Here is a 57,671-nt window from a genome sequence, read left to right as displayed (position 1 = left end):
TTTTTGGCAGGAGCGATAAAAGATTTTGCTCTGATAATTGCAGGGCGGTTTTTCATCAATCCGAAAATAAATCTGTATCTGCTTTAGTCAAGAAAACCAACAAAGTATTGCTCAAAAATTACAAAATACTCTCTCGGTTCAATCCAGACGGCAAGAAAATAATCAATCGAGATCGGCTGGAAAACGAGGGTTACTCATTTGAATTTATGACTCAGATCATTACAACCAAAAAAGGCAACCAGTATACATTTTGTTATGATCAGGGCTTTATGCAACTTGAGGACGGGAAACTTATCTTGGTAAAAAGAGAACCAAAGTCTGACAAACAAATATAACAAAAATTAACCATGCGAAAGGAGCCTTTATCTATCTTTGGTTCAAATTAGAAATAGATTGATATGTCTGGAAATGGATTCAGTACGAGTAAACTGAGTGTCGCAGGGGTTCTGATCGCACTTGGAATAATTTATGGAGACATAGGTACTTCTCCCCTCTACGTTATTCAGGCGATCATTGGGAGCAAGGAAGTAAGTAAGGAATTAATTTTCGGCGGAATGTCTTTGGTTTTCTGGACTCTGATTCTAATCACGACAGTAAAATATGTGATTCTAGCATTAAATGCAGACAATAAAGGTGAAGGTGGAATTTTTGCTTTATACGCACTAGTTAGGAGGTACAAATCAAATTGGGTGATTTATCCGGCGATTATTGGATGTGCGACCTTGATAGCTGATGGGTTTATTACTCCTCCGATCACGATTTCTTCTGCAGTAGAAGGATTGCATTTGATTTTTCCAGATGTAGAGGTCAATACAGTACCTATTGTGCTAGTGATCATATTTGCCCTCTTCTCATTTCAACAAGTGGGAACTAAGAAAGTTGGTTTTTCTTTTGGCCCCATAATGTTTATTTGGTTCTGCATGATTGCTGTGTTAGGATTCATACAAATAGTTGAATATCCTGAAATTTTACAATCCTTAAATCCTGTGTATGGGGTCAAGTTATTGGTTAATTATCCAAAAGGGTTTTGGATTCTTGGTGCAGTATTCCTTTGTACTACAGGAGGCGAAGCACTGTATTCTGATTTAGGTCACGTAGGTAAGTCTAATGTAAGAGTGAGTTGGACATTTGTATTAATTGCATTACTCTTATCTTACTTTGGACAGAGTGCATATGCACTCAATCACCATGAAGGTGCTGTCCTAACTAATGAGGCTGGAGATACTGTTTCCAGAATTTTTTATAGCATGATGCCGAAGTGGTTTTTGCCAATTGGCGTAATCATTTCGCTTTCTGCTTCCGTTTTGGCCAGTCAGGCTTTAATTTCTGGTGTGTTTACTTTGGTAAACGAAGCAATGAAACTCCACCTTTGGTTCAAAATGAAGGTCAATTATCCTTCTTCTCTAAAAGGTCAAATCTATATCCCGGGTATCAACTGGTTTTTGATGTTGGGCTGTATGGTGGTAGTATTAATTTTCCAAAGATCGGAGAACATGGAAGCGGCATATGGATTAGCCATTACTGCGAATATGTTGATGACCACATTATTATTAGGATTTTATTATCGGATCAGAACCCATAATTTCTTTTGGGTGATGTTATTCACAACAATATTAATGATCATCGAAACGACATTTTTGATTGCGAACCTCGATAAATTTTTCCATGGTGGTTGGTTCTCTTTTGTACTATCTATTGGAATAGGTATCATGGTATTTGTGTTATACAATGCCCAAAAAATAAGGCAGAAACATACACAGTTTGTACCTATTGCGGATTTTGTATCTACACTCAAAGACTTGAATGATGACCTTACTATACCTAAAGAGGCGAGCCATTTAGTGTATATGGCTTTAGCTGATGACAAAAGGATGATCGATTCCAACATCATGTATTCTATACTTCGTAAGAAACCAAAACGAGCAGATGTTTATTGGTTTGTACATGTTGAAATCTTAGATGATCCCTACTCAAAATCATACACGGTAAATACAATTGTGCCAAGAGAAATTTTCTTCATTCATTTGCGCTTTGGTTTCAAAGTAGATCACAAAGTCAATGCAATGTTCTTTGAAATCGTAGACCAAATGGTGAAGTCTGGTGAAGTAGATACACGCAGTCCTTACCCATCTTTGCGAAAGCACCATATGCCGGCAGATTTCAAATTTATGATATTGAACTCAAGAGTATCTGCGGATTCAGAACTGAGTGGTTTTGAGAGATGGGTAGTCAGGAGTTATCGACTAATCAAGAAATTTAGCTTGCCAACCCATGAAGATTTTGGCTTAGAGATATCAAATGTTGAAAATGAAATAGTTCCTATCCTGATCAGTCCTAAAACTGAGATGGAATTAAAACGCACGAATCACTATTGACGACTCGAAAGGAATTTTAAGTTAAATTGATAAAGGTCACGAAATTATTTCCAACGCAGTCATTAATTCTTCCCATTCAGACGTTTTTTGCTTGAGGTCCTTTTTTATCGAATCGTACTCAGCTATAATCTTGTCGGAACTGGTATTAGTAAAAAAATCTGCATTTGCCATTTTAACCTCTATACTTTTAATTGATTCTTCTAACTTTTCAATACTTTTCTCAACTGTTTGAATCTGTTTTTGGAGTTTCCGGCCTTCATCAGGAGACTTCAAAGTTTCCATTGATCCTTTTTGAACTGACTTTGGAGTATTAAGCCCTCCTTGGGTATTCTCTACTCCAGATTTTTCTATAAAATAATCAATATCGCCTTCATATGATTTGATAGTATGGTCTTCAAAACTGATTGTACGAGAGGCAATCCCTCTGAGAAATTCCCTATCATGCGAGACAATGATTACCGTACCACCATAATGAATAATAGCTTCCTTTAAAGAATCTTTTGATGGGATATCTAAATGATGAGTAGGCTCATCCAGAATTAGCAGATTATGTTCATTAACCAAAAGCATGGCTAATCTTACTCTGGCTTTTTCTCCTCCTGACAATACCTTAATCTTTTTATCTACATCCTGCCCTTCAAATCCTAAGCCTCCAAGCAATTTACGTATGAAAGGTCTGATGGTCGGAATTGCAGCATCTTCTATGGTCTCCAATACGTTTTTATTAACATTCAGAATTTCTGTGTGTTCTTGAGCATAATATCCGATTTTGACTTCGTAACCCACTTTAATTTCACCCTCGCTGGGTTTAATTTCATCACAAATCAATTTGACCATGGTACTTTTCCCATTGCCATTTCCTCCTACGAAACTCAATTTCTGACCACGTTCTATGAGCATTTCTATATTTTCAAATACATTTTTCTCTCCGTATGATTTACTGAGATGATGAGCTTCCAACACTACTCTTCCACTTTGTCGGGATGGTTGGAATCTTAATCGGATTGAAGACAATTCTTCTTCCGGAGCATCCATCATCTCAGTGCGGTCTAGTTCTTTCTGCAGAGATTTCGCAAAACTGGCTTTATTGGCTTTTGCCCTGAATTTGTCAATCAAAGCTTCTTTATGCTGAATCACACGTTGTTGTGATTTGTATTCGTTCAACTCTATTTCTTTGCGTTCGGCCCTGTATAATTTATATTGAGAATAATTTCCTTTGTAATCATAAATCCTTGCTCGATCAATTTCAATTACTCTTTTTGCTAGCTTGTCAAGAAACTGAAGGTCATGTGAAATCAACAATACCGTACCGGGATAATCCGCCAGATATTTTTCCAACCAAATGATTGAAAGTATATCGAGATGATTGTTGGGCTCATCGAGCAATAATGCTTTGGGTTTTGAGAGCAATAGTTTTGCCAACTCAATTCTCATTCTCCAGCCACCACTAAATGTGCTGGCTTGTAAATCCAACTGATGATTTTGAAAACCCAGGCCAAAAAGTATTTTTTCGATTTCTCCATCCAATTTGTCTACATGCAATATATCAAAACGGTGGTGAATCCATTCTTGTCTGTCCAGCAATCTTGACATTTCATCCGCGTCCAATTCCGGATTATGCAATTTATGTTCAATGCTGGTAAGTTCATCTTTCAGTAGTTGGATTTCCGTAAGACTACGCATCAACTCATCTCTTACACTTAGTCCCCGGTCTTCAGGAAGTTCTTGTTTTAGAATTCCAACAGTGTAATCATTTGGAATTTCAACAGAACCAACATCAGCTTTATACTCTCCGGTAATCAGTTTAAACATCGTTGATTTTCCCGTTCCATTCCGGCCTGTGATCGCTACTTTTTCGCCTGGAGAAAATGTGAGATTTACGTCCTTGAGCAGGGCACGTTCCCCAAAAAATAAACTTACATTAGAAAGACGGATCATATCAGAATGGTGCTAATTGAGAATTGAGTCAGTAGACATTTGGCCGATGATACTAAAATGATCGCCCTTATGTTCTAAGGCTGTTTTCCAGATGTCTCTCTTTTTCTGCGAAAAAATATAGTTAGAATCAGCTTCAGCAAGAAACCATGATTTCAATTCTAATTCTTCTTCCAGCTGCCCTGGAGACCAACCACTATATCCCAAGAAAAATTGAATGTCATATGGGCCTAATACTTTGGTACGGATAAGGAATTTGATTTGGTCAAAATTTCCTCCCCAATATATACCTGGACCTACCAGAATGCTATCATCGATGATATCGCCTTTGCAGTGCAGAAAATGTAAGGTTTCAGGTGCCACTGGTCCACCATAATGTACCTTCAAAGGAAACTCATCAATTTCATCAATAAGCTCCTCAATTGTGAAATCCATTTCTTTATTTAATACAAATCCTACTGAACCATCGGATTTCAAATAGTCTACGATCAGTATTACTGTCCTTCGAAAGTGCTCGTCTATCATAAAAGGCTCTGAAATTAACAAACTTCCCGTTTCTAATCGGAGTTGCGATTCTGATTCTTTCATTTAAATAGAAGTTATAGTTTTAGATCTATCAATTCTTTTCATAAATCCGGAAAGAACGGTCCCATTCCCTCCTACCTCATAATATTCTTCAATACCGATATGGATCATGTTTTGTACTATTTCTGTCCATCGTACAGGCGAATTTAGTTGTTTGCTCAATAAATCTTTTATCTCATTTGCATTCTGGTGTGGGCTGGCGTCAACATTTTGGAAAACCGGACAATTTGCTGTTTGAAAACAGGCCTGATTGATAGCCTCATTTAATTTTTCCTGAGCCGGAGCCATGAGTGGTGAATGAAATGCTCCTCCCACTTGGAGGAGGATGAAGCGTTTTGCTCCTGCTGCTAACATTTTCTCTTCGGCTTTTTTCAATCCATTCAAACTGCCTGATATTACTAGTTGACCGGGACAGTTGTAGTTTGCAGGAACTACTACCTCATCTGTAACGGAGGCACAAATTGACTCAATCTGCTGGTCTTCCAGGCCTACAATAGCAGCCATTGAGCCTGGATTCAATATGCATGCATTGTGCATTGCATCTGCTCTCAATGCTACAAGTTGAAGCGCTGACTCGAAGTCAAGTACTTCCGCTGCAACCAACGCGGAAAACTCACCCAATGAGTGTCCAGCCACTGCATCAGGTCTAACCATATTCTTGCGACAGAGAAAACTGATGACAGAGTGGATAAAAACCGCCGGCTGTGTGATGTTTGTAGCTTTTAGTTCGTTTTCTCCTCCATTAAACATAATATCGCTGATGCGAAATCCGAGTACTTTATTTGCAAGCTCAAAAAGTTCTTTAGCATTCTGGTTTTCTTCATATAAATTTTTACCCATTCCAGGAAACTGACTGGCCTGACCAGGAAATAAATATGCTGTCTTGCTCATTTTCTGTCCTTGATTAGATTTAAAAATTCATTCCTGGTTTCTACATTACGGAAGATACCTGTAAATGCGCTCGTGGTCGTCATTGAATTCTGTTTTTGAACGCCTCTCATCATCATACACATATGAAAAGCTTCGATTACAACTGCTGCACCAAGAGGATTTAATGCATCCTGGATGCTATTCAATATCTCGTGGGTGAGCCTTTCTTGTACTTGTAGCCGCCTGGCAAATACATCTACCACTCGTGGTATTTTGCTCAGACCTACAATCTTCCCACTGGGTATATAAGCCACATGTGCTTTTCCAAAAAATGGTAGCAAATGATGTTCACAAAGAGAATATAATTCTATATCTTTCACAACCACCATTTCTGAAAAGTCTTCAGAGAACAGTGCTGATTGCAATATCGCAGCGGCATCCTGGTGATACCCTTGGGTAAGAAACTCCATGGCTTTCGCCACCCTCTGAGGAGTTTTAGACAAACCCTCACGATTAGGATCTTCGCCAAGCCCACTTAGGATTTGCCTATAATGGTCGGCTAGTTCAGTGTTTTTCAATTTATAAGATTCATTCATTGTTTATGACTGTATGAAGATCAAAAATAACTCTTGCAGCTTGATTTGGTTGGGCAAAAACTTGCCTTTCATAAAATTTTTAACCTGATTGGTCGATTTCTGGCAGATTTGAAGCCGTTGCAGAGCTATATTGCATGCGAAATGGAATATTTACAGGCCCTTTTTCAAAGAAAGTCAGGGTCCTTGGCTTGGATGCAAGGGCTAGCCTGGTTCATTTTCTTTCTTATATTTTGTTATTTGAGTTTGGCAAGCTGGCCTTGGGAGTTCATCTTACTGTGGGCTTTCATTAATACCCTCTTTTATTTTACTCTGGTTTATATCAATCTGGGCTACTTATTACCCCAGTTTTTTTTAAAACAGTCCTTTGGTATTTATACATTTCTGATCATTGGAATTGCTTTTGTCGCCACACCGCTCAAAGTGTACGTCAATCGTATTTTAGCTCTGAGCTTCGATCATAATCTACTCGGTTGGACCGTTGATTCAAAATTAACGTTCATCTCCTTGATTATAATTCCGGCTTTATCCTCTCTAGCCAGAATTCCATTGGATTGGTTCAAAATGCTTTCAGAGAAAAAAGAGTTGGAGACAAAAAATATTGAAACTGAACTTCAGTCTTTGAAAAACCAAATAAATCCACATTTTCTTTTCAACACATTAAATAATTTATATGCACTCACTCTAAAAAAATCTGATATGGCTCCGGAAGTTATATTGAAGCTCTCAGATATGATGAGATACATGTTGTATGAGTGCAATGAGGATAAAGTTTCTCTGGAACGTGATTTGAAATACATCACAAACTACATAGATCTGGAAAAAATCCGATTGAATAAAAATGCAGATATTGCAATCCAAATAACCGGAGATATTTCTAAAACAAGAATAGCACCTTTAATGATACTTGCATTTGTGGAAAATAGCTTTAAGCACGGAATCAAAAATTCTATAGGAAATGCTTTTATCCATATCATGATTGAAATGCATGAGGACGTTTTGGAGCTCATTATTGAAAACTCAAAAGAAAGTGTTGTAGCGGGAAGTATGCACAATCACAGGTTGGGAGGAATTGGATTGAGCAATGTAAAACGAAGGCTGCAAATACTATATCCTTCCCGACACAGTTTATTAATCGATGACCAACCCGATTTATTTCGAGTGCATTTGACATTAAATACAAAAGAAACTATATAATATGATCAGGACTTTAATCGTGGACGACGAACCACTGGCTGGAGAAATATTGGAGACTTACATATCTCAACTGCCAAATATACAACTAGTTGGCAGATGCTTTAATGCATTGGAAGCGAATGAGATGTTGCAAAACGAAAGGGTGGATTTACTTTTACTCGATATCGAAATGCCTATACTCAGAGGAGTTGATTTTTTGAAGCAACTCAGCTCACCTCCTTTGGTTATTTTCACTACGGCATATCCTGAATTTGCTGTTGAAGGATTTAATTTAAACGCAATTGATTATCTTTTAAAACCTATTTCATTTGAACGGTTCTTAAAAGCAATCAATAAAGTCACCGAAAAACTCAAACTGCAAGCAGCACCTGAAAAAGAATCAAGTTTTCAGGATTATATATTTGTAAAGGCAGATAAAAAACTTGTCAAGCTCAACTTTTCTGACATTTTATATATAGAAGGTTTGAAGGATTATGTGATTATACGCACCGAATCAGGACGTGTCATTACTCTTCAAACCATGAAAAGTCTGGAAGACAAACTACCTCCTAGCTTATTCCTAAGAATCCACCGATCCTATATTGTCAACTTAAAAAAGATCAATTCCATCATTGGTCAAGGTGTTGAAGTAATCGAAAAAGCTCAGGCAAAACTGTTACCTGTAGGTAAAAACTACAAGGATTCTTTAGAGCTTCTGGTGGATCAGTCAAAACTCTAACAACACTAATAAAGCCAAGTCTTAATGGCATTTCCTACAATGTATAAAGTAAGCCGCAATAGCGGCTTACTTTATCTAACAATAATCAGAATAGAACTGGTTATATGTATAAAACAGGGATTATTTGCTTACCTGAATTCGTCTGAGTAATGGTCCAAATTTTGTTTGAATCTGAACCAAATACAGACCATTATTTAACAAGGAAAGATCCTGTGTAAAATGTTTGTTATTGGTGCATTTATTCTGGAGAATTGAACGACCATCCAAACTTAAAATTTGAACAGCTTGAAGTTCATTATCTCCATTCAAGTGAATATTGAGAATATCAGAAGCAGGATTTGGACGAACAATCAATTTAGAATCGTCCAAAACTCCTTTCTGCGAGGTCTTTCTTTTAGCATAGACGGTAACATCCGGTACTTGCACCAGCTCACCAGCACCATTCATTATGGTAATATTCTTGAAATAAAAAGGTATCAACGCATTGTCAAAACCGTCCCTACCAAATGGATTTAAATCTTCTTCAATTACACTTTGAATCAGCTCTACCCCTCCTTTTCCACTGATCATATTGGCATTGGCTCTAACTCCACCAGATTCTAACCGTCCGTCCCATGGTTTCTTATACATTGATAATGTACTCACCCCATTGGAAAACCAATCATTCTCATAAAAGCTAACACTTAGACTTGGTTCGTAGAGCGCCTCTTTATTATAATCTAATTCATAAGAATACCCTGTAGCACGTAATGCAGGATATGTATCATCTCCAAGTCTGAATTCAATGAATATGACATCACCCGAGTCAACGTCTGGATTCAAGATCACAAAGTCCACAGGATAATCCCCACGTTCATACACCGGATTCGGTACAAGAGAATGAGTTTTGCGATAATTGTTCGAAATAGCTACGCTGTCACTGGAATTTACAATCCCATTTCCGTCTGTGTCTGCATGTTTGCTATTGACGTCAGAATTAGCCAACTGCATTCCCCAATTGTCCGCAGCATGGGAACGAAATGAGCTCCCCGTATAAGGTCTGGCACTTCCGGCACATCCGAGATTATATCCAAGGACTAACAAATCATGCATGTCCACCTCCCCATCATTGTTTATATCACCCGGCCAAACGCAGTCTCCTACACATTGCTTTAGGCAATTCTTTGTTTCTTGCATTACTTCAACAGTGCAATCCGCATCCACACACTGATTCGTACCTTCAATACAATACGATATGGTAAATGATTCTGTCAAAACAGTATTTAATGGTGGGTAATACACCAACATATTATACCCAGCTATATCTTTAGTACAGGAGTTGTTACCATAGCTCACTGTCACAGTATCCCATCCTGGATAAAACTCCACTCTATCTAAGCTACTACTAAAATTATATGCATTAACAGGCACTGAATAACTCAATAATATAGGAAGATTTTTGTAAGTTTTAAATTGGTATTCTTCATTGGTATTAGGTTCATAATCACCTATTAATAATGTAACAGTTGCCCGTTCACATATACCATTCGGGCAAATTTTATAGCTGAATGTCTGAATACCATCATAGTTTGCCTGTGGAGTATAATGAAACAATCCCTTATTATTCAAGGCTTGCAAAGTCCCTTTGGTTGGACCTTGATCGATGCTGATCGCAAATCGATCGACTATGGCAGCTACATCATTCAAGGCAACATTAAACTCTATTTCTTTATTTCTTGGGGTATGGAACTTATCATTTGCTAGTTTATTAGAAGGCTCATCCTGAGCAATCACTTGAATAAAGTATCTCCTGACTAAATTTCCTTGACTTATAACAACAGTATCTAAGCCAAAAAAATCTGAATACGGCTTATAATAAAAGTACAATGAACTACATTCCGCTACACCATGAGCCGCTGCAGTAGAAATAATAGGGTTTACTAAATCATGAACTTGAGTAGTTTTACTGTCTTCAGGAAGAATCAAATGATAATCTAATTCCGAATCGATATTATTCGTGTCAATCACTGAAACGGTTACCACTCCGTTTTTGCAAACATTATATGCATCACATACCAAATAATTGATGTAAGCAAATCCAACATAATCCGTTTCAGGTGTAAAAATGACTGTACTATCGTTTTGAATATCAGCAGTAAGGCGATTAACGTGGCTAACATTGCTCAGATAAAGAGGCTGTGAACCAGAAACTGTGCTGGAGTCATTTTGCAGTGGATAAAACTCAATATCGGATTGATTCATATAAACCTGAATAAAATCAGGCTTGGCTTCAACAAATGAACTGACGTATTCAAATATAAAAGAGGCATACTTGAATACCCCGGAACGATCATTCCGATTCTTATACTCGACTACTACAGTATCCTTTCCAACAAAACCAGATTCAGGGATATATCTTACACCCCATTTTGCACCATTAAGATCCTCCAGTTCTACAGACCCATGTTCAGCAGGGTCTATGATTATGGGAGAATAGCATGGATACAAGACTTCTGTCTTTTCAGTGTTCTCCAGTACCAATCTGTACTGATATGGGCTTTCCTGCGCAGACAAAGCATTACATACTCCTAACATAGAGAGAATAATCACTATATATAAGTGTAGACTTAAACGCATAAGGCAAAGATAAGAAAAGCTTTCATATTTAAAACATTTATATTCATATTTTTTTATTTAATATAATCATTATTTTCAATATGTTAGACAAGTTGTTAGCTAACAATACTATATAAATTAGTGAAATATTTAATATGACAAATTCAAATGCTGAAAGAATTGACAAGTTATTGCGAATCAACGAAAATCCTGAATTTTGATCTATGAACAAGTTAAAACTTAAGAATCAACGGGGACATGCTCTACTGGCAGATTTAAAAGTCTTTGAATTCATGAGCAGCTTATCTACGATAGAATTAAATCGCTTTAAAAAATTTGTGGAATCACCTTATTTCAACGTAAATAATTCTGTTATTAAGTTAAATGAACTAATTATTAAGCAATTAAAATCAAACAGCAACCATAACTATTCGAAGTTGGAAATTTGGGAAAGGATCTATTTTGATAAGAAATATAATGAAAAATTAATTACCAACTTGTGCGCTGAACTATTAATCCTTGGTGAAAGTTTTTTGGCCATTGAACAATACTTGAAATCACCATTATCCCAGGCAAATGATCTTTTGATGAGCATCCATCAAAAGCAAATAGAGGGTCTTTTTAATTCTACTCAATCTAAAGCTAGATCTTTTCTGGCAAAATACCAAAATAAATCATCGTTATTTTATTTGCACAAATTTAATGTTGAACGTAATATATACACTCTTCTTAGATTTGAAGAAAGTAGAGCCCAAAAAACAATTATCGAAAAAGTAAATATTGACGAAGTACTAGATAATCTGGAAATATTTTATATCTCTGAAAAACTAAAATATACATGTGCGTATCTAAGCTGGAATAAAATGACCAAGCTAAACTTTAGTGTGGAAAATATAGATGATTTATTAATACGCGCTCAACAAAACAAATATAACAATATACCACCAATAGCAATTTATCTTAGGGTTTTTAGAACTTTAACCGATGAGCCAAATGAAGAAAATTATTTAGAATTAAAGAGTTTACTTCAAAAACATATACATCATTTTCCATTGGATGAAGGAAAGGAAATATTTGATTATGCTCTAAACTATACTCTTCGCCAAGTTAATAACGGAAACGATAAATACCTTAATGAATCTTTTGAACTATACAAACATTCGATCGAGCTAGGAACCATTTATGTAAATGGAGAACTTACACCATGGACTCTTAAAAATATTGCATCTATGGCTATTAGATTAAAAGAATTTGAATGGGTTGAAAATTTTATAAAATCTAATAGCCAATTAGTAAAAGAAAAATTTAGAAAGAATGTAATTAACTTTAATTTAGCAAATTTACATTGGCACAAAAAAGAATTCAACAAAGTATTAAAACTAGTGCAGAATATTGAATTTGATGAATTATTTTATGCACTTTGGGTAAGGCTTTTTACATCAACCTCATACTACGAATTGAAGGAGTTCGACACATTATCCTTTTATCTTGAAAGCTTTAGAACTTATATAATGCGCAATAAAACTTTAGCTAAAAACAGGAAGGACCCATACTTGTTGTTCATTCGATACTTCAAATCACTTCTTGATTTGCAGAATGCAACTACAGAAAAATTGAAAAAATTCAAACAAGATGTTGCTAACTCAGGAGCTATCCCTAAAGAATGGCTTTTGGAGAAAATTGATGAACTGATCTAAAACTCTGCTCGCATATTCCTGTTCATTAGATTATGAAATATTTAGCTCAATTCTTTGTTCTTCTGCTTGCTGCGGGATGTCAAACTAAAAAATTACCTATTATAGGCATTGAAGTGGAAGAAAATGGTGTAAAAACGCATGCCCGGACACCAGATTTTTCACTGTATAATCAGGACAGCATAGTCATAACCCAAGACAGCATTAATGATAAAATTCATATAGCCAATTTCTTCTTTACCTCTTGTCCCACCATCTGTCCAAAAACGATGAGATCAATGGTTGAATTGGAGAAAAAATTTGGATCAAATCCAACCATAATCTATTTATGCTTCAGTATTGATTACAAAAGAGATTCTGTTCAGCAACTTAAGTCTTATGCCAGTAAATTAGGTATACAAAATCCAAGATTTCACTTACTCAGTATGAATTCTAATGCGCAAATCAAAGCGATTGCAGAAAGATATATGAGTGTTGCAATGGAAGATGAAAGTGCAGCGGGTGGCTTTGACCATAGTGGATGGATACTATTGGTAGACGGTGAACAACATATCAGATCTTATGCACTTGGTACTGACCCAAAAGAGATGGAAAAATTTGCCAAAGATGTTGAACTATTGTTAAAAGAATACCAGGAAAATCATGGGAAAAAATGAGTTTTGCTTGTATTGGATCTCTTTTCTTTTGATATTCTCTGGCTTGAGTATGCTCTCGTGCAGATTTTCAATAAATACTTATAAAGAAGGGGAAATATTATATAAAACCCAATGTTCAGGTTGTCATGGAGATCAGGCTGAAGGCTGGGCAAATTTGTACCCTTCATTGCAGTCCGAGCAGCTCGCTACAGATTACAGAAACAACTTAGCGTGTTGGATAAAATTTGGGAAAATATACAATACAATAGATAGTAACAGTAGACCATCCATTGTTGAAATGCCAGCACACAGTCACTTATCAGACATAGAAATCTGTAATATTTTGAACTTCCTTAATAGCAAAATTTGGCAACGGAGCCGATTTACCTTACAAGAAATCAATCTGCAATTAAATTCGTGTGAAATTAAAAGTAAAAAGTAATTACCAATGATGGAAGTATTGGCAATTGGTTCACTCTCCTATTTTCGACAACATTAAAATAAAATATATTCTTTCGATTGTAAGCATTGGTTACGCTCGCTGTAATGTCAATACCAGCATTTTTACTAAGTATAATTTTTCGCTTGAGTGATAAGTCTAAGCGATGATAGTATGGTAGTCTTCCAGAATTAATTTTATCCGAATATAAAATACCGATCTCAGGATTCTCTATGCCAAACTTACTATCAATACCGTTTGGCAATTTGTTATCCGGCAAAAATCCTTGAATTTTAGTAAACGCAAATCCCGAACCTAAATTCCATCTTAAGCCGCTTTCCCACAATTTCTTTCTGCCAAATTTATAATCCAAAACAAAATTCAAATTGTGCCTTCTATCAAATAATGCCGGATACACCTGCTGTCCATTATCGCGATTGACAAATCCAAGTGAATATCCCAACCAAACTCCCCAGCTGACACCTTTAGCTTTTAGTAGTATGTCAAGTCCATATGCTTCTCCTTTCTCTGTGACATAATCAGGGTCTGCAATAAATCTTTTGTTGCGATTTAAATTATAAAGATCAGAGAATAATTTATAATAAGTTTCAACATTCAGCTCATACCTCTCGCCCAAGTCGTATTCAAATCCGCCCACTCCATGCCAGGCAGAAATAATATCTGGGCTTGTAATGAAACCTACAAACAAGTTGACAATGTCTCGCTCACTTACAGAACTCATAAGATTTTGAGTAAAATATCCACCTGCAGCTTTTAATCTAAAATGCGGGAACATATTATACTTCAAGCCAAGTCTAGGCTCTAATTTAGCTTTGGCAAGTGATGCGTAATACTGGACCCTTAAACTTGGGTCTAAGACGATCTTCTTGGTGGCTAACCGATACTTAAAATAAGCAGCAATCTCTGTATTATTGGCGTTTACTTTAAATGGAATTTTGAGAAAATTGATAAAATTAAAATCAGTGGAGAAAGCATTAAATTCAATTCCGTATTTGACTTCAGATCTCTTTCCAAACACACTAAAATCTACATTTGATTGGAGACCTTTGATCCTGCTATCTCTTGGTGAAGAATTGTACTCGTTCAGCTTAATAAAATAATCCGTGTATGCTACGTTTCCTCCCACAATGATGTCTGAATTCGCCGGAATCAATTTAAAATTTACGCCTGACCCCGCAGCATTCCAATTTAAATCGGCTAGATTGCTATAATTTACTCTGTCATTAAATGAAAATCCAAATATATTAAAATTACTTCCGGCACTCGATAAAAGAGATACTTTACCATATAAATCTGTAAACTGGAATGGAAGATTATTATTCCCTTCATCTATAGCATATTTGTAAAGCGTTTTACTTGTTTGGTCTATATAAGAATGTTTTGCGGTTAGCAGATAAGATATTGAAGATCCACTGTTGTCTTCATTTAGTTTTTTTAAAGGACCTTCAAACAATGCTCTGGTCATAAATGGTCCACCTGAAACTAAACCTGAGAATTTTGATTTGTTCCCGTCTTTGGTTTTCATGTCAACGATAGCTGAAATTCTTCCTCCATATTCGGCACTAAAGCCGCCTGTCAGAACATCCACAGTTCGTATTGCCTCTGTCTCAAAAACAGAAAATATCCCAATAGAATGAAAAGGATTATAAACAGTCATCCCATCCAACAATATTTTATTTTGAACCGGAGAACCACCCCGGATGTAGATTTGACCACCTTGATCTCCAGTGGATATCACTCCTGGAATAATTTGAAGATACTGTGCAATATCCGGCTCTCCCCCTGTTGCAGGTAAAGCTTTTATTTCTTTTGGTGTAACTGTAAGAGTAGAAATTTTAACCTCGGTTCTTGCTTGTTCTTTTTTGCCGGAAATAGATATTTCACCTAGGTTTATACCACTTTCAATGAGATAAACTTGTTTATTAATAATTTGATTAGGTCCAATTCTAAGTTCAAAAACAGCTGTATCATAACCCAGATAGCTGACCTGTAAAATATGGTCTCCACCCGGCAAAGAACTAATAGAAAAGAATCCATCCTGAGCAGTATTGGTGCCTTGATTAAGACCTTTTACAACTACTGTCGCAAATGCCAACGGCTCCCCATTACTTTTGTCATAAACATGACCTCTTATCGTGGCTTTTTGTGAAAATGATTGAAAAACAGCCAGAAAACAGAAAATAAGCAGTCTAAATCTCATCAAATCTATTTGAGGCATAAAGCTACAACAATAAAGTAAAAGTCTGATTCCGTTTTAGTCTTTGCCCCCCACAAACACAAAAGCCGAAGCGAATGCCTCGGCTTCTGATTCCTGTTTCTTTTCTTTCTTTGCTCTGACCTAGCGGATCACAGTAAAGTCTCCTTTATAGATTTCACTACCGCTACTACCTTCAAACTCTATGTCGGCGACAAACACATACACACCCGGCATTACCAACTCCCCGCGGAAGCTACCATTCCAGCCTATCTCTCTTCCTCCTTTGTTCGCATCCAACAAATTCTCTGCTTTGTATACTTGCTCACCCCAGCGGTCATAGATCGCCAGACTCTTCACTATTCTAACTCGCTTGCCATATACATTGAAATAATCGTTGATCTTGTCCCCGTTTGCACTGATCACATTCGGCCACCACATCTTTGCTGATCTTCACCAAAACCCGTACCAGCTCTGTGATCTCACAGCCTGATGCGTCAACTGCCGTCACCCTGAACTCATACGACGTATCCGCTGGATACACTTTGTTCGATGTCCAGTCTTTCTCTATGCTCGTATTGTACCACTCGTTTGACTTATATGGCTCCGTTCCGCCTGAGACGTCCAATACCATGCTGTCCAAATCTACTCGTGTCCCCTGATCTACTACTATCGTCTTCACTACTTCTATGCCCATCGGACTCGGCTCTACTAATGTCACCGTCGTATCCCGAAGACAGCCATTCGCATCTTTTACGCTTATCTTATACGTTCCCTGTCCAAGATTCGGAAACTCATCCGCACTGACATATTGCCCGCCATTGATCGAATACATCAATCCACTCAATACCTGATTGTTGTAATCCAATACTTCCAGTATGCTCACAACCCCATTCTTCTCTCCATAACATCGTGGATTCTTTCCTCCGTCGAGATCAATGCCAATGGATTTCCTACTTCTGACACTCGGATCGTGTCGTAATCCAAACACCCATTCTTTCCATCCTTGATTTCCAATACATATTCTCCGCCCGGCTTACCTACTGTGATCTCCCGACTGCCTTGACCAGATACTATGCTTCCGCTCAACGCTCGCCAATTGTATTCTTTTACCTGGCCACTGGCTCCCTGTGAGCCGGACCCATCCAACTTCACCTGATCCACACTACACGTCAAGGTCCCCTTCTGAACTATTTTTGCGCTCGGCGTTTTGATGTCCTGGCTCACCTGCACCGTCGTTGAATCCACACAGCCATTCGTCAGATTCGTCACCACTACTGTGTAACTTCCGGGACTGCTTACATTCCCTATATAACTCCTGGCATTCGTCACCACACTGCTTCCCTTCCACTCTACTTCATAATTCACTCCCTGACTTGATTTGCTCGCATCCAAGGCTACCTGTGTAATTTCACACGTCAATTCCTGCGGTGTCGCTACTGACAATACTGGCAATGTGATATCTTCCGAGATCGTATACGTGATCTCATTTGTACAACCTGATACCTGATCTTTTATCGACAATCTGTACGTGCCTTTCTTATTGATCTCAACGGTACTTCCATTCACCTGTCCTGGATTTACAAAGCCGCCGTCTATTGTACTCCATGTATAATCCAAGCCACCCGCTGAGCCCGCTAGTGAGCCCCTTCCATCCAAATCTATGCTCTTCACTTTACAGCTCAATATCTTTGACCCTTTGATCTCCGCTACCGGATACGCATACCACGTCACCGGTACTCCGGGTGTATTCTGGATACATCTGTCTCCATAGTTTACATTTCCTGTCACCGGATCAACATTGCCCATAAACACCGCTATGTAATACGTCTTGCCCAATTGCATCTTACTGCCATCGAATACAAACACTCCATTGTCATTGAACCCGATTATCGTCCCATTCAACGGATCATTCGACTGTCCGTCATACAATACGTACCTTACTACGTCATTTCCGTCTTTCATCCCTGTGCTTCCATCGTACTGCGCTCGCGCTGTTCCATCCGCACACAATATTATCGGTGTCAAATCCAAATCTCCTATATCCGTAATACACACACTCGTGCTGTAGACTCGTCGTATCCGTAGAACAGATATGTCTATCCTCACTGACAGCTCTACACTGCTTCCCGTGGGTATCCACCCGGATTGGTATACTCCGCTCTGGATCTGCGTCATCACAACTCCTACTGTCCCTCCGCGATAGGCCTCTACTGACCAGGTCGTCGACTCCCCATTCTCTACTCCTATCGTAAATCGATAGTTCTCCGCTGTGTTGTCACACTCAATCACTGGTGTACCCTTAAAGTTAGGGAATCCCAAAAACTGATGTGTACCGTATCCTTCCTCACGCAATTTTGATTGTCTACCGTCCACTCCAGCATATACGTACCCTTCTGGCTTACATTGATCCCTGTATTGTCCAGCTGTGGATCTGTTATCACAACAGGACTCGGACCCCCGATTTGTCGCCAGATGCCTTGACCCAATGTCAGATTGCCTTGCATCACATAGTTCAATCCACACACTATCCGCTTTTCCAGCATCTGCCAATGGATACGCTGTCCACACAAAGGGTTGCGAACTTATCCTGAAACAATCATCATCATCATCCACCAAATTATTATTATCCAAGTCATTGCCCACTACCTTGATCAGATAATAGATCTGCTCTGTCTTCATACGACTCGCATCAAAGCAAATCTGAGCCGTCGAAGTGTAAAAGGTATCATACAACACTGTCGTGGTGTTCGCCCCTTTAGCTTTCCAGTCTGTCTGCGAATTGGATAGTATATACATCCTTATATCCTCTCCTGCTACTATCGTATCCGGATTTACTTCCGTAATCGTCACGCATTGGTCTTCACATACACGCGTCACGCGCTGCTCCAGATCTCCCGCTGAGATGATTCCGCAATTACAATTGTGGATATCTGCAACCAGCTCACTTACACAGCCGTTCGCATCCTGTACAAGGATCTTAAAGGTATCCAAACTCACCAATGTATCTGACATATACAGGTTGCCTACCAACTTGCCGCCTCCTGTCAATAATGTATAGGGCCCCTTGCCGCTCTTGATCGTCGCTTCCACACGATATGTAAAATTCACATTCTTGTCCACACAGATCTTTTCTATATTGTCTATCTCAGGTGGTGCATTGAACGTGATATTCACTACATCCGTCCGCACACACTGATTGTTTGTCTCTTCTATTTCAAAGCTATACGTTCCATAACCACCCTGTGCTGTCACCGTAGGTGTCTCCACGTCGGTATTGCTGAATACGACTCCGCCTCCACCTGTCACTCGCCACTTCAACTGACTGTTCGGTATGCTGCTCGTTCGCAAGCCCCTTAGGTCATACACCAAACCACACACTGCATCATCCTGACCTGCATCAGGCCGTGGATATTCGTAAAATGTAAATGGCTTGCCATAGCTCTCCCGCAAACAGCCACCAGCTCGATCTATTCCTCCTTTATTGTCTCGCCTTCCCAATATCGCTCCGATATAGTACTGCTGTCCGTACTGCAGCCTAGGGTCATAACTCACCGTATTCCCACTTATATATCTCACGATGCTGCCCAATGGGTTCAATGGGTCCGTATAAATGAAAAACATCACCGTATCTTCCGCATCCAGCATCTGTCCATTCGGATCATAGATATCCGGATTGATTCGCAAGATTCCGTCCTCACATAGATCTTCTGATACGCTGTTTACCTTCCCAATCGCATTGGTACACTTGCACTCGTGATTCAATATAAACGTGAACTGACAGCCAAAGGCATCTGATATCATCACTGTATCATCCACTAGGTTCTTCACATACTTCGACGTATATACATTCGTCGTGCTGTCTATGGTTCCGTTCCCTTTCAGTACCCGATACTTGGGACTTCCTCCCGTGATCTTGAAATTGTACGTATATCCATTATTATCTCCGGCACAAATGATCACCTCCTTGTCCTTGTTCGGATCTGAGTTGAACCACAACTCCACTGTATCTTTTGTCGTACAGCCCTGTCTGGTTTCTGTCCACTCAAAACAGTACTTTCCGTACTGGCTCACATCTACGTTCGATTTCGGGTCTGTACTATTCAAATTACTCGTCCCGGGGCCGCAGATCTGCTTCCACGATCCTCCAACATCCTGACGGGCATTGAATTGATTGATCAACGAACAGATACTGTCGTTGGGGCCTGCATTTGGATTTGGGGCTGGGTACAATTCTACTTCCAGGCATGTCTCCGGACTCACCCCACAGCTGCTTTGGTAACTGAAACATACCGTGCCTTTCCCTGGCGCACCATTCCTAATACGTCAATTGACGCGGAGTTGAATGGATCTTTTGTCGTGATCACTCCCCCTATCACTATCCAGTTGTACAAGATCACATCCGACAATATCGTGTCTATTTGGTAATGTGCACTATGACCCAAACATATCACAGTATCGCCTACTATATTCACCGGACCCGGCTTCAATTTGCTTTCATCCAATGTCTCGCAAAAGGTGCGGATACAAAGCTCTGATGCATCTCCATAGGATACCTGAATAGACAATTCCAGGCAATAATCGTCTTTACCTAAATTCGTCACATCCAGATTCTCTTCCTGACCTATTATTCTTGCGGGATTCTTTTTACTATACCATTTATAATCAAAGCTGTAATTTACGTCTGTATTGTTTCCACAATAATCTGTAATATCAGTGATGTTGGAATATAGATAAATCTCTCCATTTAAACACTCCAACTGAAAACTTGGAGCAAATCGGGGATAGATAGTATATAAATGGTACGCAGAATCACAGCGATTTGGAGATGTTGAATTTGGCAAATCCACTATTGCATAGTTATTACAGCCACTGAATCGCTTATTGGTGGTAGGATCTATATATGTATCCCCGGGATCGCAACCGATATAGTATACATTAGGTTCATCCGGCTTTGGCAAGATATAAAATTGCCTTATAGAATCATACTTACAGCAATTTGCACCTGTAAATTCTACTTTGTACTCTCCATCCGCAAAAATACTTGTACCATGCCAATCATATGGCACATCCTCCAGGCAGATGTACTTATCCGGTCCTTTGTATTCTGGTTTTGGAAGGATTGTAATTGTCTTACATTTTGGACCTTCTTCGTCACAGATACTGCTTCTGTCTTCATTGCCGATAAATGCTGTCACACATAATGTGTATGTTCCAGGACCCCACTCATCATCCAGCGTCACTTCACTTTCATTGCCTCCTACAGGGACTCCATCCCAGGTCCACTCATAATATGGATCACAACCGCCAGGCTGATCGTTGACATTCCATCTTTCTCCACAAAATCCTTCACATACCTTATCCTTGCCCATGATATTGCTCAATGGCGATAAATTTGGCGCACCTCCACCTGAGGTTGATAAACAAAAGTCACAAACATCACCACTACAACCATCTACAAACAAATAATATGTTTTACATGGTGTGAGATAAGCTGAAATTGTAAATGATCCTGAAGAGCCACTGCAAAAAGGGTTACAAGCAATTTCTTCACCACAGCTACAGTCTCCCCAGATACCCATTTGGACACCTTGATTATTTACACAATTACTAAATGTTATAGTAATCGTGACATTTCCGCCAGTTGTAACAAAAGCCCACCAGCTGGTGTTATGCGGCGCTCCACCACTGCTACAAAGAGAATTTGAACCACATGGATATAAGGCTGAATGAATATCGGATGTGTTTTGGCAACAATATCCATTCACTTCATCTAATGAACACAAAACGTTTGCCGCAGAACATTCATCTGTGGCTGGCGGTACACATTGTGCATGCAGACTCCCATGTAAGGATACAAAGAAAACCATTAATGCAAGTAGGACTTTCTGGAACATATTGGTTATGTTTAATTTTGACAGAAGTAAAAAAAAGTAACTTTATATTATTATCAAATATTAATTTTCCATTAATAATTATTAAAAATATAATATTACAATTTTAATCAATAAATATTTATAAATCATTGCGGTTAACAATGACTTAATACCTATATAGACACAGAAAATATTACAAACGCTTCTTCAGACTAACTTTTTTCTTAAAATATTTATTTATAGTGCAGAATCATTCTCCTAAACACAAAAGCCGGAGTGAATGCCCCGGCTTCTGATTCCTGTTTCTTTTCTTTCTTTGCTCTGACCTAGCGGATCACAGTAAAGTCTCCTTTGTAGATCTCACTGCCGCTACTGCCCTCAAACTCTATGTCGGCGACAAACACATACACACCCGGCATTACCAACTCCCCGCGGAAGCTACCATTCCAGCCTATCTCTCTTCCTCCTTTGTTCGCATCCAACAAATTCTCTGCTTTGTATACTTGCTCACCCCAGCGGTCATAGATCGCCAGACTCTTCACTATTCTAACTCGCTTGCCATATACATTGAAATAATCGTTGATCTTGTCCCCGTTTGCACTGATCACATTCGGCCACCACACATCTTTGCTGATCTTCACCAAAACCCGTACCAGCTCTGTGATCTCACAGCCTGATGCGTCAACTGCCGTCACCCTGAACTCATACGACGTATCCGCTGGGATACACTTTGTTCGATGTCCAGTCTTTCTCTATGCTCGTATTGTACCACTCGTTTGACTTATATGGCTCCGTTCCGCCTGAGACGTCCAATACCATGCTGTCCAAATCTACTCGTGTCCCCTGATCTACTACTATCGTCTTCACTACTTCTATGCCCATCGGACTCGGCTCTACTAATGTCACCGTCGTATCCCGAAGACAGCCATTCGCATCTTTTACGCTTATCTTATACGTTCCCTGTCCAAGATTCGGAAACTCATCCGCACTGACATATTGCCCGCCATTGATCGAAAACATCAATCCACTCAATACCTGATTGTTGTAATCCAATACTTCCAGTATGCTCACAACCCCATTCTTCTCTCCATAACATCGTGGATTCTTTCCCTCCGTCGAGATCAATGCCAATGGATTTCCTACTTCTGACACTCGGATCGTGTCGTAATCCAAACACCCATTCTTTCCATCCTTGATTTCCAATACATATTCTCCGCCCGGCTTACCTACTGTGATCTCCCGACTGCCTTGACCAGATACTATGCTTCCGCTCAACGCTCGCCAATTGTATTCTTTTATCTGGCCACTGGCTCCTGAGCCGGACCCATCCAACTTCACCTGATCCACACTACACGTCAAGGTCCCCTTCTGAACTATTTTTGCGCTCGGCGTTTTGATGTCCTGGCTCACCTGCACCGTCGTTGAATCCACACAGCCATTCGTCAGATTCGTCACCACTACTGTGTAACTTCCGGGACTGCTTACATTCCCTATATAACTCCTGGCATTCGTCACCACACTGCTTCCCTTCCACTCTACTTCATAATTCACTCCCTGACTTGATTTGCTCGCATCCAAGGCTACCTGTGTAATTTCACACGTCAATTCCTGCGGTGTCGCTACTGACAATACTGGCAATGTGATATCTTCCGAGATCGTATACGTGATCTCATTTGTACAACCTGATACCTGATCTTTTATCGACAATCTGTACGTGCCTTTCTTATTGATCTCAACGGTACTTCCATTCACCTGTCCTGGATTTACAAAGCCGCCGTCTATTGTACTCCATGTATAATCCAAGCCACCCGCTGAGCCCGCTAGTGAGCCCCTTCCATCCAAATCTATGCTCTTCACTTTACAGCTCAATATCTTTGACCCTTTGATCTCCGCTACCGGATACGCATACCACGTCACCGGTACTCCGGGTGTATTCTGGATACATCTGTCTCCATAGTTTACATTTCCTGTCACCGGATCAACATTGCCCATAAACACCGCTATGTAATACGTCTTGCCCAATTGCATCTTACTGCCATCGAATACAAACACTCCATTGTCATTGAACCCGATTATCGTCCCATTCAACGGATCATTCGACTGTCCGTCATACAATACGTACCTTACTACGTCATTTCCGTCTTTCATCCCTGTGCTTCCATCGTACTGCGCTCGCGCTGTTCCATCCGCACACAATATTATCGGTGTCAAATCCAAATCTCCTATATCCGTAATACACACACACCTCGTGCTGTAGACTCGTCGTATCCGTAGAACAGATATGTCTATCCCTCACTGACAGCTCTACACTGCTTCCCGTAGGTATCCACCCGGATTGGTATACTCCGTTCTGGATCTGCGTCATCACAACTCCTACTGTCCCTCCGCGATAGGCCTCTACTGACCAGGTCGTTGACTCCCCATTCTCTACTCCTATCGTAAATCGATAGTTCTCCGCTGTGTTGTCACACTCAATCACTGGTGTACCCTTAAAGTTAGGGGAATCCCAAAAACTGATGTGTACCGTATCCTTCCTCACGCAATTTTGATTGTCTACCGTCCACTCCAGCATATACGTACCCTTCTGGCTTACATTGATCCCTGTATTGTCCAGCTGTGGATCTGTTATCACAACAGGACTCGGACCCCCGATTTGTCGCCAGATGCCTTGACCCAATGTCAGATTGCCTTGCATCACATAGTTCAATCCACACACACTATCCGCTTTTCCAGCATCTGCCAATGGATACGCTGTCCACACAAAGGGTTGCGAACTTATCCTGAAACAATCATCATCATCATCCACCAAATTATTATTATCCAAGTCATTGCCCACTACCTTGATCAGATAATAGATCTGCTCTGTCTTCATACGACTCGCATCAAAGCAAATCTGAGCCGTCGAAGTGTAAAAGGTATCATACAACACTGTCGTGGTGTTCGCCCCTTTAGCTTTCCAGTCTGTCTGCGAATTGGATAGTATATACATCCTTATATCCTCTCCTGCTACTATCGTATCCGGATTTACTTCCGTAATCGTCACGCACTGGTCTTCACATACACGCGTCACGCGCTGCTCCAGATCTCCCGCTGAGATAATTCCGCAATTACAATTGTGGATATCTGCAACCAGCTCACTTACACAGCCGTTCGCATCCTGTACAAGGATCTTAAAGGTATCCAAACTCACCAATGTATCTGACATATACAGGTTGCCTACCAACTTGCCGCCTCCTGTCAATAATGTATAGGGCCCCTTGCCGCTCTTGATCGTCGCTTCCACACGATATGTAAAATTCACATTCTTGTCCACACAGATCTTTTCTATATTGTCTATCTCAGGTGGTGCATTGAACGTGATATTCACTACATCCGTCCGCACACACTGATTGTTTGTCTCTTCTATTTCAAAGCTATACGTTCCATAACCACCCTGTGCTGTCACCGTAGGTGTCTCCACGTCGGTATTGCTGAATACGACTCCGCCTCCACCTGTCACTCGCCACTTCAACTGACTGTTCGGTATGCTGCTCGTTCGCAAGCCCCTTAGGTCATACACCAAACCACACACTGCATCATCCTGACCTGCATCAGGCCGTGGATATTCGTAAAATGTAAATGGCTTGCCATAGCTCTCCCGCAAACAGCCACCAGCTCGATCTATTCCTCCTTTATTGTCTCGCCTTCCCAATATCGCTCCGATATAGTACTGCTGTCCGTACTGCAGCCTAGGGTCATAACTCACCGTATTCCCACTGATATATCTCACGATGCTGCCCAATGGGTTCAATGGGTCCGTATAAATGAAAAACATCACCGTATCTTCCGCATCCAGCATCTGTCCATTCGGATCATAGATATCCGGATTGATTCGCAAGATTCCGTCCTCACATAGATCTTCTGATACGCTGTTTACCTTCCCAATCGCATTGGTACACTTGCACTCGTGATTCAATATAAACGTGAACTGACAGCCAAAGGCATCTGATATCATCACTGTATCATCCACTAGGTTCTTCACATACTTCGACGTATATACATTCGTCGTGCTGTCTATGGTTCCGTTCCCTTTCAGTACCCGATACTTGGGACTTCCTCCCGTGATCTTGAAATTGTACGTATATCCATTATTATCTCCGGCACAAATGATCACCTCCTTGTCCTTGTTCGGATCTGAGTTGAACCACAACTCCACTGTATCTTTTGTCGTACAGCCCTGTCTGGTTTCTGTCCACTCAAAACAGTACTTTCCGTACTGGCTCACATCTACGTTCGATTTCGGGTCTGTACTATTCAAATTACTCGTCCCGGGGCCGCAGATCTGCTTCCACGATCCTCCAACATCCTGACGGGCATTGAATTGATTGATCAACGAACAGATACTGTCGTTGGGGCCTGCATTTGGATTTGGGGCTGGGTACAATTCTACTTCCAGGCATGTCTCCGGACTCACCCCACAGCTGCTTTGGTAACTGAAACATACCGTGCCTTTCCCTGGCGCACCATTCCACAATACGTCAATTGACGCGGAGTTGAATGGATCTTTTGTCGTGATCACTCCCCCTATCACTATCCAGTTGTACAAGATCACATCCGACAATATCGTGTCTATTTGGTAATGTGCACTATGGCCCAAACATATCACAGTATCGCCTACTATATTCACCGGACCCGGCTTCAACTTGCTTTCATCCAATGTCTCGCAAAAGGTGCGGATACAAAGCTCTGATGCATCTCCATAGGATACCTGAATAGACAATTCCAGGCAATAATCATCTTTACCTAAATTCGTCACATCCAGATTCTCTTCCTGACCTATTATTCTTGCAGGATTCTTTTTTACTATACCATTTATAATCAAAGCTGTAATTTACGTCTGTATTGTTTCCACAATAATCTGTAATATCAGTGATGTTGGAATATAGATAAATCTCTCCATTTAAACACTCCAACTGAAAACTTGGAGCAAATCGGGGATAGATAGTATATAAATGGTACGCAGAATCACAGCGATTTGGAGATGTTGAATTTGGCAAATCCACTATTGCATAGTTATTACAGCCACTGAATCGCTTGTTGGTGGTAGGATCTATATATGTATCCCCGGGATCGCAACCGATATAGTATACATTAGGTTCATCCGGCTTTGGCAATATATAAAATTGCCTTATAGAATCATATTTACAGCAATTTGCACCTGTAAATTCTACTTTGTACTCTCCATCAGCAAAAATACTTGTACCATGCCAATCATATGGCACATCCTCCAGGCAGATGTACTTATCCGGTCCTTTGTATTCTGGTTTCGGAAGGATTGTAATTGTCTTACATTTTGGACCCTCTTCGTCACAGATACTGCTTCTGTCTTCATTGCCGATAAAAGCTGTCACACATAATGTGTATGTTCCAGGACCCCACTCATCATCCAGCGTCACTTCACTTTCATTGCCTCCTACAGGGACTCCATCCCAGGTCCACTCATAATATGGATCACAACCGCCAGGCTGATCGTTGACATTCCATCTTTCTCCACAAAATCCTTCACATACCTTATCCTTGCCCATGATATTGCTCAATGGCGATAAATTTGGCGCACCTCCACCTGAAGTTGTTAAACAAAAGTCACAAACATCACCACTACAACCATCTACAAACAAATAATATGTTTTACATGGTGTGAGGTTGGCTGTAATTGTAAATGATCCTGAAGAGCCACTGCAAAAAGGGTTACAGGCTACTTCTTCACCACAACTACAGTCTCCCCAAATACCCATTTGGACACCTTGATTATTTACGCAATTATTAAAAGTAATGGTGATAGTAACTGTACCTCCAGTGGTCACAAAAGCCCACCAACTGGTATTATGTGGACCTCCACCACTACTGCACAATGATCCAGAACCGCATGGATATAAATCGGAATGGATGTCAGAAGTATTCTGACAACAATATCCATTCACTTCATCGAGGGAACAAAGGACGTTCGCAGAAGAACAATCATCTGTAGCAGGTGGTACACACTGAGCGTGCAAACTCCTTGACTGGAATGCAAAAAATACAACTAAAGCAATGAGTACTTTCTGGAACATGTTGTTTTTGTTTGTTTTAAATATTAATAAATTAATTAATTTTTACTTTTTGAACAGATAAAAATACGCTTGTTTACAATTATTAACAAACTTATTTTTAAACTACAATCATTGAATCAATGATAAACTTTGCAGCCCACTTTGTCCATCTCTCACCGCAGACTCCCAAGCTGGCAAAAACGCTTCTTCAGACAAACTTTTTTCTTAAAATATTTATTTATAGTGCAGAATCATTCTCCTAAACACAAAAGCCGGAGCGAATGCCCCGGCTTCTGATTCCTGTTTCTTTTCTTTCTTTGCTCTGACCTAGCGGATCACAGTAAAGTCTCCTTTGTAGATCTCACTGCCGCTACTACCTTCAAACTCTATGTCGGCGACAAACACATACACACCCGGCATTACCAACTCCCCGCGGAAGCTACCATTCCAGCCTATCTCTCTTCCTCCTTTGTTCGCATCCAACAAATTCTCTGCCTTGTATACTTGCTCACCCCAGCGGTCATAGATCGCCAGACTCTTCACTATTCTAACTCGCTTGCCATATACATTGAAATAATCGTTGATCTTGTCCCCATTTGCACTGATCACATTCGGCCACCACACATCTTTGCTGATCTTCACCAAAACCCGTACCAGCTCTGTGATCTCACAGCCTGATGCGTCAACTGCCGTCACCCTGAACTCATACGACGTATCCGCTGTATACACTTTGTTCGATGTCCAGTCTTTCTCTATGCTCGTATTGTACCACTCGTTTGACTTATATGGCTCCGTTCCGCCTGAGACGTCCAATACCATGCTGTCCAAATCTACTCGTGTCCCCTGATCTACTACTATTGTCTTCACTACTTCTATGCCCATCGGACTCGGCTCTACTAATGTCACCGTCGTATCCCGAAGACAGCCATTCGCATCTTTTACGCTTATCTTATACGTTCCCTGTCCAAGATTCGGAAACTCATCCGCACTGACATATTGCCCGCCATTGATCGAATACATCAATCCACTCAATACCTGATTGTTGTAATCCAATACTTCCAGTATGCTCACAACCCCATTCTTCTCTCCATAACATCGTGGATTCTTTCCCTCCGTCGAGATCAATGCCAATGGATTTCCTACTTCTGACACTCGGATCGTGTCGTAATCCAGACACCCATTCTTTCCATCCTTGATTTCCAATACATATTCTCCGCCCGGCTTACCTACTGTGATCTCCCGACTGCCTTGACCAGTTACTATGCTTCCGCTCAACGCTCGCCAATTGTATTCTTTTACCTGGCCACTGGCTCCCTGTGAGCCGGACCCATCCAACTTCACCTGATCCACACTACACGTCAAGGTCCCCTTCTGAACTATTGTGCGCTCGGCGTTTTGATGTCCTGGCTCACCTGCACCGTCGTTGAATCCACACAGCCATTCGTCAGATTCGTCACCACTACTGTGTAACTTCCGGGACTGCTTACATTCCCTATATAACTCCTGGCATTCGTCACCACACTGCTTCCCTTCCACTCTACTTCATAATTCACTCCCTGACTTGATTTGCTCGCATCCAAGGCTACCTGTGTAATTTCACACGTCAATTCCTGCGGTGTCGCTACTGACAATACTGGCAATGTGATATCTTCCGAGATCGTATACGTGATCTCATTTGTACAACCTGATACCTGATCTTTTATCGACAATCTGTACGTGCCTTTCTTATTGATCTCAACGGTACTTCCATTCACCTGTCCTGGATTTACAAAGCCGCCGTCTATTGTACTCCATGTATAATCCAAGCCACCCGCTGAGCCCGCTAGTGAGCCCCTTCCATCCAAATCTATGCTCTTCACTTTACAGCTCAATATCTTTGACCCTTTGATCTCCGCTACCGGATACGCATACCACGTCACCGGTACTCCGGGTGTATTCTGGATACATCTGTCTCCATAGTTTACATTTCCTGTCACCGGATCAACATTGCCCATAAACACCGCTATGTAATACGTCTTGCCCAATTGCATCTTACTGCCATCGAATACAAACACTCCATTGTCATTGAACCCGATTATCGTCCCATTCAACGGATCATTCGACTGTCCGTCATACAATACGTACCTTACTACGTCATTTCCGTCTTTCATCCCTGTGCTTCCATCGTACTGCGCTCGCGCTGTTCCATCCGCACACAATATTATCGGTGTCAAATCCAAATCTCCTATATCCGTAATACACACACACTCGTGCTGTAGACTCGTCGTATCCGTAGAACAGATATGTCTATCCCTCACTGACAGCTCTACACTGCTTCCCGTGGGTATCCACCCGGATTGGTATACTCCGTTCTGGATCTGCGTCATCACAACTCCTACTGTCCCTCCGCGATAGGCCTCTACTGACCAGGTCGTCGACTCCCCATTCTCTACTCCTATCGTAAATCGATAGTTCTCCGCTGTGTTGTCACACTCAATCACTGGTGTACCCTTAAAGTTAGGGGAATCCCAAAAACTGATGTGTACCGTATCCTTCCTCACGCAATTTTGATTGTCTACCGTCCACTCCAGCATATACGTACCCTTCTGGCTTACATTGATCCCTGTATTGTCCAGCCGTGGATCTGTTATCACAACAGGACTCGGACCCCCGATTTGTCGCCAGCTCCCTTGACCCAATGTCAGATTGCCTTGCATCACATAGTTCAATCCACACACACTATCCGCTTTTCCAGCATCTGCCAATGGATACGCTGTCCACACAAAGGGTTGCGAACTTATCCTGAAACAATCATCATCATCATCCACCAAATTATTATTATCCAAGTCATTGCCCACTACCTTGATCAGATAATAGATCTGCTCTGTCTTCATACGACTCGCATCAAAGCAAATCTGAGCCGTTGAAGTGTAAAAGGTATCATACAACACTGTCGTGGTGTTCGCCCCTTTAGCTTTCCAGTCTGTCTGCGAATTGGATAGTATATACATCCTTATATCCTCTCCTGCTACTATCGTATCCGGATTTACTTCCGTAATCGTCACGCACTGGTCTTCACATACACGCGTCACGCGCTGCTCCAGATCTCCCGCTGAGATAATTCCGCAATTACAATTGTGGATATCTGCAACCAGCTCACTTACACAGCCGTTCGCATCCTGTACAAGGATCTTAAAGGTATCCAAACTCACCAATGTATCTGACATATACAGGTTGCCTACCAACTTGCCGCCTCCTGTCAATAATGTATAGGGCCCTTGCCGCTCTTGATCGTCGCTTCCACACGATATGTAAAATTCACATTCTTGTCCACACAGATCTTTTCTATATTGTCTATCTCAGGTGGTGCATTGAACGTGATATTCACTACATCCGTCCGCACACACTGATTGTTTGTCTCTTCTATTTCAAAGCTATACGTTCCATAACCACCCTGTGCTGTCACCGTAGGTGTCTCCACGTCGGTATTGCTGAATACGACTCCGCCTCCACCTGTCACTCGCCACTTCAACTGACTGTTCGGTATGCTGCTCGTTCGCAAGCCCCTTAGGTCATACACCAAACCACACACTGCATCATCCTGACCTGCATCAGGCCGTGGATATTCGTAAAATGTAAATGGCTTGCCATAGCTCTCCCGCAAACAGCCACCAGCTCGATCTATTCCTCCTTTATTGTCTCGCCTTCCCAATATCGCTCCGATATAGTACTGCTGTCCGTACTGCAGCCTAGGGTCATAACTCACCGTATTCCCACTTATATATCTCACGATGCTGCCCAATGGGTTCAATGGGTCCGTATAAATGAAAAACATCACCGTATCTTCCGCATCCAGCATCTGTCCATTCGGATCATAGATATCCGGATTGATTCGCAAGATTCCGTCCTCACATAGATCTTCTGATACGCTGTTTACCTTCCCAATCGCATTGGTACACTTGCACTCGTGATTCAATATAAACGTGAACTGACAGCCAAAGGCATCTGATATCATCACTGTATCATCCACTAGGTTCTTCACATACTTCGACGTATATACATTCGTCGTGCTGTCTATGGTTCCGTTCCCTTTCAGTACCCGATACTTGGGACTTCCTCCCGTGATCTTGAAATTGTACGTATATCCATTATTATCTCCGGCACAAATGATCACCTCCTTGTCCTTGTTCGGATCTGAGTTGAACCACAACTCCACTGTATCTTTTGTCGTACAGCCCTGTCTGGTTTCTGTCCACTCAAAACAGTACTTTCCGTACTGGCTCACATCTACGTTCGATTTCGGGTCTGTACTATTCAAATTACTCGTCCCGGGGCCGCAGATCTGCTTCCACGATCCTCCAACATCCTGACGGGCATTGAATTGATTGATCAACGAACAGATACTGTCGTTGGGGCCTGCATTTGGATTTGGAGCTGGGTACAATTCTACTTCCAGGCATGTCTCCGGACTCACCCCACAGCTGCTTTGGTAACTGAAACATACCGTGCCTTTCCCTGGCGCACCATTCCACAATACGTCAATTGACGCGGAGTTGAATGGATCTTTTGTCGTGATCACTCCCCTATCACTATCCAGTTGTACAAGATCACATCCGACAATATCGTGTCTATTTGGTAATGTGCACTATGGCCCAAACATATCACAGTATCGCCTACTATATTCACCGGACCCGGCTTCAACTTGCTTTCATCCAAGGTCTCACAAAAGGTTCGGATACAGGTTTGGGTAGCGTCTCCATATGATACCTGAATAGACAATTCCAGGCAATAATCATCTTTACCTAAATTCGTCACATCCAGATCTTCATCAAAACTGATTACTTTACCCGGATTCTTTTTACTATACCATTTATACTCATAATTATAATTTACGTCTGTATTGTTTCCACAATAATCTGTAATATCAGTAATGTAAGACTTTAAATAAATCTCGCCATTTAAACACTCCAATTGAAAACTTGGAGCAAATCGGGGATAGATAGTATATAAATGGTACGCAGAATCACAGCGATTCGGAGATGTTGAATTTGGCAAATCCACTATTGCATAGTTATTACAGCCACTGAATCGCTTGTTGGTGGTAGGATCTATATACGTATCCCCGGGATCGCAACCTATATAATATACATTAGGTTCATCTGGCTTTGGCAAGATATAAAACTGTCTCACAGAGTCGAACTTACAGCAATTTGCACCTGTGAATTCAATTTTGTACTCACCATCCGCAAAAATACTTGTACCATGCCAATCATATGGCACATCCTCCAGACAGATGTACTTATCCGGTCCTTTGTATTCTGGTTTCGGAAGGATTGTAATCGTCTTACATTTTGGACCCTCTTCGTCACAGATACTGGTTTTATCTTCATTGCCGATAAAAGCTGTCACGCATAATGTATATGTTCCAGGACCCCACTCATCATCCAGCGTCACTTCACTTTCATTGCCTCCTACAGGGACTCCATCCCAGGTCCACTCATAATATGGATCACAACCGCCCGGCTGATCGTTGACATTCCATTTCTCTCCACAAAATCCCTCACATACCTTATCCTTGCCCATGATATTGCTCAATGGCGATAAATTTGGCGCACCTCCGCCTGAGGTTGTTAAAGTAAACTGGCATACGTCTCCACTACAACCATCTACAAACAAATAGTATGTTTTACATGGGGTGAGATAAGCTGTGATTGTAAAAGAGCCACCCCCGTTACAAAAAGGGTTGCATGCTACTTCTTCACCACAACTACAGTCTCCCCACAATCCCATCTGAACACCTGCCCCACTGCAGTTACTAAAAGTTATTGTAATCGTGACATTTCCTCCAGTTGTAACAAAAGCCCACCAACTGGTATTATGTGGAACATATGCTCCTCCAGCACTAGGGCACAATAAATTTGCACCGCAAGGATACAAATCAGAGTGTATATCTGAAGTATTTTGACAAGAATATCCATTCACTTCATCCAATGAACATAACACATTTGCCGCAGAACATTCATCCGTAGCGGGCGGTACACACTGCCCGAGCAAACCTGATTCAATAGAAAAGATACTAGCGCAAATAAAAAATAGAAGCCTTCTGGTCATAATCAAATTTTCAACATATTGCCATAATCAATAACCGAACCAATATTTAAATACTGGAAAATTCAAATATACGACACGAAACTACCTTAAAATGCTGCCTTGCAAGAGAATTATTTTGATGAATCTGCTGTAAAAATATTTATATTGGAATAATGCAATTTTCCTAATTATATACTGAATACAAATATATTATTACAATTAATGATCGATAAAAAACAAAAAACAACTTAACAATTCTCAAACGAGAAGTTTATTTGATACTTTTTATCTCACCAAGGTCACATCCGCAGTAAAAAAAACAGATTTTCCGGTTACAGAGAGTGCCTCAATCTGGCAAATAAAAACCCCCGGATTCATATCCTGACCCTCAAACTTACCATCCCAACCGTAATCATCCAAATTGGCGTCAAAATCAGAATTAAAATACACCAGCTCTCCCCAACGATCAAAAACACTGAATTTCACAATCTTTTGAATGTCAAGGCCAGTATTAAACTTTAAAAAATCATTCAATCGATCTCCATTTGGAGAAAACACATTAGGGACAAAAACTCCCGGGGCAGTATTTACTTTTATGAGAATGTCATCTATGGCAATACATCCATGATCATCCTGAATTAACAATTTGTAAACGGTGGTTTGGTGAGGTTTAACCACAATAGAAAAACAAGTGTCACAAAGAAATGATTGATCTAATGGCACCCACTTTACCTTTATCAAATTGCTGGTATCCACATTTGTCGATCCGGTTATCAAAAAACTTTCCCCAAGATGGATCGATTGATCGGGGCCAAGATCTAGTTGAAGTTCTGTAGCCGGTTCAATTGAAATTAATGTATCATATGTACAACCAAATTTATCTTTTATATAAAGAGTATAACTACCAGGTTCAAGATTATTTAAATTTGGATTCCGATTATAAGTCAAACCATTAATTGAATAAAGGAAAGGTGCGTCACCACCAAAAATTTCTGTAACTTTTAATGATGCATTTTCCAAACCATCACAGCTTGGCTTATTAATATCACAGTTTAATCCCAATATAGTCGAGCCATATTGATTCACATGTATAGTGTCGATGGAACTGCAGCCATTATCCAAATCTGTTGTCGTAACAATATAATCGCCTTCTTTATTAACATAAATCAGAGAACTTGCAGTACCACCTTCGATAATTCCACCTATGGTCATCCATTTAAAACTAAATCGTCTAACAGAATCCGACTTTGCTGCTAGCTGAACTTTCTTTAAATCACAGCGCAAACTATCACTCTGAAGAATATTAATTTGTGGAAAATTAAAATTTGTCGTAACAGTGGTAAATGTATCCGTGACACATCCTTCTTGGTTAGTCACCTTGATGTGATAAACTCCCGGTAGGCGGACGGTAGGTTTTCTATCAGTTTTATTCAAAAACTGACCCGGCCCCGACCAAATAAAATTTGTGTCCTGCAAGCTAAAAACAGAAATCAATTGTACTGATGAATCTCTGCAATTCAGTTCCCCTCCTGTGAGGGTAACCGTTGGATAAATATGTTGATCAGTCAATCTAAGTGATGCCTTTGAAGAACAAAAATTATCCGCAACAGCAATTACATTATAAACACCGGTATCCTTCGCATATGGATTCTGTTCAGCACTGAAAAACTGGTTGGGCCCTGACCAGAAAAAATTCAAACTATTAAGTTGACTTTGGACTTTTAACTGAGCACTATCAGAACTACAAGGTAAGTTCACGTTAGAAGTGATTAAAATTGGAACAATAGTATCAACAATAACATTCACTGAATCCCTTGTCACACACCCATTTTTATTTCGAGCATAAAAGACGAATTCACCTCCCTCAGTAACAAGTGTTCGAGAATTGCGTAAAGTATCACCGAAAGGCGTTAACCAATAAAATTCCTCCAAGGAGGATTGTGCAACTGACTCTAGTACAGCTCTCGGTTCTTTGCAATTAATATTAGTATGTGTGGTAATCAAGTTTGGAGGTAATGTGTCTGCAACTACATCCATAACATAAGTATTCTGGCAAAGATCTTTCGAAGTTAATGTAAGCAAGTAAAGCCCGGGAGTTGCAACAGAAATGATTGTATCAGATGAACTAAAATTCAAAGGACCCTTCCAATCTATTACTTGCGTGTTTTTAGTTTGAATCTTAACAGTTGCGGACTTTTGTTTACAATTTATAGTATCTTTTATCAAGTTCTGTAAAATTGGATGCAATGTATCATAATGGATAAATAATGAATCCTCAATAAAGCATCCGTTGCTACCTGTGATCATTATTTTGTATTTGCCCTGTCCAGGCTGGGTCACTACAGGACCAATGATCTTCATTCCGGACGGGCTTAACCATTCAACTAATGCAAGTTTATCTTCTGTGATTATTCTTATATCCTTATTTAAAATTGAATCGCAGCGTATTGCAGGATCGGGTAATGTATATTTGGGAGTGTCAATGATTGCTAAAATCCGAATTGTATCAATTTTGATGCATCCATCTATATTTGTCGTAAATCCAAAATAAGTACCGGGAGTTGAGGTAATTAAATTCGTTTTATTAATAATGCTTGAATCCGGGAGTTGCCAATATTGTTTATCAATATCAATATCTCCAGAGATCAGAATTAATGTGGCTTGCTTCTTCAAACATGTTATTGTATCAAATGTCACTGCTGTTTGAGGCAAATGTATCGAAGAGGGAATGATAACATCTTCGGATGTAGCGCAATGATTTGTACGTATAGCAGTAACACGATATAATCCTGGAATGGTTACTTTTTTCAATGCTGTTGTATCCATAGCAAAAAATGGATCTCTTATCGTAAAATATACATTTGAAGTCGACGAAGAAGCTCTTAAATCTACAGTAGGTTTTTTACATGTCAGACTGTCAAAGTCAACAATTAAGTTAGGTTTTATCGTATCAACCAGCAGATCAAAACTATCGACATGTATGCATCCATTATCCCCAATGGCATATAATGTGTAAATCCCGGGAATACTAACAATTGGACTTGAATCAATTGATGCAAAATTGGATGGCCCTTTCCAAAAAATACTGTCTATGATTACGTTGTTACCCCTGAATCTTAGGGAAATAGAATCTTTTATGCAATTTATTGTATCAGAGATCAAACTAGCAAATGGACTGCGCTTATTTTGATCAATAAAAATAGTTTTCTCCGCTGTACATCCATTGGTTGCAGTCACCACGAGTCGATAATATCCCGAAGTATCTACCAATGGATTTTGATTATTACTATTGAATCCAAAAGCTGTACTCCATCGCCAACTTGCTATGGAGATATTGCTCGTCGCGTTTATAGGAACAATTGGGTTTTTGCAGGTAATCAACCTCGAGTTAATCTGTAATACAGGTTTATCTTTATCTTGGAATACACTTATCGTATCTGATTTAATACAACCATTTTGTTGCACAATTTGAATCGTATACAAACCAATTTCCCTGACCCAGGGTTGCTTTTGGTAAGAAACAAACCCAGTAGGACCTGACCAATTGAAGCTATACTTAGTGGAATCCCCGGTTAAGTACTTAAAATTTATTTGTACACTGTCATTCAAACAATCTAGCAGATCGACTTGTAAACCTAAATCAGCTTTCAAGGTATCTAATAACACTGCAATACTAGTGTCCAGGGTGCATCCAAAACTGTCAACTAAATGTACAGAGTATGTTCCAGCAAAAGTTACCAGGGGTTCCTTTGCCGTAGATATAAAATTATTTGGTCCACGCCATAAAATAGTATCGATGTTAGATCCCAATCGAGTCGAAATAACAATTGCTGTATCACGACAGGTAATTGGTTTATAAATGGCAACAAAACTCGGTTTGGTTCTCGTAGAATTGACGGTAACACTAACAGTGTTGGAACACCCATTTTTTGATTTTGCTGTCAAAGAGTACTTGCCCGGAGAAAAATAAAAAGGGTTCTCATTAATCGAAGAAAAACCTGAAGGTCCACTCCAAATAAAATCATGTAAATCTACGTTTGACTGCACTTCAAAAGCAGCACTATCGAGTTTACAATCCAAATCGGTCGCAATGATATTAAAATCTGGTTTCGATAAATCTTCAATCACCTGAAAATTAGCTCTGTTAGTACATCCCGATGATTCTGTAACTATTAAACTATATACTCCCGGTGAAGTCACATCCAAGAAGTCTAAAGTTCCTACGTCATTTCCTTGAAACTGCCAAGTGTACTGTGGCGAAGAAACTGATGTAATCCCTGACAATCTAATTGTCTTTTTGTCGCATGTCAAGGTATCTCCTTGAATATTAATATCTGGAATTTTACCTTTTTTTACAATTGTAATCTCAATACTGTCTGAACAATTACCATCAGTAATCTTTAACTTGTATGTGCCAGCATTGTCCACAATTGGCTTCAAAGGATCTTTCAAATCTTTAATGTTACCATCATTGGTTGTCCAGCTTATTAGACTGTTTGTGCTAACTGATGAACCGGACGCATCTATGACTATGGAGCTTTTAATGCAAGATAAGGTATCGACAGGGCTTGATACTTCTGCATGAATAAAAACTACTTGAAGACTAAGATTAACGATTGAGTCACAAGCTTTTAGTGATTTAAATATCTCCTGGTAATTTCCAGTTTGTGTTATAGATTTACCATTAAAGAGAAAAGTATCCCCTTGACAAATAGACTGTTGTATATTGGTTGGAGAGATGGTTCGCCCAATACTAACATTGATGCAATTTTTTGATAGTTCGGCACAAATACCATTTTTCCCTTCATTTATATTTTGTTTTAAATTGCTCAATTTGGGACTTGTGGCAGGATCGGGGATTTCTGGCAGGCTCGCGATTGAATAAGATAATCCGCAAATTTGATAGTCTCCGGGAGGATAATTCCTTAAATCTACTTTGTCTACCAATGCCAGAATTATATCATTTTGGCTGATAACAAATTTGTATTGATAATTTATTGGATCCGGAGTAAAATTTGGAAATTGAACATTGAGGTTCAAATCTAATCCCGGGTCTTGCTCACACAAAATAATATCAGATTGGCTAAAAACACCGCCGTTTGGACTACAAGAGGAACAGCCAATACCTCTGTCATCACAAAACAACAAACAAAAGCTTTCAACAAATCCTGAATAAAACCTTGCCCCATCAGAGATTTGTAGAGACCAAGTTCCATTTACAGGTCCTAAATTAAAATCTTCAAGACAGCCGTTATTCGGGTGATAAGTTCCTGAATAAAAAGTACCTAATATTCCCCATCCTTGTATATTGTCCCACTTGGCTTTAAATCCTGGATCAGGGATAGGGGTTTGATTACAAGGCACAAATGTAACATTCCACCGTGTAAAATCAGTTCTTCCTGCATTACCTACAGGGCCTACAAGCCTGATGGATTGTCCTGACGGTGAAACCAAATCCATTGTAAGGTCCCCAATAAACTTATGATTAAACTTCACTCTTACACCGCAAAGTCCTTGTTGAGGAGTAGATAAATCATTGTTTAGCGCTCCATTAATCTGTAATCGCAATGTGGTCGAACCATCATCGATAATAGCAAGAGAGGAGTCAATACAACACCATTGCGCACTTATAGAAATACAATACAGCCAACTACCAACAATTGTTAATATGAGGTTTACATTCTTCATTCGTCACTTAAGACTCTGTTTCAACGCAAAGTTACAATAATTTATATATTAAACAAAAATCAAATATAATAGTTTTTTTGCGATAATAAATATCAAACGTAGAATATTTTACAAAACAATGTATCTGCCAAATAGTTACAAACATTTTTATATAAAAAAAGGCAGAACTAAAGTCCTGCCTTTTCAACTATTTTTTAATTGATCTATAAAATCAATTGCTCATCATCATCCTTTTGGTGGCAGTACTGTGAGCAGCATCCAATTGATAATATATGACTCCTGATCCTGATATTTCGCTTCTTTGGACTTTCATTTGGTTCATGCCCTTCTGTCCATTGAGTTCATAAACCTAATCACTTTGCCCGTGAGGTCATATAATGTTAGCTTGACTGGTCCTGATTCCGGTAATCGATAGCTGATCACTGTTTCCTTATTAAATGGATTCGGATTGTTCTGATACAACTCGAATACTCCACTTTCCACTACAGTGTCTGAATTCCTTACATCCAGAACTACTTCCTTCAGGTTGCCTTCCTTGTCATATGCTTCTGAGCTCGTCAAATCTCCTGTGATCGACATCAGTCTACTGAGTTTTCCACCTTTCATTGCCTGAACTCTCAATTTGTACAAGGTTTCGCCTTGTGTAACAGTCTGTGATCCTGAATTGTCCCATGACATGGTCACAATCCCTTCAGACCTTCTTCCAAGGTTGAAGTTCTTCTCTTCTATTGTCAATGATCCGCTCTCCACTGAAACAATTTCTATAGCACTGGCATCAAAGCTGATTGTATACTGAAATCCTGTTATACTTTCAAATCCTCTGCTACTCACCTCAATTTCATAGCTCTCTCCCGCTTTGAATTCCTGTTCTTTCACTTCAAGTCGCAATTTCGCTCCAGTTCTTGTTTCTATATTCTGTCCAAAATGAGCTCTTGCTGTCTGGTTTACATCTCCAACTTTTATGGACATGAAATCTACTTTGTTTTCAGACTGCAGATTCTTAATTTCCTTACTTGTTGGAAAATCAAATGGTTGAGTAGGATCGCTAAACACATAATCTGATGGTATGATCCACCAGCTCGGTGTCTTAGTAAACTTGCTTGTCACTCCTAAGATCAGCTTTCTGATCTCGCTGATATCACTTGCTGTGATTGTCTTGGACTTATTGACGTCAGCTGCAATGAATTGAACCGGATCCCTAAACTCTTCTTGTCCTAAGATGTGCTTCTGAATCTTTACGATATCCGCTGTGCTCACACCGTTCAAGTAATTGTCATTGCGCTCAGGTTTGATCACATAATCTTGTCCTTCTATCAGTTTGCTGAATGTATACTTTCCATCCACCGATGTCATCATCTCCTTCATCAATTGCCCGTTCTTCATCAATTCAACATCTGCATCACTTGTTTCAGATCCATTGTTCGTCTTGATGGCTCCATACACCTTACCATTGAATGTTCCATCATCAGGACAAACATTGTTTGGATCTTGTACGATCATTGTCGTCTCGCAGCAATCCTTGTTGCCCTCTTCATCTTCTACACAAATCTTCACCGGTAAGATCAATTCATCATTTACTCGTTTTGCTTCAAAATCTGAACAGCAGATCAATAAACTGTCTGAGCCTCCTTCAAAATATATCTTCAGATTGGCTGGCGGTGTACAGTTGTCGTAGCTGCCATGGTCGAAGTCTTTCGCCCATATCGTGATACAGCCAGTACTTGGCATCACCGTGGTCACTATCCCTGACAAACAATATGGTGTCGGTGCTTTGCAGTCTTTGATCTCAAACAGTTTTTCACAGACTCCTATATTGCCGCAGCCATCTTCTACATACCAGGATATTCTGTGTACTCCGATTGGATATACGCCACTGGCATTGAATGGATTCCCTTGATTGTCTGCATATGGATTATGGTTGAACCGCGGTGTCTCTCCATTATCAAACTGCTTGTGCGTCAATGAGCCCACTTTCAAATCATAGCCACTGTGACTTCCTTTTCCATCATTGTATAAATCTATCTTATATTCCCAGAATAACCAATCCTCAGGTGTACAATGATCGGTTGCGGTAGCTGTCAAGTTGATATGGCCCCAACATATACCCGTTAACGGATCTTTAGTTGCAGGTTCACAATCACTCATTGAACAGTCCACTACAGGATCGTCATTGTCCCTTACCTTGATCACCTGCTGATACTCCCATCGGCCTGTAAGGATGTTTCTGCTTGGATCGTACTGGCACCAGTCAATTACTGTCCACGTTCTGATCACTTTCAAGCACGCATCCGGCTCAATTGTAAATACTTCATCATCATATTCGATTGCGATCAATGCACAGTTGTCGTCTGCATTGTTCATCACTTTCGGTCTGCCCAATCTTGGATTGTCAGGGCTTAAGTCAGCTCCACATCCGTCCAGTTCTACCCTTCCCGGTAAGCTCGCGCTGATACAGGTTGGCCATTCGATGTCGTCGTTTGGATCGCAGTAGTCTGCAGGATTCACATAGAATGGATCACAGTCCACTATCCAGATCGTCTGCTGACGGCTCAAGGTTACTCCCGTTGACGTTCTTACTGTAAACGTCCTTGTCAAGACTCCTTGTCCACACTTCACGTTGTCATCGTTTGGTGTCACCGTTACCGATACATTACAGCCTCCTGTCACATAGCCATCAAAGCCCCATACCAACTCATACTTGTTGTCCGGATGGGCCGGATTGTACAAGCTGTTGTAGTAGTTACATGCTATGTTTGCTGCAGGTAAATTCGGTGGTACTGCCCCTGCTGATGGGCCAGGATAGTTGTGCAATGTATTTGGCACACAGTATCTCTGACATACCAGATCATTTGTTTTCACTTTAGCTCTCGCACTCAAGTCCGTTACCACTCGTCCAAATGTTGGATCCAATGGATCACGCAATTTTTCAAAATCATACCAGAACCAGCAGCTCACCACAATATTCGGTGGTGGGATCAATGTTGGCAATACCTTGTCTTGTACTTCTACTTCTACCATGCAATCGCTGTAGTGACCAAACAAGTCCCCTACAAACTGTAGATTCGGTCCGCTTCTTCCCATTCTGTTCGGATGGATTGGGCCCGCTCCTGGATCTACGTCAAATACTCGCATCACTACCATGATTTTTTGCCCTACATCCGCGCAACAGAATTTTACAAAATCATCAAAATATACCTGATTGCCCGGTGCAAACACTGGATCCGGATCATCGTCTCCGTTCAGTCCATTGCATGACACCCTGTTGTCTGTTGGTGGCAGACGTCCGTTGATTGTGCCCAACAACTCTTCCATTCTGATCGCTTTCACGTATATATGGGGGGAACAGTTGTCAAATGAGCCTTCATCAAACGATGTCGCAAATATCTTCGTGATATTCTCTCCTGCACTGCCTCCTCCTACTAAGCTCACTACTGTATTCCTGATACACACAGGTATCGGAGGCACATTGTCCAGTACATTCAATCTTACTGTCTTCTTCGTGATATTTCCACAACAGTCTTCTGCTACGATATACGCATTCTGGATTCCTCTTGGCAGGCCAGATACGATATATCCATCTGTTTCGTTGCCACTCACAACTCCATCTTCTACTTCTACTGTGTAATGAAGCTCATTGCTACAGTTATCCAACAACCAGGCCGGTGGTACTTCCCAGGTTCCTGTACAGCTCCATACATCCATCGTCACTACTGCTGAATCCGGATACAATACTTTCGGTCCTTCTACGTCCGCTACCTTGATCACCTGATTGTGGCCCCCTACTTTGCCTGTACACCAATCCATTACTGTCCATTGTCTCAACACTTTGTAACAGCCTATTGGACCTGCATCACAACCCGGTTTTGCCAAGTCGATGATTACATCCTGATACGTCGTTCCAAAATTGCGACATGCCGTAGCTGGTCTTCCTGTTCCATACCACATCACGTGTACTTCCGGTCCATAACAATTCGGATTCAATGCATCCCAGTTCTTGTGTGCAGGATAATATACAGGATCCGGGCTTGGGTGGCCATAGTTCGGATCATTTACATCATCTATACAATTCCAGCCTAATGCTCTTGGTATTCTCCTTCCCAATGTGCCGCCTGGTCCCAAATAGATATTTGGTCTCGTCGGATTTGCCCTCCAGTATACGCTGTCCAACAGATACCCGTCGATACAGGTATCCGGTGCTACTTCGTGTGGGGTCACATCTTTGTTCCTGTCTATCTTCCCATCACAGGCCAGCATCGCTCTATTACCTGGCAATCCATCATAGTTTGCCGGTGCTAATACATTGTTTAAATCTCCTAAGTTTACTGTAATCGTTTGAACACAGCTTGACTTGTTGCCGCTACCGTCGATTGCAGTCCATCTTCTCTCTATTATTTTATCATAGCCCAAGGCACAACTTCCTTGTGTCACATTATCTTGGTAAGTCAACGTATAACCACCACAATTCTCCTCTACTGTAGGCGTGCCTGTATTTGCCGGCAATGTACTCGCCGTACAATCCAAGGTCAAATCCCCGGGACAGGTCAATACAGGCGCAAGTTTGTCTTCAATCCTGATATGGCCCCAACAACTGTTGCCCGTTACTGGATCGATTACTTTCACCTGATAATTTTGTCCTATATCCTGAACGCCTACCTGTACTCCCGGTACTGTCGGTCGTCTATCAATCAACTGTCCCGTATTCCAATTCCTGATCTCTACAATATAATCGTCATAACAACTGTAGGGTCCTCCCTCTAATACATCGTCTGCTCCTACCGTTGCATAACATTCCTCGTCCAGGCTCACCTGTACGTCATCATTGCACGAAAGGCTCCGCTTCGGATTTGCATATGCATTCACGCATACATCAAATGTACATGTTGCCAGATTGCCTGCTGCATCTCTCGCTTCGTAACATAATGTCGTGCATCCTATCGGAAAATAGCATCCGGGTCCATATGGTGCTCCACAGGTTTGGATCACTCTTACTCGATTTGACGTTGCTAATGCATACCCAATATGACCGATCCAGTTCGTGTTTCCAAATCCAAATGATGAGTTCACAAACGGTGCTGTAAATAAGCCCCCTGTATATGTAGCTCCGTTCACCGGCGTATTTACGTTTGCATCTCCAAAAATACCCGTCGTACAGTCTCCGAATATGGACAAGTATGCACTGGCTTGTCCCGGCGCGTGGATATAAACTCCTCTTGTCTCCCCTGCTGCCATCGTCAAACAACCAATTTTGGTACTGTCTACGATGATCGGATCACATCTTTTCAAGGTATCATAGGCGGTTCCGGTGATTAAATTGAATGTATCTTTTGGTCCGCTAAATCCGGCATGGGTTGCTACTCTACTAGCACACAATGTCCATGCACTCGCTGTTGCTTGTACCGGTGCATATGGGCCGGGCGCTGTACGATAATAAATATTGTGGTTCACATTCGCAAATGAGAACCAACCCACTTCCTGCAGATTCAATTGCCCACCTGATGTATTCACCAAGTCAAACATCACTCCCCATGCGCCAGCTCCTCCTGATATCTGCCAAGCTGCATTCGTACGGCATATATTGCCTACACGGTTGATGTTGCCAAAATATTGTCCCGCAGGACAATTGTCCATTGCAGTAAATGGTGGTGCATTCCAAGTTACAACACATTCACCTGGACCCGCGTTCAAGGTTATTGTTCCTGTAGGGCAAGACGGTACAAAAACAGGTGGAACATCATCACTCACTGAGATTTCTTGGATGAGTTGCATTTCCTCACATGTGTATCGGTTGATAGATGTCCAAGTTATATTATGTTTGCCATAAGGCAAAGAAATATTTTCTCCACAAGGAATATCTAAATTATTCACTGCTTTGATATTCGACTGTGGAATGGATAATTCCACATTCACCCAATTCTCAGAACAACCCGGAAATGAACCAGAGCTGGCAACTAAGGAATTAGGTCTAATATACCAGTGCAATCCACCTGAAATCTGAGAATTGAATTCACAAAAAGACATAGTACAACTTGATGCGATCAATGAACAATCTGGTCCTGTTTCTCCCACTCTACAAATTTCATTTCCCTTTTCATCTATCAAAATAAGTACTTCATGCTTTGAAGATAAATCTCCAATAGCAGATAAATTGATTGTTACGTCAGAACAGGCAGCAGAAGGCAAATCTCCAAAAATAATTTTGGTGGTATCCAAATGAACCTCACCAGCGCTGAAAGTTGAGAAGACGAGATCGAATTTCTTACTATACAAAGCAGGGGGTGTGTTTGGATCAGGCATACATCCGCATTCCGGTATCGTAGTTTCCGGACATGCTAGTGCAAACTGAGCGGCACATACGTCATTAAAATTAATCGGAGAAGGTGGGATAAAATCACAATCCTGAGCTGAAGCTGCAAGAGATAAGAAAAACATCACAACACCTGAAATCAAAGCATGTAGATACTTTTTCATGAGTTCATTCTGAGTTTGGTTATAATAATTTTGAATAAATTACCCTAATTTGCAAACAACATTCAAGCTAAAAGCCAGAATCAAACTACACAATAAATTAAGTAATGGTTTGCTTCGTCCTTACTTTCCTATTATACGTAGTTATAATATGTTACGCCATTTAACATAACTATTCAACCACAAAAGTATAAAACCAATTAGAAAACCAAGCCATTTTTTTTATTTTTTTTATATTAATTAAAAATATTTATAATATACTGTTTATGTGTTATTTACAAATATAAGTATTATATAATTCATAATCAATTGATTATGAGTATATTTACATTAAATGAATATTATCTCTTTAAAATAAGAAGAAATGAATAACTTTAGACCAAATATTATTCAGAAGTTTAGAATAAAAGCAATATTGCCATGAAATCAATCATTCCATTTATTATTTTTTTTAGCTGGTTCGTTTTTGGTCTGGCTCAGTCTGACTGTAAATTATCTGAATTAAAAATCAAACCCTTAGCATGTGATTCTAATGATTACTTCAAGGCAGAACTGGATTTCAAACATGAAGGTCCGGGCGATTGCTTTCGCATAAAAGGTAATGGACATGATTATGGAGAATTTAAATATTCCTTGCTTCCTATCGCGCTTGATTCCTTTAAAGGTGATTGCAAATCATCTTATGAGTTTGTCATCCAAGATTGTCACTTTCAGGATTGCAAAATTGTTGGAGAACTTGCAAAAGTATGTTGCGATTCTTTGGAATGTTCGATCAAAGACCTCCAAGTAGAAAAAACAGCATGCAATGACGATCAAAAGTTTTTTGTCTTTTTCAAATTTAACCATCAAGGATCGGGGGACTGTTTCCGCATCAGGGGAAATGGACATGATTATGGAGAATTTAAATACTCTCAACTGCCTGTGAAAATTGGGCCACTCACAGGGGATTGCACTACGAACTATGAATTCGTCATCATTGATTGCCATAAAGAAGACTGCAGGCTGGAATACAATCTCGGCAAAGTTTGCTGTGAATCCTCTGATTGTAAATTATCCGAACTCCAAGTAGAAAAAACAGCATGCAATGACGATCAAAAGTTTTTTGTCTTTTTCAAATTTAACCATCAAGGATCGGGGGACTGTTTCCGCATCAGGGGAAATGGACATGATTATGGAGAATTTAAATACTCTCAACTGCCTGTAAAAATTGGGCTACTCGCAGGGGATTGCACTACGAACTATGAATTCGTCATCATTGATTGCCATAAAGAAGACTGCAGGCTGGAATACAATCTCGGCAAAGTTTGCTGTGAAAACAATGCATGTAAATTGTCTGAACTCCAAGTAGAAAAAACAGCATGCAACGACGATCAAAAGTTTTTGTCTTTTCAAATAACCATCAGACTCCAAAAAATGGCGCACACCTCATGATGCCATAAAAAACGCAGGCTGGAATACAATCTCGGCAAAGTTTGCTGTGAATCTTCTGATTGTAAATTATCCGAACTCCAAGTAGAAAAAACAGCATGCAACGACGATCAAAAGTTTTTTGTCTTTTTCAAATTTAACCATCAAGGATCGGGGGACTGTTTCCGCATCAGGGGAAATGGACATGATTATGGAGAATTTAAATACTCGCAGCTACCTGTAAAAATTGGGCCACTCGCAGGGGATTGCACTACGAACTATGAATTCGTCATCATTGATTGCCATAAAGAAGACTGCAGGCTGGAATACAATCTCGGCAAAGTTTGCTGTGAATCCTCTGATTGTAAATTATCCGAACTCCAAGTAGAAAAAACAGCATGCAACGACGATCAAAAGTTTTTTGTCTTTTTCAAATTTAACCATCAAGGACCGGGGGACTGTTTCCGCATCAGGGGAAATGGTCATGATTACGGAGAATTTAAATACTCGCAGCTACCTGTAAAAATTGGGCCACTCGCAGGGGATTGCACTACGAACTATGAATTCGTCATCATTGATTGCCATAAAGAAGACTGCAGGCTGGAATACAATCTCGGCAAAGTTTGCTGTGAATCCTCTGATTGTAAATTATCCGAACTCCAAGTAGAAAAAACAGCATGCAACGACGATCAAAAGTTTTTTGTCTTTTTCAAATTTAACCATCAAGGATCGGGGGACTGTTTCCGCGTCAGGGGAAATGGTCATGATTACGGAGAATTTAAATACTCGCAGCTACCTGTGAAAATTGGGCCACTCGCAGGGGATTGCACTACGAACTATGAATTCGTCATCATTGATTGCCATAAAGAAGACTGCAGGCTGGAATACAATCTCGGCAAAGTTTGCTGTGAAAACAATGCATGTAAATTGTCTGATTTAAAAATTGAAAAGTCAGATTGTAATGATTTACAAAAAGTTGATTTGTTTTTCAATTTTAAATATTCCAACACTTCAGATTCCTTTACACTTAGAGGGAATGGAGTTCAATATGGCACTTTTAGTTACAATAAATTACCAATAAAATTGGAAAATATTGTTGCAGATTGTCACAAAGAGTATGAGTTTGTCATTACTGATCAAAAGAAAGAAAATTGTAAGTTAGTGATCGAATTTGGCAAGATTTGTTGTGAAAAAGATTCAGTAGAGTGTAAAATTTATGATATCGAAGCAGTAGTATTAGATTGTAATAGCCCGGATGATTATAATTTAAAAATTAATTTCAAGTACCAAGGATTTACGAATTCAGGCTTTGATGTTTTTGATAGAAACGGTTTAATTGCCTACAGACTATTGAAAGATTTACCAGTAGTGATTAATCATGTAAAGAAAAGTGGAAAGGATTATGAATTGATAAAAATTTGTGAAAATGATCATCCAACATGCTGTAAAGCTATTGAATATAAGTCACCTGATTGTATCACGAATGGAGGTAAATATGCTTTTGGATCTGAAGAGGTATTCCAAATTGGAGAAGATATAATTATCAGATCAAAACTTGCTTGGCCTGAAGGACTTGAATTCCGATTGTTTGACATCACAGGACAATTGTTGGTAACTCACTATCCGAAAGGAGGCGTTAATATTTCAAAGGTGAGTTGTGCAAATATGACACCTGGTGCGTACATTGTTAAATTAAATTACAATAATCACCATTTAAACAAAAAAATATTTATTTATAATTAATTAATTATTAGCAATCTATATATTATTTAATTAATAATGTAAGGATATTTAGTATTTTTCTAAATACTATAAATCAGTATTTATTAATTTAGCGGCAAACAAAAGATTATGATTAATAGAAATTTACTTTTTTTATTCCTTGTTATTTTGGCTTATCTACCATTATATAGCCAAAATACTACTTTCTCAGATGACTTTGAAGCTTATGCAACAGGTGCATTTGTTGCTCAAAGTAACAATAAATGGACTACTTGGGCTAACAAACCGGGTACAGAAGAAGATGCTCAAATTTCTGAAGACATCGCGCATAGTGGAAAGAAATCTGCAAAATTTGAAGCATTAGATCTTACAACCGGTGGGCCAACTGATTTGGTATTGCCTTTTTTCCCGTCTGCAAAAAATGCAGGTACATTCAATTTTGAAATGTGGATGTATGTTGTTGCCGGAAATGGCGCTTATTTCAACTTTCAAGCAGTGACTCCAATAGGAACGACTTGGGCACTTAGCGCATATTTGAGCGATGCAGGCATATTAACAATTGGAAATTCCACAAATTTGCAAGTTGGAGATGGATCATTTCCTCTCGATACATGGTTTAAGATTTCGGCAAAAATTGACCTGACTCTTAATGTTTGGAAAGTATTTATTGATGACCTAGAAGTTGGTTCGTTCGCAAACCCTACAAATTCCCTTTATGCAATGGATATTTTTCCTGTTAATGACGGCGGTCCTTCGCTTTATTACGTAGATGATGTGAGTTATAGTTATACAGAAGCTACTTTTAAGCAATTAGATTTGAATGCAAATAGAATTTCTGGTAGGGAATATGGACTCGCAGGAAATTCCGGGAATATCTCATTATTAGTAAGAAATATTGGATTAGACACTGTAAAATCATTTGATGTAACTTTCCAAAATGGACTTCAAGTTGAAAAAGCTTCTTTTACATCTAATATACCAACGCTCGGTACTTTGGCTGTCACTCATCCAAAATCTTATATTCTAGTTGACGGTGATGCGCAAGTGACAGCATTTATTAGCAATATAAACGGAAAAAGTGACAATGATGTGACCAACGATACAGCCAGATTGAACACAAGAGGCTATACAGCTGCTCCATTTAAACGATCTGTTACAGAAGAAGCTACCGGTACATGGTGTCAATTTTGCCCGAGAGGAGCGGTTTATTTGGATTCAATGAGCAAGACTTACCCTAAGCATTTCATCGGTATCGCCGTTCACAATGGAGATCCAATGACAATATCTGAATATGATGGGCCATTCTCTGCTTACGTAGGAGGATCGTATCCCACAATTGCCCTAGATAGAAATTCAGTGATTGACCCTTCAGAAGTTGAGAAGCCCATGTTGGAAAACTTAGTAGTTGCTCCTGTAGCCAAAATCACCAATTCAGGTGCATTTAATTCAGCTACACGAGAACTTACGATATGTGTTACCACAGAATTCCTACAAGATGCTCCTCCGGGATATAAATTGAACTGTGTAATCACAGAGGATAGTGTCAAAGGTACAGCTTCTGGATATGCTCAAAGTAATGCATATGCAGGAGGCACACGAGGTGTCATGGGCGGTTATGAAAAGCTACCAAGCATAGTACCTGCTTCGAGAATGCAATATGATCAAGTTGCTCGGGCTATCTTAGGGCCTTTCTACGGTACCCCTAATAGTTTGCCGGATGTTTTGCAAAAAGGGGATAAAGTAAATTATACTTATACTTATACAATTCCTTCCGGACAGAGATCTAACAAATTGAACGTAGTAACTTTATTGTTTGATGGTGATGGCCACATCCAGAATGCACAGTCGACCAGTATAGATGAAATGTTGGCAAATGGAAATCTTTGTGTTGTTGGAACGAAAGATGTTTTTGAAACCAATACAGGACTGTCATTAAGCCCGAATCCAGTCTCAGATAAAACTCAACTTCAATTTACTTTGAAAAAAGAGCTTCCAGTTAGCCTGAAAGTCTATAATGACTTAGGATCTACTGTATTTGTCCAAGACTTTGGTAAGCTAAGTGGCAAACAGAATATTACGGTAACTGCAAAGGACTTTGGTAATGGGGTTTATTTTGCCCAATTAAACATTGATGGCGAAATGAGATCGATCAGATTCGTTGTAGAATAAAGTATATTTTTTTAAAATAAAAAAGGAAGTGTTCATAGAACGCTTCCTTTTTTGTTTTCATACTTTTGAACTTTTAATCGAAGCCTTAGAATATTGTCGATTTGATAGAATTGAGTAAGACAGGCTTAGAAAAGTAAGCACATAATTATGATCAAATTATCACAAAGGGTATTGGATCTGACGGAATCAGCCACTTTAAAAATGGCCCAAGCTGCGCGAGAATTAAGTCAAAATGGAATGAATGTTATAAATCTTTCATTGGGAGAACCAGACTTTGATACTCCGGAATTTATAAAAGAAAGCGCAATCACTGCGCTACTCAATGGGGCCACTAAATATACTCCGGTCGCCGGCTTGATAGAATTACGTCAGGCAATCTCAAATAAATTTCAGACTGAAAACAGCTTACAATATACACCTGAACAAATCGTAGTGTCAAATGGTGCAAAACAAGCGTTTGCTAATCTTTGCAGTGCTACCTTGGATTATGGCGATGAGGTCATCCTGCTGGCGCCTTATTGGGTTTCGTATTATGAGATTATTAAGTTGAATGGTGGTATTCCTGTGGTTATAGATTCAACAGTCGCCAATAATTTTGTACCCAGCATTTAATCAATTACTTTATCTATAACACATAAAACCAAACTAATCGTATACTCTTCTCCATGCAACCCAACCGGGACTGTATTTAATCATGAATTCTTCGAAAAATTGGTTAAGGCACTTCAAAATTATCCACAAGTGGTTGTGGTATCAGATGAAATTTATGAACAAATAATATTTGATGAAAAACATATCAGCATTGGTTCTTATCCCGGTATGATTGACAGAACAGTGACTATCAACGGTTTTTCGAAAGCATTTTCTATGACCGGTTGGAGACTCGGTTATATGGGTGCTCCTAAATATCTAGCAGATGCCTGTATAAAAATTCAAGGTCAATATACTTCTGGAGCGGGTTCTTTTGTGCAGAAAGCCGGAATTACCGCAATTCAAAATACGTCTGCTTGTGTAGAAATGCGCGACATATTTCGGAAAAGGCGCGATACTTTACTAGCTGCAATTCACAAGACGTTACCGCACTGGAAATGTAGTAGTCCTGAAGGAGCCTTTTACGTTTTACCTGACGTCAGTGCTGATTTTGGCAAAAAAACACCTAAAGATGAGCTCGTCAAAGATGCGGATGACCTGACATATTATTTGTTGAACGAAGCCCATGTTGCTATGGTCAGTGGAAGCGCTTTTGGGGCTCAAAACTGTATCCGGATATCCTATTCAATATCAGAAGAACAAATCAATCTCGCTGTTTCTAGAATAGCCAAAGCTTTATCAAGATTGGATTGATTTGTCCTTCGTCATCACTCAAAACTATTTTTTCCACTCTAGAATCGAGTCGGAATTCATTTTTACGTAATCGTCATTTCCCGCTTCAATAGCTAAGGCTTTTGACTTTTCTGCCACTTCTATAGCTTCTGTTTTACGTCCCAGTTTGGCAAGGATTAAAGATTCTAATCGAAGTTTCCAAAATTTTGGATCCATTTGATTGGCCTTTTGCACCCAAGGGAGCGCCACATTCAAGTCTTTAGCATTATCGTAGTAATATCTGGCTGCAAGGTAATAATCATCAGAACCAGGGCCGGAGATCACCTTGTCAATATTGCTCATGACCTTTGTATCGACATCAAATTTAATTTTTACAGCAACGAGTGTATTTTCCCATATAATATAAAGAGTGGCAGCATCTGATTTGATATCATTGATGTCAATGAGAAAAGTTTCGAATGTATACGGAATAATTTCCACCGGTACAGTAACGCGAACAGCCTCCTTAGATGCTTCCCATACCTTTGGCGTTCCGGAAACATTCGCATCAGTATAAAAAATAATATCCCATTTTTCCGGCCCGGGCACAGTGAACAATGAATAGGTGCCTTTAGGTAGGTTTTTTCCTTCAATAATTGCGTCTTCACTGAAGCTTATCTTCGTGGAAGCATTTGCACCGGTGCGCCACACCTTACCAAAAGGAACTAGGCCTCCAAACACTTGCCTGTCTTTCATTCCAGGTCGGGAATATTCAACACTGATTGTACCTAATCCTACTTTTTGTTCGAGTTTCGCAAGCGGACTCGGTGCTGGTGTCTGAATTTGCGCAAAAACTGGGCTTAAACTGAGTATCACCCACCCCATTATTAGTAATCTGTGTTTCAATTTCATGATTTCAAAATTAATATTTTAACAATTTGAGTAAAAATAATTCATCAACATATTATAATTATATTTAATATGTTATATTTGCAGTTCGATTAGTTTATCTATAAAATAAGAATTATGGCTATTGCATTAAGTTGTTTGTTTTGTTTTGGCTTAAGTTGGTTTCTTCTTCAACTCAAACCAACGGAACAAGAATAATACCAGTTTTAATTTTTGGCTTTAAACTTTACTTCGTTGGAGCATAGGCAAGGAATTATTGTATCCAACCTCATAAATGTGATTTTTTTTGGTAGAATACCTCTTCTGTCGCTGAAGTACGATATAGTTCATATCTAAACGAATTTTTTGCCCATGAAGTTTACACCAGATTGGTCAATTGCACACTTATAGTGTCATCGTACTACATATTGTTTTATCTTTGACTATCGTATGAGCCAAAAATCGTTAATTACCATTGGATTATTGATTCTGGCAAATATTTTTATGACTTGTGCTTGGTATCTACACCTTAAACTTAAGTCAGTTCCTTATTTCGCAAAGTGGGGCTTGTTTTCGATCATACTTTTTAGCTGGGGAATTGCTTTTTTTGAATATCTCGTTCAAGTACCAGCCAATCGCATAGGTTATAGTGGAAATAGTGGACCATTTACATTGATCCAGCTCAAAATTATTCAAGAAGTTATTACTCTAATTATTTTCTTAGTTTTTACGCTTTTGATATTTAAAACGGAAACTATCCGATAACTACACGGGCATTGTAGTTGCTTTATTCCAAAGTACCAATCAGACAAAAACAAAACCCATACTAAGCTTACTTGACGAACACTCCTTACTTGATGCTACACATCTTCAATTTTGGGAATGGATGTCGGAATATTACATGTGCACACCTGGTGAAGTTATGAATGCAGCCATGCCCGCTGTGCTCAAAGTAGAAAGTCAACAAAAGGTATTACGATTACTTGAAACCTCTGAAATCCCCGTGGAATGCAGTGATGCTGAGTACCTCATCCTTGAAGCATTAGACATTAAAAATCAATTGACCATACAAGAGATTCAATCTTTACTTCAAGAAGAAAGGATCATTCCGATTATTCAAAAAATGATTGAGAAAAACTGGATTTCTTTGTTTGATTCATTTGAGGAATCGAAATCTTTCAAAAAAGTGAGGTGGATTCAGTTGAATAGAAAATTGCAAGAAGATGAAAATAAATTAAATGAAATTTTTCTCCAAATACAAAAAAGCAAGTTACAAACACGTGCAGTTTTGTTTTATTTGAAATCCTCTGAAAAAAGAAATCAAAATTGGATCAGAGCCATTGCTTTTCAGAATGATGCTAAAGTGAGCAAATCCATTATTGATAAACTAGTTCACATTGAAATATTTGAAGAAAAACTCCTTGACATTTTTGAAATTCCGAATATAAGCTCGCCTGAAACAAATATCGTTCTTAGTGAAGAACAAGAACTAGCATACTCTAAGTTAAAAGTAGGAATGATGCAATATGGTGCATCCCTGTTGCATGGCGTTACAGGAAGTGGCAAAACCGCAATTTATATCAAAGCCATTCAAGAAGCACTGAATCAAGGTCAGCAAGTACTTTACTTACTGCCAGAAATTGCATTGACGTCTCAACTATTCAAAAGACTTAAAACATATTTTCCCGAGCATTTGATCGAATATCATTCAGGAATCAGTGATTTGAAGAAAGCGGGAGTATGGAGGGCTGCAAGGCATCAAAATATCGTCGTGCTTGGAGCGCGATCCTCATTGTTCATACCATTCGGAAATCTTGGCCTTATCATACTTGATGAAGAGCATGATGGTTCATTTAAACAATCAGAACCAGCGCCAAGATATTCTGCAAGGGATGCTGCCCTAAAGCTGTGTAGAATTTCAGGTGCCAAAATGATTATGGGATCTGCTACTCCAAGCATTGAATCATTTATGTTGGCTCAATCTCAAAAAATCGGTTTTGCTCAGCTACTTACAAGATTTGGATCAACTGCTTTGCCAGAATTGAAGATGGTCTCACTTCGTGAATCCAATAATACTGCTCCTTTCCATACGCATTTTTCCGGCGTAATGCTTGACAGCATGCGCAGCCATCTCGAAAAAAAATCACAGATCATTGTTTTCAAAAACAGGCGCGGGTATGCTCCAGTTCTAAAATGTGTGAACTGCAACTGGGAGGCGATGTGTGATCGTTGTGACATCCATTTGACTTTACATAAGATACAGCACAAACTCAAGTGTCATATATGCAATTTACAAAGACCTATTCCTTCAAAATGTCCTCAATGCAATAATTCCACATTACTCGAAAAAGGTTTGGGTACTGAGAAGATTGCAGAAGAATTACAAGATATATTTCCCAGTGCAGTGATCCAAAGAATGGATCTGGAGAATGCAAGAACCAGAAAAAAACAACAAGAAATATTCTCAGAATTTGAGGCAGGAGAAATTGACATATTGGTGGGCACCCAAATGATTTCCAAAGGACTTGATTTTGAAAAAGTGGGACTTGTAGCCATTCCGGATATGGATCAACTGTTGCACTACCCCGATTTTCGTGCAAATGAGAGAGCATTTCAACTCATCACTCAGGTCAGTGGCCGCAGTGGCAGGAGAGAGATTCAAGGCCAAGTTATTGTCCAAACCTATTCACTCAATCACCCGGTGGTTATTGATTTGCAAAAATCGGATTTTGAAACATTTTATAAGCGAGAAATAGCTGAAAGACAGAAATTTAATTATCCACCTTTTGTCCGACTCATCAAATTAGAATTATTGCATCGACAAGTCACGGTAGTTGAGCTCGCTGCACAGAATTTAGCAAATGCCCTGATTAAAGAATTTGGAAAGATGAGAATCCTTGGTCCTGCCGAACCAGTCATTGGACGAGTAAACAACTTGTTTGTCCGGGAAATATTGATTAAAATTGAACGCAACAAAGAGATGATTGAACATATTAAAAAGCAAACTCAACTTGAAATTGCTCGACTTCATTCTCAAGGCGGATTTAGCTCGGTAAGGGTCATTTGCGATGTTGATCCACAGTAATTTTAATGAGTGCATTATTGTAAAACAACATTAGAACAAATACAATCAAAATAATCTGTTCATGTCGCAATAAAAATTTCAACAGATTTATTTTCTAACTATTATTCATTTTTAATTAATTTGATCTTAATGTTTCTCGAAAATTGATGGATCATAGACTATTCATTGCAAGTTTGGTTTAGCACAAGTATAATTTTAAATTAAGCTGTGGCTCTCTGTCAAACATTTGGGAATTCAGGACAAATCGAAATCAGTGGACCAAATCCTCTAAAATATTGCTTGTATTTTTGAATTCCCTAGGTATAATGGTAGCTTTGCGTCCATTCATTTGAATTATTATGAAAATAGCAAAAAACATACTTGAAACCATAGGTCATACTCCCATCGTCCAACTGAACAGGGTCGTAGACGATATTTCAGCAAAAGTTGTAGCCAAAGTAGAAACTTTCAATCCAGGACATTCTATAAAAGATCGCATGGCTGTCAGTATGGTCGATGCTGCCGAAAAAGAAGGTAAGCTCAAACCTGGAGGAACAATCATCGAGTGTACTTCAGGCAATACTGGTATGGGCCTGGCTCTAGTTGGAGTAGTCAGGGGATATAAATGCATCTTTACTACTAATGATAAACAGAGCAAGGAAAAAATCGACATGCTTAAGGCAATGGGTGCAGAAGTTATAGTCTGTCCCACAGCAGTTGAACCCTCAGATCCTAGATCGTACTACTCTGTTGCAGAAAGGCTCAGTAAACAAATTCCCAATTCATATTGGTTTAACCAGTATGACAATTTAGCGAACTGGGAGGCACATTACCAAACAACAGGTCCAGAGATCTGGGAACAAACTGATGGAAAAGTGAGCCATGTATTAGTAGGTGCCGGGACTTGTGGCACAATCACAGGAATAGCACGGTATCTGAAAGAGAAAAATCCAAATATCAAAATCATTGGTATCGATACTTATGGATCAATACTCACAAAGTATATAGAAACAGGTGAAGTAGATATGAAAGAATCTTATCCTTATCTCACTGAGGGTATTGGAAAGGATACCATTCCTGCGAATCTTGATCCCAAAGTCAT

General features: G+C 39.8%; 34 protein-coding genes and 1 pseudogene (2 of these 35 running past the window's edge). 14 read left to right on the top strand and 21 right to left on the bottom strand.

The window, feature by feature from the left end:
• On the top strand, window positions 1-335 hold the 3' portion of the coding sequence (locus tag IPI99_11055; GenBank protein MBK7341056.1) for a DUF2116 family Zn-ribbon domain-containing protein. It extends 46 nt beyond the left edge of the window; the window shows 335 of its 381 coding nt (coding positions 47-381); its start codon lies beyond the left edge, outside the window; it ends in the stop codon at window positions 333-335.
• Between the two features lie 63 nt (window positions 336-398).
• The gene (locus IPI99_11050) at window positions 399-2,375 is read left to right on the top strand and encodes a KUP/HAK/KT family potassium transporter (GenBank protein MBK7341055.1); all 1,977 of its coding nucleotides are present in this window, start codon (window positions 399-401) and stop codon (window positions 2,373-2,375) included.
• A gap of 36 nt (window positions 2,376-2,411) precedes the next feature.
• Here IPI99_11050 and IPI99_11045 read toward each other — a convergent pair whose 3' ends face one another.
• From IPI99_11045 to folE, 4 genes are read right to left on the bottom strand one after another with little or no spacing between them, the layout of a single operon-like run.
• Window positions 2,412-4,313 carry an ABC-F family ATP-binding cassette domain-containing protein gene (locus IPI99_11045; GenBank protein MBK7341054.1) on the bottom strand — a complete coding sequence of 634 codons (1,902 nt, stop codon included), beginning with the start codon at window positions 4,311-4,313 and terminating at the stop codon, window positions 2,412-2,414.
• A gap of 12 nt (window positions 4,314-4,325) precedes the next feature.
• The gene (locus tag IPI99_11040; GenBank protein ID MBK7341053.1) at window positions 4,326-4,898 is read right to left on the bottom strand and encodes a YqgE/AlgH family protein; all 573 of its coding nucleotides are present in this window, start codon (window positions 4,896-4,898) and stop codon (window positions 4,326-4,328) included.
• A complete protein-coding gene (gene fabD, locus IPI99_11035; protein ID MBK7341052.1) occupies window positions 4,899-5,786 on the bottom strand; it encodes an ACP S-malonyltransferase in 888 nt (295 codons plus the stop codon).
• Window positions 5,783-6,361 (bottom strand): GTP cyclohydrolase I FolE, encoded by a 579-nt coding sequence (gene folE, locus IPI99_11030; protein MBK7341051.1) that lies wholly within the window; start codon window positions 6,359-6,361, stop codon window positions 5,783-5,785. The genes fabD and folE overlap by 4 nt, the downstream gene beginning before the upstream one ends.
• Before the next feature lie 141 nt (window positions 6,362-6,502).
• Between folE and IPI99_11025 the strand changes: the two genes are divergently transcribed.
• Both IPI99_11025 and IPI99_11020 read left to right on the top strand, forming a co-directional pair.
• Window positions 6,503-7,555 (top strand): sensor histidine kinase, encoded by a 1,053-nt coding sequence (locus tag IPI99_11025; GenBank protein MBK7341050.1) that lies wholly within the window; start codon window positions 6,503-6,505, stop codon window positions 7,553-7,555.
• A 1-nt stretch (window position 7,556) separates the two neighbouring features.
• A complete protein-coding gene (locus IPI99_11020; protein MBK7341049.1) occupies window positions 7,557-8,273 on the top strand; it encodes a response regulator transcription factor in 717 nt (238 codons plus the stop codon).
• Window positions 8,274-8,393: 120 nt separating this feature from the next.
• Here the strand turns inward: IPI99_11020 and IPI99_11015 are convergent, their stop codons facing one another.
• A complete protein-coding gene (locus IPI99_11015; protein MBK7341048.1) occupies window positions 8,394-10,847 on the bottom strand; it encodes a T9SS type A sorting domain-containing protein in 2,454 nt (817 codons plus the stop codon).
• 245 nt (window positions 10,848-11,092) lie between these two features.
• Between IPI99_11015 and IPI99_11010 the strand changes: the two genes are divergently transcribed.
• From IPI99_11010 to IPI99_11000, 3 genes are read left to right on the top strand one after another with little or no spacing between them, the layout of a single operon-like run.
• Window positions 11,093-12,565, top strand: a complete 1,473-nt coding sequence (locus tag IPI99_11010; GenBank protein ID MBK7341047.1) for a hypothetical protein — start codon at window positions 11,093-11,095, stop codon at window positions 12,563-12,565.
• A 32-nt stretch (window positions 12,566-12,597) separates the two neighbouring features.
• The gene (locus IPI99_11005) at window positions 12,598-13,218 is read left to right on the top strand and encodes an SCO family protein (protein MBK7341046.1); all 621 of its coding nucleotides are present in this window, start codon (window positions 12,598-12,600) and stop codon (window positions 13,216-13,218) included.
• 7 nt (window positions 13,219-13,225) lie between these two features.
• The gene (locus IPI99_11000; GenBank protein ID MBK7341045.1) at window positions 13,226-13,639 is read left to right on the top strand and encodes a c-type cytochrome; all 414 of its coding nucleotides are present in this window, start codon (window positions 13,226-13,228) and stop codon (window positions 13,637-13,639) included.
• On the opposite strand, the gene IPI99_10995 is transcribed toward IPI99_11000, so the two are convergent.
• The 15 genes from IPI99_10995 to IPI99_10925 all read right to left on the bottom strand — a co-directional run bounded on the left by IPI99_10995 (window position 13,623) and on the right by IPI99_10925 (window position 46,020).
• Window positions 13,623-15,875 carry a TonB-dependent receptor gene (locus IPI99_10995; protein MBK7341044.1) on the bottom strand — a complete coding sequence of 751 codons (2,253 nt, stop codon included), beginning with the start codon at window positions 15,873-15,875 and terminating at the stop codon, window positions 13,623-13,625. The genes IPI99_11000 and IPI99_10995 overlap by 17 nt on opposite strands.
• A gap of 120 nt (window positions 15,876-15,995) precedes the next feature.
• Window positions 15,996-16,292, bottom strand: a complete 297-nt coding sequence (locus tag IPI99_10990; GenBank protein MBK7341043.1) for a gliding motility-associated C-terminal domain-containing protein — start codon at window positions 16,290-16,292, stop codon at window positions 15,996-15,998.
• Window positions 16,216-16,737, bottom strand: coding sequence for a hypothetical protein (locus tag IPI99_10985; protein ID MBK7341042.1), 522 nt, complete (start codon window positions 16,735-16,737; stop codon window positions 16,216-16,218). The genes IPI99_10990 and IPI99_10985 overlap by 77 nt, the downstream gene beginning before the upstream one ends.
• The gene (locus IPI99_10980) at window positions 16,734-20,114 is read right to left on the bottom strand and encodes a hypothetical protein (GenBank protein MBK7341041.1); all 3,381 of its coding nucleotides are present in this window, start codon (window positions 20,112-20,114) and stop codon (window positions 16,734-16,736) included. Before IPI99_10980 ends, IPI99_10985 begins: the two co-directional genes overlap by 4 nt.
• Window positions 20,111-21,748 carry a hypothetical protein gene (locus tag IPI99_10975; protein MBK7341040.1) on the bottom strand — a complete coding sequence of 546 codons (1,638 nt, stop codon included), beginning with the start codon at window positions 21,746-21,748 and terminating at the stop codon, window positions 20,111-20,113. The genes IPI99_10980 and IPI99_10975 overlap by 4 nt, the downstream gene beginning before the upstream one ends.
• 305 nt (window positions 21,749-22,053) lie before the next feature.
• Window positions 22,054-22,422, bottom strand: a complete 369-nt coding sequence (locus IPI99_10970; protein MBK7341039.1) for a gliding motility-associated C-terminal domain-containing protein — start codon at window positions 22,420-22,422, stop codon at window positions 22,054-22,056.
• 7 nt (window positions 22,423-22,429) lie between these two features.
• Window positions 22,430-23,968 (bottom strand): hypothetical protein, encoded by a 1,539-nt coding sequence (locus IPI99_10965; GenBank protein MBK7341038.1) that lies wholly within the window; start codon window positions 23,966-23,968, stop codon window positions 22,430-22,432.
• The gene (locus IPI99_10960) at window positions 23,859-26,588 is read right to left on the bottom strand and encodes a hypothetical protein (GenBank protein ID MBK7341037.1); all 2,730 of its coding nucleotides are present in this window, start codon (window positions 26,586-26,588) and stop codon (window positions 23,859-23,861) included. Before IPI99_10960 ends, IPI99_10965 begins: the two co-directional genes overlap by 110 nt.
• Complete coding sequence (locus IPI99_10955; protein MBK7341036.1) at window positions 26,506-27,816, bottom strand: hypothetical protein; 1,311 nt, start codon at window positions 27,814-27,816, stop codon at window positions 26,506-26,508. Before IPI99_10955 ends, IPI99_10960 begins: the two co-directional genes overlap by 83 nt.
• A 306-nt stretch (window positions 27,817-28,122) precedes the next feature.
• On the bottom strand, window positions 28,123-29,157 hold the full coding sequence (locus IPI99_10950; protein ID MBK7341035.1) for a gliding motility-associated C-terminal domain-containing protein: 1,035 nt from the start codon (window positions 29,155-29,157) through the stop codon (window positions 28,123-28,125).
• Window positions 29,158-29,171: 14 nt separating this feature from the next.
• Window positions 29,172-31,001, bottom strand: coding sequence for a hypothetical protein (locus IPI99_10945; protein MBK7341034.1), 1,830 nt, complete (start codon window positions 30,999-31,001; stop codon window positions 29,172-29,174).
• 32 nt (window positions 31,002-31,033) lie between these two features.
• Complete coding sequence (locus IPI99_10940; GenBank protein MBK7341033.1) at window positions 31,034-32,353, bottom strand: hypothetical protein; 1,320 nt, start codon at window positions 32,351-32,353, stop codon at window positions 31,034-31,036.
• A complete protein-coding gene (locus IPI99_10935; protein ID MBK7341032.1) occupies window positions 32,350-33,885 on the bottom strand; it encodes a hypothetical protein in 1,536 nt (511 codons plus the stop codon). Before IPI99_10935 ends, IPI99_10940 begins: the two co-directional genes overlap by 4 nt.
• Window positions 33,886-34,149: 264 nt before the next feature.
• Entirely contained in the window at window positions 34,150-39,552 is a 5,403-nt protein-coding gene (locus IPI99_10930) for a gliding motility-associated C-terminal domain-containing protein (GenBank protein ID MBK7341031.1), read from the bottom strand.
• 318 nt (window positions 39,553-39,870) lie between these two features.
• Complete coding sequence (locus IPI99_10925) at window positions 39,871-46,020, bottom strand: HYR domain-containing protein (GenBank protein ID MBK7341030.1); 6,150 nt, start codon at window positions 46,018-46,020, stop codon at window positions 39,871-39,873.
• Window positions 46,021-46,437: 417 nt separating this feature from the next.
• Between IPI99_10925 and IPI99_10920 the strand changes: the two genes are divergently transcribed.
• The 4 genes and pseudogenes from IPI99_10920 to IPI99_10905 all read left to right on the top strand — a co-directional run bounded on the left by IPI99_10920 (window position 46,438) and on the right by IPI99_10905 (window position 52,659).
• Complete coding sequence (locus tag IPI99_10920; GenBank protein ID MBK7341029.1) at window positions 46,438-47,448, top strand: hypothetical protein; 1,011 nt, start codon at window positions 46,438-46,440, stop codon at window positions 47,446-47,448.
• A gap of 774 nt (window positions 47,449-48,222) precedes the next feature.
• The gene (locus IPI99_10915; protein ID MBK7341028.1) at window positions 48,223-49,167 is read left to right on the top strand and encodes a T9SS type A sorting domain-containing protein; all 945 of its coding nucleotides are present in this window, start codon (window positions 48,223-48,225) and stop codon (window positions 49,165-49,167) included.
• Between the two features lie 108 nt (window positions 49,168-49,275).
• Window positions 49,276-51,315, top strand: a complete 2,040-nt coding sequence (locus tag IPI99_10910; protein MBK7341027.1) for an Omp28-related outer membrane protein — start codon at window positions 49,276-49,278, stop codon at window positions 51,313-51,315.
• A 147-nt stretch (window positions 51,316-51,462) separates the two neighbouring features.
• Window positions 51,463-52,659, top strand: a pseudogene (locus IPI99_10905) (pyridoxal phosphate-dependent aminotransferase).
• A 24-nt stretch (window positions 52,660-52,683) separates the two neighbouring features.
• Here the strand turns inward: IPI99_10905 and IPI99_10900 are convergent.
• Window positions 52,684-53,529, bottom strand: a complete 846-nt coding sequence (locus IPI99_10900; protein MBK7341026.1) for a DUF2911 domain-containing protein — start codon at window positions 53,527-53,529, stop codon at window positions 52,684-52,686.
• Window positions 53,530-53,955: 426 nt separating this feature from the next.
• Here IPI99_10900 and IPI99_10895 point away from each other — a divergent pair, with 426 nt between their 5' ends.
• The 3 genes from IPI99_10895 to IPI99_10885 form a co-directional block, all read left to right on the top strand.
• On the top strand, window positions 53,956-54,270 hold the full coding sequence (locus IPI99_10895; protein ID MBK7341025.1) for a DMT family protein: 315 nt from the start codon (window positions 53,956-53,958) through the stop codon (window positions 54,268-54,270).
• 121 nt (window positions 54,271-54,391) lie between these two features.
• The gene (gene priA / locus IPI99_10890; protein ID MBK7341024.1) at window positions 54,392-56,590 is read left to right on the top strand and encodes a primosomal protein N'; all 2,199 of its coding nucleotides are present in this window, start codon (window positions 54,392-54,394) and stop codon (window positions 56,588-56,590) included.
• 338 nt (window positions 56,591-56,928) lie between these two features.
• Window positions 56,929-57,671, top strand: the 5' portion of a protein-coding gene (locus IPI99_10885; GenBank protein ID MBK7341023.1) for a pyridoxal-phosphate dependent enzyme. 619 nt of this gene lie beyond the right edge of the window; the window shows 743 of its 1,362 coding nt (coding positions 1-743); it begins with the start codon at window positions 56,929-56,931; the stop codon falls past the right edge of the window.

This window comes from Saprospiraceae bacterium (assembly GCA_016710235.1).
Lineage (GTDB): Bacteria > Bacteroidota > Bacteroidia > Chitinophagales > Saprospiraceae > Vicinibacter.
This window is presented reverse-complemented; position numbering and strand designations above follow the sequence as displayed.

Excerpts from the sequence above, each read along its gene's own strand:
- IPI99_10975 (MBK7341040.1), bottom strand. The coding sequence starts at position 21,748 with ATGTTCCAGAAAGTCCTACTTGCATTAATGGTTTTCTTTGTATCCTTA.
- fabD (MBK7341052.1), bottom strand. The coding sequence starts at position 5,786 with ATGAGCAAGACAGCATATTTATTTCCTGGTCAGGCCAGTCAGTTTCCT.
- IPI99_10935 (MBK7341032.1), bottom strand. The coding sequence starts at position 33,885 with ATGACCAGAAGGCTTCTATTTTTTATTTGCGCTAGTATCTTTTCTATT.
- folE (MBK7341051.1), bottom strand. The coding sequence starts at position 6,361 with ATGAATGAATCTTATAAATTGAAAAACACTGAACTAGCCGACCATTAT.
- IPI99_10945 (MBK7341034.1), bottom strand. The coding sequence starts at position 31,001 with ATGTCAGATACATTGGTGAGTTTGGATACCTTTAAGATCCTTGTACAG.
- IPI99_10925 (MBK7341030.1), bottom strand. The coding sequence starts at position 46,020 with ATGAAAAAGTATCTACATGCTTTGATTTCAGGTGTTGTGATGTTTTTC.
- IPI99_11045 (MBK7341054.1), bottom strand. The coding sequence starts at position 4,313 with ATGATCCGTCTTTCTAATGTAAGTTTATTTTTTGGGGAACGTGCCCTG.
- IPI99_10920 (MBK7341029.1), top strand. The coding sequence starts at position 46,438 with ATGAAATCAATCATTCCATTTATTATTTTTTTTAGCTGGTTCGTTTTT.
- IPI99_11015 (MBK7341048.1), bottom strand. The coding sequence starts at position 10,847 with ATGTTAGGAGTATGTAATGCTTTGTCTGCGCAGGAAAGCCCATATCAG.
- IPI99_10955 (MBK7341036.1), bottom strand. The coding sequence starts at position 27,816 with ATGTTCCAGAAAGTACTCATTGCTTTAGTTGTATTTTTTGCATTCCAG.
- IPI99_11010 (MBK7341047.1), top strand. The coding sequence starts at position 11,093 with ATGAACAAGTTAAAACTTAAGAATCAACGGGGACATGCTCTACTGGCA.
- IPI99_11040 (MBK7341053.1), bottom strand. The coding sequence starts at position 4,898 with ATGAAAGAATCAGAATCGCAACTCCGATTAGAAACGGGAAGTTTGTTA.
- priA (MBK7341024.1), top strand. The coding sequence starts at position 54,392 with ATGTCGGAATATTACATGTGCACACCTGGTGAAGTTATGAATGCAGCC.
- IPI99_10995 (MBK7341044.1), bottom strand. The coding sequence starts at position 15,875 with ATGCCTCAAATAGATTTGATGAGATTTAGACTGCTTATTTTCTGTTTT.
- IPI99_10930 (MBK7341031.1), bottom strand. The coding sequence starts at position 39,552 with ATGAAGAATGTAAACCTCATATTAACAATTGTTGGTAGTTGGCTGTAT.
- IPI99_11050 (MBK7341055.1), top strand. The coding sequence starts at position 399 with ATGTCTGGAAATGGATTCAGTACGAGTAAACTGAGTGTCGCAGGGGTT.
- IPI99_10910 (MBK7341027.1), top strand. The coding sequence starts at position 49,276 with ATGATTAATAGAAATTTACTTTTTTTATTCCTTGTTATTTTGGCTTAT.
- IPI99_10895 (MBK7341025.1), top strand. The coding sequence starts at position 53,956 with ATGAGCCAAAAATCGTTAATTACCATTGGATTATTGATTCTGGCAAAT.
- IPI99_11005 (MBK7341046.1), top strand. The coding sequence starts at position 12,598 with ATGAAATATTTAGCTCAATTCTTTGTTCTTCTGCTTGCTGCGGGATGT.
- IPI99_10990 (MBK7341043.1), bottom strand. The coding sequence starts at position 16,292 with ATGTGGTGGCCGAATGTGATCAGTGCAAACGGGGACAAGATCAACGAT.
- IPI99_10900 (MBK7341026.1), bottom strand. The coding sequence starts at position 53,529 with ATGAAATTGAAACACAGATTACTAATAATGGGGTGGGTGATACTCAGT.
- IPI99_11020 (MBK7341049.1), top strand. The coding sequence starts at position 7,557 with ATGATCAGGACTTTAATCGTGGACGACGAACCACTGGCTGGAGAAATA.
- IPI99_11025 (MBK7341050.1), top strand. The coding sequence starts at position 6,503 with ATGGAATATTTACAGGCCCTTTTTCAAAGAAAGTCAGGGTCCTTGGCT.